Genomic DNA, 55,573 nt, shown 5'->3' on the forward strand with positions numbered 1-55,573 from the left:
CATGGCCACCCTGACCTATTTCGGCCTGCCCGAGGCCTGGATCGCCCTGGTCCTCGGCGTCGACCACCTGCTCGACATGGGCCGCTCGGCCACCAACGTCGTCGGCAACTCCGTCGCCGCCGCCGTCGTCGCCAAGTGGGAGGGCGAGCTGGACGAGGTGGATCCGGAACTGGCCAAGGCTTCGGCCTGATCCTCTTCGCCATCGGAACAGGAAGGGCGGGACCTCGCGGTCCCGCCCTTTCTTCTTGAGCGCTCCCCTCGAATGGGGCGACCTAAAAACGCCCCTTTCACGCACAAAAAAGGGGCGGCTTGACCATTGACGGCGAGGCTTCCAGGCCCAATCTTTCGCGCGAGGGACTGTGAGGATAAACGCAATGGTCAAGTTGAAAACCATCGCCCTGGCCGGCCTGGCCGGCGCGCTTCTCGCGGGCCCGGCCCTGGCGACCGAAAAGGCCGCCTCCACGGAAAAGGCCGAGCGCCAGTGCTTCCAGCTGTCGGACTGGCAGGGCTGGACCGCTCCCGACAAGAACACGCTCTACATGAAGATCCGCAACCGCGACGTCTATCGCGTGGATCTGTCGTGGGGCACCAACTCGCTGACCGCCCCGGGCAGCTTCCTGGTCTCCAACGTGCGCGGCATCGACACCGTCTGCCGTCCGCTGGACCTGGACCTGCGCGTCGCCGACGGCACCGGCTTCGCCATGCCGATCCGCGCCAAGGCCATCACCAAGCTGACGCCGGAAGAAGTGGCCGCCCTGCCCAAGAAGGACCGTCCGTAAGGACGATCCCGCCAGGCTGCGCACCCGAAGGGCGCGGATCGCAAGATCCGCGCCTTTTCCTTTGCCTACTCGCCAACCGCGCTGGATCGGGTCTTAATCCCTCCACGTCGGGCGGGCCCGCGGCGGGCCAAGCGACGATCGAGCGGAGCGAGACATGAGCCTGCTGGACAATCTGATGGGCGCGCTGGGCGGCCAGGGCGACCTTGCCGAAACCGTCAAGAGCCTGGGCGTCACCGGCGGGGTCGGCGGCCTCGTCGACGCCTTCCAGAAGGGCGGCCTTTCCGAAGTCGCCCAGTCTTGGGTGTCGAGCGGCCAGAACCTGCCCGTCTCGCCCGAACAGATCCAGGCCGTGCTCGGCTCGGGCGTCGTCGGCCAGTTCGCCGAGAAGCTGGGCGTCGACCCGCAGACCGCGGCGGCCAAGCTGTCGGAGATCCTGCCAGGCCTGGTCGACAAGCTCACCCCCGGCGGCAAGCTGCCCGACGAGGGCCTGGGCGGCGCGGTCGGCGACCTCCTGGGCGGCTTCCTGAAGAACTGACGGTCAGGGCGCGGGGCGCGCCAGCCGGCGCGCTTCGGCCAGGAACGGCGCGGGGTCATCGGCTAGGAAGACGTGGGTGATACGCCCCGGATGCTCGCCGTGGTCGGTCGTCAAAACCACATAGGTCGACTGCAGGCTCATCCGGCGAGCGAACCACCCCTGCATGCATGACGAGACCGGAAGAGGGCCGACCCCTGCGGCATAGATGGGCTCGCTCGCACCCTGCACGATCGGTTCGGACGGCGGACCATCCACCACCTGGATGAAGGCGACCTCCTCGACCCAGTCCTCGCGTGCTGCGCCCTTGAGGGCCTCGACGACATGGATCCGAGCCTTGCCCGGCGAGCAGGCCTTGCGCGCCGCATCGTAACGACGCGCTAGCTCCATCGCCTCGGCCCTCTCGGCTTTTCCCCGTACGGCTTCGACCGGCGGCGGCGGCGGAAGGTCGTAATCGCACGCCATGGGCAAGGGACCATCGTCCAGAGCCCCGGCGGCCGCGACCCTCACGAGATAGACGCCATCCGCCCGCGCGAACCACTCGCCGAACTGCGCCGGCCACGCCTGATCGATCGGCAGCGCCGATGATCTAAGAGTCGGCGTGCAGGCGGACGCCTGGGCCAGGGGCTGCAAGGCCAGGATGGCGACGACGGCGGCGGCGAGGATCCTCATGCCGCCATCCCACCGCGAACCCGGGCGAACGGCAAGGCTTGTCCGCCTATTCTCCCGCCGCCTCCAGCAGCGCCACGACCATGGCGTTGACCGGCGTGGCGATCCCGTGGGCGGCGCCCTTGCGGACGATGACGCCGTTGCGGGCGTCGATTTCCATGGGGCGGCCGGCCAGGCGATCGGCGTGCAGCGAGTTGATCCCGTCGGCGGGCCCGGCGCGATAGCCGGCCACGACCTGCTGGGGCAGGTCGTCGGGCAGGTCCGCCCCCTGCGCCCGGCCGACGGCGACGCATTCAGCCACGAGGTCGCGCATGATCGCGGCGATGTCGTCGCGATGGGCGATCCCCGAAGGCTTCAGGGTCAGGGCGTTGACCGCGCCGGCGCAGTTGAGGGCCAGCTTGCTCCAGGCGACGGTCGTGAAATCGTCGGTGGTCGTCACCTCGATCGGCGTGTGGGCGAAGAGGGCGACAAAGGCCTGCCCCGCCTCCCCGGCCGGGACCTTGATCCAGCCCATCCGCCGCTGGCGGATCACGCCCGGCGCCGCGCGCTCGGCCGGGATGTCGACCACCGCAGGCATGATGCGGTCGGCCGGCAGGTAGGGAGCAAAGCGCTCGACGTGCTCTACGCCGTTCTGCAGCACCGCCACGCAGGTCTGCGGGCCCACCAGCACCGCCAGCCAGGCGGCCGCGCCGGCGGCGTCATAGGTCTTGGTGGTCACCAGCACCCAGTCGACGGGCCCGGCGGCGGCCGGATCGGTCAGCACCGTGGGCGCCGCGACCAGCGCCCCCTCCGGCGTCTCGACCTCCAGCCGATCGAAGGCGGTGCGGGCGCACAGGGTCACCTCATAGGCCTGGGCCAGCCACGCCGCCAGGGTCCCGCCGACCGCGCCGGGACCGATCACCGCGATGCGCATGGAATGCTCCCCAAATGAAAAACGCCGCCCGGCATAGCGGGCGGCGTTCTCGGCGTCATGACGCTTTCGGCTGGCTTAGTGCTCGGCCGGAACGTCCGTGCGCTTTTGCAGCATGGCCTCGAAGCTCGACCACACGCCGTCCGAGCCGTGCCATTGGCCCTTGGTGGCGGCCTTGGAGTATTCGGTGGCGCGCGCCTCGAAGAAGTTGGCGTGCTCGACGCCCGACAGCAGGGCCTGCAGCCACGGCAGCGGGTTGTCCTTGACGCCATAGACTTCCGGCAGGTCCAGCTGGCGCAGGCGCCAGTCGGCCACGAAGCGGATGTATTGCTTGATGTCGTCGGGGACCATGCCCTGCACGTCGCCGGCCTCGAAGGCCAGGTCGATGAACTTGTCTTCCAGGCCCACCACGTGCTTGCAGCAGTCGACGATGTCGTCGGCCACCGACTTGGTCACCGCGCCGGTTTCCTTGTTGAAGGCGTGGTACAGCTTGATGATGCCGTCGCAGTGCAGGCTCTCGTCGCGGATCGACCACGAGACGATCTGGCCCATGCCCTTCATCTTGTTGAAGCGCGGGAAGTTCATCAGCATCGCGAAGCTGGCGAACAGCTGAAGGCCTTCGGTGAAGCCGCCGAACATGGCCAGGGTGCGGCAGATGTCGGCGTTGGTCTCGACGCCGAAGGTCTGCATGTAGTCATGCTTGTCCTTCATGGCTTCGTATTCCATGAACGCCGAGAACTCGGTCTCGGGCATGCCGATGGTCTCGAGCAGCAGGGCGTAGGCCGCGATATGGATCGTCTCCATGTTCGCGAACGAGGCCAGCATCATCTTCACCTCGGTCGGTTTGAACACCCGACCGTAGCGCTCCATGTAGTTGTCCTGCACCTCGACGTCGGACTGGGTGAAGAAGCGGAAGATCTGCGTCAGCAGATTGCGCTCCTTGTCGTTCAGCTTGACGGCCCAATCCTTGAGGTCCTCGCCCAGCGGCACCTCTTCGGGCATCCAGTGGACCTGCTGCTGCTTCTTCCAGAAGTCGTAGGCCCACGGATAGCGGAAGGGCTTGTAACCGCCGGAGGGGATCATGAGGCCGGGCTTGGTGATCAACGAGGCGGACATGGGCGGTCTCCAGAGCGGTCGGACACGAATCGGTCGGGCGGGTAGTCTCTTCGTACCCCAGGGCGACACGCCCCATCTAGTGGTCAAATTGCCCCATGGCACAACATGTTGTGGGCAGAATGGGTAACCAAAGATGAACAGCGATTACACCATCTATGGCGCGCTCGGCTCCGGATCGGTCCCCGTCGAAGCGACTTTGACCCTATTGGGGCAGCCCTACAAGGTGGTCGAGGCGCCCACCTGGGAGGGCCAGGCGCAGCAGGCCAAGGTCGCCCCCGTCAATCCGATGAAGCAGATCCCGGCGCTTGTCACCCCACAAGGCGAGACGATCACCGAGAGCGCGGCGATCCTGATCTGGCTGGCCGATAACCATCCGCAAGCCGGGCTGGCGCCGACGATCGGCGATCCGCGCCGGGGCCAGTTCCTGCGCTGGATGACCTTCATCCCGGCCTCGATCTACTCGCTGTTCTGGGTGCGCGACGAGCCCTCGCGCCTGGCCGGGCCCGACCCCGAGGCGCAAGGCAGGGTCAAGGCCGCCACCGCCGACCGCATCGCCGACTGTTGGGCGATGATGGACGCCCAGGTCGAGCCGCGGACCTACATCCTGGGCGACGAGCTTTCCGTCCTCGATCTCTATGTCGCCGTGGTCAGCCGCTGGGGCTCGCGCCGCGTGCGCTTCTACGAGCGCGCGCCGAAGATGGCGCAGGTGGTGCGACGGGTGGACGCCGACCCGCGGCTGGCCGAGTTCTGGGAAAGGCGCTTCCCATTCGTCGACGGCTGGGAGAGCAAGGGAGCCAGCGGATGAGCCTGTCGCAGATCGCCGGCTTTGCGCTCGGGGCCATCTTCGTGGCCTGGGTCCCGTGAACATAGGGCTGCGGCTGTTCGTCATGTCCCAGATCAGGCCCGACAAGCGCCTGCCCCCCTTCGCCCTGCGCCTCCCGGACGATGTCTTCACGCCGGCGGGTCGCAAGGCGCGAACGACCACGCTCTACATCAACGTGACGGTCTTCGCCCTCTTCGTGCTGGTCGCGCTGCTTGGTCCTCCCCGCTGAGCCGACTTTACGGCGACCAGCTTCGCCGCTATTAGCCCCGCTCGATGCAATTGGCCGCGACCAAAATTATTACCCGCAAAACGACCCGCTACGGCGGGGCGGCGGGTATGCGCGCGATCTAAAGCGAGCATCCTCAGACCAGCCCCGCACTGCGCGGGGCGGCTCTCTTGACCACGAGACCTCAAGGCTCCCCGCGCTCCGCCAACCAGGAGACGCTACCCATGAGCCGCAAGTTTTCCCGTTCCAACCCGCCCGCCGTCGGCGTCGTCGGCGCCACCGGCTTGGTCGGCGGCATGATGCTGAAGCTGCTGGCCGAGCGGGACTTTCCGCTAAGCGCCTTGCGGGTCTTCGCCTCGGCCCGCTCGGCCGGCCAGGCCCTGCCGTGGAAGGACGGCCAGGTGACGGTGGAAGACGCCGCTGTCGCCGACTTCGCCGGCCTCGACATCGTGTTCTTCTCGGCCGGCGGCGGCACGTCGCGCGAGCTGGCCCCCAAGGCCGCGGCGGCCGGCGCGATCGTCATCGACAACTCGTCGGCCTGGCGCAGCGACCCCGAGGTTCCGCTGGTGGTGGCCGAAGTGAACCCCGAGGCCTTGGACAACAACCCCAAGGGCATCGTCGCCAACCCCAACTGCACCACCATGGCCGCCATGCCGGTGCTCAAGCCCCTGCACGACCACGCCGGCCTCAAGCGCCTGACGGTCAGCACCTACCAGGCCGCCTCGGGCGGCGGGGTCGAAGGCATCCAGGTGCTGGCCGAGCAGCTGCGCGCCGGCGCTGGCGGCGATCTCGACGGCCTGGCCATGAGCCCCGACGCCGCCCCGCTGCCGCAGCCCAAGAAGTGGGCCGTGCCGCTGGCCTACAACGTCGTGCCGCTGAACTACGTGCTGGGGGAGGACGGCTACACCGAGGAGGAGCTGAAGCTGCGCGACGAGAGCCGCAAGATCCTGGGCCTGCCGCAGCTGCCGGTCAGCGGCACCTGCGTGCGGGTGCCCGTGTTCTCGGGCCACGCCCTGTCAATCAACGCCGAGTTCGACCGCCCGATCTCGGTGGAAGAGGCGCTGGCCCTGCTGGCCAAGGCGCCGGGCGTGGTGATCGACGACGTGCCCAACCCGCTCGCCGCCACCGGCCAGGACCCGGTGTTCGTCGGCCGCGTGCGTCCCGACCCGACGGTCGAGCACGGCCTGGCCCTCTTCGTGGTCGGCGACAACCTGCGCAAGGGCGCGGCGCTGAACGCCGTGCAGGTGGCCGAGGTGCTGGTCGGGGCCTGAAACGAAAGCCTCGTCCTTCGACAAGCTCAGGATGAGGCTTTCTACTGACCCGGCCTTCGAACTGGTCCTCACCCTGAGCTCGTCGAAGGGCGAGGAGCAGACGCTGCGACAGCATGCCACGCAGCCCAAGCGTCAGCGTTCACACCCTCTTCATCGCGCCCGCGCGAAGGCTGGCGGCGAGATGAAGATCGCCCAGCCCTACTCGACCGAAGCCGCGAGCGGCGCGTCCGCCGTCGCCTATCCCGGCGGCGCGGCCGGCGCGGCGGCGGCGCTGAACGACACCGCCGGCGCGGCCGGGCTGGACCAGAAGCTCTCCGCCTACCACGCCCTGTCCAATCGCTGGGCCGGGGCCGGCCACGCCGAGCGCGCCAGCCTCGCGCCGGCGCTGAACGACTCCCCGTTCGCCAAGACCGTGCAGTCGGCGTTGAACACCTTCACCAAGGCCGCCTGGGCTGGATCGGACGCCGCCCCGCCCGCGCCGCAGGCCCAGGCGCTGAAGGCCTTCGACGGCCTTTCGGAAACCGACCAGACCATCGTCGCCTCGTTGCAGGTGGGCGTTCCCGGCGCGCGGGGACCGGCCACCGTCGGCGACTACCGCGCCCGCCTGCAATCGGACCTCGACGCCGCCCAGCCGACCACGTCCGCCCCGCGCGACACCGTCACCCTCTCGCCCGAGGCCCAGGCCCGCCTGGCCGGCGCCGCCGCGCCGGAAGCGCCCGCCGCGCCGATGGCCGAAGCTGCGCCACAGATGGCCGCCGCCCTCAGCGCCTACGGCAAGGCGGCGGGGTAGGGCTTAAAGCCCCTCTCTCATAGAGAGAGGGGACTTAAACTGCGCCAGGGCCGCCGGTTCGGTTCGGCCGATTTTCACCTCGGCCGCCAGCCAGTCGATGAACACCCGCACCCGCGCGGGCAGCTGGCCGCCGTGGCCGACATAGACGGCGTGGATCTGCTCGATGTCGCCGGGGTTGAAGGCCTCCAGCACCGGGACCAGGCGGCCGGCGGCGATGTCGGGACCGACATGGATCACCGACAGCCGGGCGATCCCCTGGCCGGCCAGGGCCAGGACGCGGGCGCTTTCGCCATCGCCGACCTCGGCCCGGCCGTGGACCGGACGAAAGGCGACTTCGCCGTCGATCTGGAAGCCCCACGAGTCGCAGTGGCGGGCGAAGTTGAAGGTCACCAGCTCATGGCTCGGCAGGTCGTCGGGATGGTCCGGCGTTCCAGCCCGCGCCAGGTAGCCGGGCGAGGCGACCAGCACCATGCGGCTCTGCGCAATCTTGCGGGCCATCAGTTGCGAGGCCCGCATCGGCCCAACCCGGATGGCCACGTCCGCGCGCTCGTCCATCAGGTCGATCACCTGGTCGGTGACGGTGATGTCGAGCTGGATCTCGGGATGCTCGGCAAGGAACCGGGGGGCCAGCGGCAGCAGGTAGTGCTGGCCGAAGGGCACACTGGAATTGACCCGCACCCGGCCGCGCGGGGCGGCGCTGGCGGCCACGGCGCGCTCGGCCTCGTCGAGGTCGGCCAGCACCCGCAGCGACCGCTCGTGGAAGGTCTGGCCCTCGGCGGTGAGGATCAGCTTGCGGGTCGAGCGGTTGACCAGCCGCGCGCCCAGCCGCGCCTCCAGCCGGGCCACCAGCTTGCTGACCGCCGACGGGGTCATGCGAAGCGAGCGCGCGGCGGCCGAGAAGCCGCCCTGCTCGACAACCCGGGCGAAGACCTCCATCTCGGCCGTGCGATTAATTTCCTGCCGCGCCATCGTGCCTTCGCGTCACAAGTGATAGTCTTTCCGGCAATCTAATTCATCGAAGACACCAGCGCTATCTGACGGCTCGAACAATCATCGGAGCCGGCAGCCATGCCCCTCGCCCTCTATGCCCTGACCGTCGGCGCCTTCGGGATCGGCGTCACGGAATTCGTCATCATGGGCCTGCTGATGCAGGTCTCCGCCGATCTCGGCGTCTCGATCCCCACGGCCGGCTGGCTGATGACCGGCTATGCGCTGGGCGTCTTCGTCGGCGCGCCGATCCTGACCCTGGCCACGCGCCGCCTGCCGGCCAAGACCACCCTGCTGGCCCTGATGGCCATCTTCACCCTGGGCAACCTGGTCGCGGCCCTCGCCCCCACCTTCGGCGTGCTGATGGGCGCGCGGATCATCACCGCCCTGGCCCACGGCACCTTCTTCGGTGTCGGCTCGCTGGTCGCCGTCTCCCTGGTTCCGCCCGAGCGCAAGGCCTCGGCGATCGCCATCATGTTCACCGGCCTAACCCTGGCCACCCTGCTGGGCGTGCCGTTCGGCGCGTGGCTGGGCCTGGCCTTCGGCTGGCGCTCGACCTTCTGGGCCGTGGCCGCCATCGGCGCCGTCGCCCTGGTCGTGCTGGCCCTGCTGGTGCCCAAGGGCGAGAAGGCCGCCGCCCCCGCCGCCCTCAAGGAAGAGTTCGCGGTCCTCGCCCGTCCGCAGGTGCAGCTGGGCCTGGCCATGACCGTGCTGGGCTTTGGCGGGGTGTTCGCCGTCTTCACCTACATCCAGCCGATCCTGACCGAGCTGGCCGGCTTCTCGAAGGCCGCCGTCTCGCCGATCCTGCTGGTGTTCGGCGCAGGCCTGGTGGCCGGCAACCTCGTGGGCGGCCGCTGGGCCGACAAGGCGCTGAACACCGCCCTGGCCGGCAGCATCGCCATCCTGACGGTGATCATGCTGGCCGCCGGCTGGGCCTTCCACGACAAGGTCGGCGCGGTGCTGGCCGCCTTCCTGCTGGGCGCGGCCGCCTTCGCCACGGTCGCCCCGCTTCAGATGCGGGTGCTGAGCCAGGCCGGCGGCGCGGGCCAGGGCCTGGCCTCCAGCCTGAATATCGCCGCCTTCAACCTCGGCAACGCCATCGGCGCGGCCCTGGGCGGCGCGGTGATCGCCCACGGCCTTGGCCTCTCGGCCATCGCCCCGATCGCGGCCCTGGTGCCCCTGGGCGCCCTGGTCCTGGCGGGAGTGAGCCTCGGCCTTGAGCGCAAGACCCGCCTGGCGACGGCCTGACCGACACCGGAAGGGGGCGCCGCGGCTCCCCCTTCCGGACGATCCAAAGCGGCAAGATGCCCGGGGTCGTCCCGGCCCATCCTGCCAAGCGACCAAGCCCTCTCCCCCTCCCCTTGAGGAGACACGCCATGGAATACCGCAGCCTCGGCCGGTCCGGCCTCAAGGTTCCCGCATTGAGCTTCGGCGCCGGCACGTTCGGCGGCCAAGGCCCGCTGTTCAGCGCCTGGGGCGACACCAGGGTCGAGGAAGCCCGGCGGCTGATCGACATCTGCCTGGAAGCCGGCGTCACCCTGTTCGACACCGCCGACGTCTATTCGAACGGCGCCTCGGAAGAGATCCTCGGCGAGGCGCTCGCCGGCCGCCGCGACGAAGCGCTGATCTCCACCAAGCTTGGCCTGCCGATGGGCGATGGCCCGCTGGACGCCGGCGCCTCGCGCCTGCGGCTGGTGCGCGGGGTCGAGGCGGCGCTGAAGCGGTTGAAGACCGACCGCATCGACTTGCTGCAACTGCACGCCTTCGACGGTACGACGCCGGTGGAGGAGACCCTGGCCGCCCTCGACGACCTAGTGCGCGCCGGCAAGGTGCTCTATGTCGGCGCCTCCAACTTCGCCGGCTGGGAGCTGATGAAGTCGCTGGCCGCCGCCGATCATCACGGCTGGCCGCGCTATGTCGCCCACCAGGCCTATTACTCGCTGGCCGGCCGCGACTACGAGTGGGAGCTGATGCCCCTGGCCGCCGACCAGGGCGTCGGGGCCATGGTCTGGAGCCCGCTGGGCTGGGGCCGGCTTACGGGCAAGATCCGCCGCGGCCAGCCGCTGCCGGAAACCAGCCGCCTGCACCAGACCGCCGACGCCGGCCCGCCGGTCGACGACGAGCGCCTCTACCGCATCGTCGACGCCCTGGACGCGATCGCCGCCGAGACCGGCAAGACCGTGCCGCAGATCGCCATCAACTGGCTGCTGGCCCGCCCCACCGTCTCCAGCGTGATCATCGGCGCCCGCACGGAAGAACAGCTGCGCCAGAACCTCGGCGCCGTGGGCTGGCGCCTGACGCCCGAGCAGGTCGCCGCGCTCGACGCCGCCAGCGCGGTCACCCCGGCCTATCCCTACTACCCCTACTGGCGCGAAGGCGGCTTCAGGCAGGTCAATCCGCCGCTGGTGTGAGGGCGCCCGCCTCGCCCAGATGCTCTTCCTCTGGGGGAGCTGTCGCGTAGCGACTGAGGGGGTGCTAAAGCCCCGCCATGCTCACCGACCCCTTCTTCTACGCCGTCGCCATTCCCGCCGTGATCCTGGTGGGCCTGGCCAAGGGCGGCTTCGCGGGGATCGGGGTGGTGGCCACGCCCTTGATGGCCCTGGCGGTCGGGCCGGTGAAGGCCGCGGCGATCCTGCTGCCGCTGCTGATCGTGCAGGACGTCGTCGGGGTCTGGGCCTATCGCAAGACCTGGGAAAAGGGCCTGCTGATCCTGATGACCCCGCCGGCGGCGTTCGGGATCTTTCTCGGCTGGGCGCTGGCGGCGCTGGTCTCGTCGGCGGCGGTGGAATTGGCCGTAGGCCTCGTTTCCATCCTGTTCGCCGCCCAGCGGCTGTGGGCCGAGCGGGCGGTCAAGGCCGCGGCCGCCATCGAGACCGGCCCGGCGCGGCCGTGGCTGGGCGTGCTGTGCGGCATGGCCTCGGGCTTCACCAGCCAGATCGCCCACGCCGGCGGCCCGCCGTTCCAGATCTACGTGCTGCCGCGCCGCCTGCCGCGCGACGTCTTCGTCGGCACCAGCGCCATCTTCTTCGCCGTGGTCAACTGGATGAAGCTGCCGGCCTATATCGCCCTGGGCCAGTTCACGCCGCAGGTGCTGGCCACCGTGGCCGTGCTGCTTCCGGTGGCGATCGCCTCGACCTGGGCCGGCGTGCTGCTGGTGCGCAAGGTGCCGGCCGAGGGGTTCTACAAGGTGATCTACGTGCTTCTGATCCTGGTCGGAACCAAGCTGGCCTGGGACGGCTTCTTCGGACTGGCATGACGATTGGTCACGCTTGCGCGCCGCCCTTTCGGCGCCATGATGATCGACGTTTATACGTCACCGATTTTGAGTAGGCTGGGCGGGCCATGACGATCTCAGACTTCACCAAGCACTACCCGACGACGGGCGCCAAGATGGCCGACCTGATCGTGCACCTGGCCGGCCTGGCCTGCGCCCTGCTGGGCGGCGGCATCCTGCTGGGCCTGGCCTTCGGCCTGGGCTCGCTGGGCCAGATGGCCGCCATCGGGGTCTACACCATCGGCCTGGTGACCATGCTGTCGCTGTCGACCGCCTACAACTTCTCCAAGGCGCGCTGGCAGCCGCTGCTGCGCCGCTTCGACCACGCCGGCATCTTCATCATGATCGCCGCCTCCTACACGCCCTTCACCACCCAGAACCTCGAGGGCTGGTGGGCGATCGGCATGACCACCGCCGTCTGGAGCGTCGCGGCCCTGGGCGTGGCGGCCAAGCTGTTCCTGCCCGGCCTCGACAAGCGCTTCTGGGTCGGCCTCTACATGGCCATGGGCTGGCTGGTGCTGGTCGCCATCAAGCCGATGATCGAGGGCCTGTCGTGGGTGGCGCTGCTGCTGCTGGCCATCGGCGGCCTGGTCTATTCCACCGGCACGGTCTTCTACCTGATGCGCCGCCTGAAGTTCCGCCGCGCCATCTGGCACGGCCACGTGATCGGCGGCGCCGGCCTGCACTACGCGGCCGTGCTGGTCGGGGTCGTCCTGGCCGGCGCCCGGGCCTAAGCCCATGGAGCGCGGAGGGGACCGCGGGGCCGACAACAAGATCACCATCCAGGGCTTCTTCCGCGACTGGAAGGGCCCAGACCCGCTGCGCGGCAAGCGCCTGCCCGCCCCGCCCGCCGACGCCCACCATGTGGAGGCGGTCGACTTCCCCGGCGTGCGGCTGTCGATCGAACAGGCCGAGGACGCCCTGAAGGCCGCCGCCGACCGCCTGGCGCCGGTGCGCTCGCTGATCGGCGTCGACGAGTTCAACATCCTGGCCCTTTCCGGCGGCGCGGCCGGCGGCGCCTATGGCGCGGGCGTGCTGACGGGCCTGACCAAGGCCGGCCGACGGCCCGACTTCGCCATCGTCACCGGCGTCTCGACCGGCGCCCTGATCGCGCCGCTGGCCTTCCTGGGCTCGGCCTGGGACGACCGCCTGACCGAGGCCTATCTGGGCGGTCACGCCGCCGAACTGCTCAGCCTGCGTCGCCTTGCGCCGGCGCTCGGCCCCAGCATCTTCAAGGGCGAGAGCCTGGACGCCCTGGTCGAGCCCTTCGTCGACGAGGCGATGATCGACGCCGTGGCGGTCGAGCACGCCAAGGGCCGGCGGCTGCTGATCGCCACCACCAATCTCGACAACCAGCGGGCCTCGATCTGGGACATGGGGGCCATCGCCAGCCATGGCGGCCCGCAGGCGGTGAAGCTGTTCCGCGAGGTGCTGGTGGCCTCGGCCACCGTGCCGGGCCTGTTCCCGCCCAAGATGATCGAGGTCGAGGCCGACGGCCGGCGTCACCAGGAAATGCATGTCGACGGCGGGGTGGCCGCGCCGCTCTTCCTGATGCCCGACGCCCTGCTGCACTGGCGCAACCTGGGCCAGCGCCTGCGCCGGGGCCGGGTCTATGTCATCGTCAACACGGTGCTGGATCCCTCGCCGCGCTCGACCCCGCCCGGGGTGGCCTCGATCATGGGCCGCAGCTTCGAGACCATGCTGCGCTTTTCCTACCGCCAGGCCCTGAGCCTGGCCGAGGGCTTCTGCACCCGCCACAACCTGCCGCTCAGCGTGGCCTCGATCCCCGGCGACTTCGACGGCATCAACATGCTGCGCTTCGAGACGCCGACCATGCGGAAGATCTACGACGCGGCCGAGACCCTGGCGATGGAGGACAAGGTCTGGACCAGCCCGGCCCTGGAGCCGACCGGCTGGCGAGGCCTGTTCAAGCGGGCGAACAATCGGCCCAAGTCCGAGCCGGGCGCCAGCAGCCTGGATCCAGCCGCCGACGCCTGAGACCGCCGTCGTTTCAGGCCGGAAACCAAGCGCAGTCATCGCGCAGCACTGGGCCGCTAGGCAGGGCGGGTCCCAGCCACGCTCAATCCGGTCATGCGCAAGTTCATCCTCCCCGCCCTCGCCGTCGCCCTGCTCGCCACGAGCGCCCACGCCCAGCCGCCCGGCGGCGGTCGAGGCCCTGGCGGCGGCGGCCCGCCTCCCGGCGGCGCTGGCGGTCCCGGTGGAGGCCCGGGCGGGAGCAAGCAGGCCGATCTCGACAAGGTGGTGATCGTCGGCGTCGTGCGGGCCGTCGATCCCGCGGCCGAGCGGGTGACCATCGCCTACCAGGCCAACGAGGCCCTGAACTGGCCGGCCGGCGCCATGCCCTTCGCCACGGCCAGGCCGGGCATGCTGGGCGGCGTCGCGGTCGGCCAGACAGTGCGCTTCACCCTGTCGAACCATCGCATCGCCGCCTTCCTGCCGGAGGGAGTCCCGGGCGGTCCCGGCGCGCCTCCGCCGCCCGGCGACGCGGGCCCCGACGGCGGGAGCGACCGGCCCCCGCCGCCCCCGCGCTAGCCCGGCTCAGACCTGGGCCAGGCCGCCGTCGACGAACACCTCGCCGCCGGTCATGAAGCTGGAGTCCGACGAGGCCAGGAACGCGGCCACCGCGCCGGTCTCGGCCGGATCGCCCATGCGTCCCATCACGGTCGAGGCGCCCATGGCGGCGACGCCCTCCTCGCCCAGAACCTCCTGGGCCAGCTCGGTGGTGATCGGGCCGGGCGACATCACGTTGACGCGCACGCCCGTGCCGCGCAGGTCCAGCGCCCAGCTGCGCGCCAGGTTGCGCACCGCGGCCTTGGTGGCGCTGTAGATGCTGAAGGCCGGGGTGCCCATCACCCCGGTGCTCGACCCGGTCAGGATGATCGAGGCGCCCTGCCCCATCAGCGGCAGGGCCTTCTGCACGGTGAACACCAGGCCCTTCACATTGAGGTCGAAGATCTGGTCGTAATGCTCGACCGTGATCTCGCCGAGCGGCGCGAACGATCCCGTGCCGGCGTTGGCCAGCAGGATGTCGAGCCCGCCGCGCTCGGCTTTCACCGTCTCGTACAGGCGGTCCAGATCGGCCAGGTCGGTCACCGAGCCGCGCACGGCGCGGGCGTTGGGGCCCAGTTCCGTCAGGGCCGCGTCCAGCGCTTCCTGCCGGCGTCCGAAGATGTAGACGAACGCGCCTTCCTCGACGAAGCGCTTGGCCGCGCCCAGGCCGATACCGGTTGCGCCGCCGGTGATCACGGCGGTCTTGCCTTGAAGTCTGCTCATGTCTTGCCTCCTTTGCTGTGGCGGCAAGGGAGTTGGCGACCTACATACCTTTCAACAAGTATGCACCTTTTGGTAAGTGCCAAGAAAGTTCAGGTCCCGAGCACATGAGCGACGCCCCCCTCTGCGCGACCGGCTTCAGCTGCGGGCTGGACGCCACGCTTCGCGTGATCTCCGGCAAGTGGAAGCCGCTGATCCTCTATTTCCTGCTGCAAGGACCCACCCGCTATGGCGAACTGCGCCGGGCCGTGCGCGGGGTCAGCGACAAGGTGCTGATCCAGCAACTCAAGGAGCTGGAGGGCGACGACCTGGTCGTGCGCACCGACTACAAGGAGGTGCCGCCCAGGGTCGATTACAGCTTGACCCCGCTGGGGCTGAGCCTGACCCAGGCGCTGGAGCCGCTGTGCCTGTGGGGAACCGAGAACATGGCCGAGGTGGCCCGGGTGCTGGCCCAGCGCCAGAGCTGGCCGGGACGCGAAAGAGAGTCCAGCGCCCCTTCAGCTTCCTGAGATCGTAGTCCCGGCCGTACGCCCGCAAACGGGCGGGAGCGCCGGGACCCAGGCGCAGCGCCCGATCGCCTGGGTCGCGGATAAGCACTGCGCGCTTTCCGGGATGACGACTTTGGGTGTTTCGATCTTTCGCGTCGCGTCCATCGGACACGGACGCGAAACCTGCCTCAGCCGGCCTTCTTCAGGTGACGGGCGCGCAGCTTGGCGACGTTCGGCGGGTCGGCGCGGAAGTCCGAGGCCAGGCCAAGGCGGGCGTTGCACGAGGGGCAGCGCACGTGGTCGCCATCCTCCAGTTCGGCCGGCGGGTCAAAGCGGGTGCCGCAGGGCTTGCACTTCCAGTCGCCGACGGCCGGAGGCGGCGGCGGGGCCGGCTCGGGGGTCACCACCTTGACGGCCTTCTGCAGCCGCTCCAGCGGCGGCGGGCCGCCAGGCGCGGCGACGCCGCTCTTCAGGCTCAGGATCTTGCGGCGCGGGGGCTCGCTCTCGCTCATGACGCTCGACGATTTTGCGGACGGATCGACGCTAGCTGCATGATCGCGGCCGGAAACTCAAGCGCCGCGAGGCCGCAGCGCAAATCAAACGCCGGTCACCAATGCGGTTTCAGGCTGAACGACAGGGCCACGACCGAGTCTTCCTGGGTCGCCATGCCCATGATCTGGTCCTTGGACTTGATCTCGCGGCGGATGTAACCGACCGAGGCCTGCATCGGCCCGCGACGCCAGCCCACGCCCGCCTGGGCGTCGCCGACCAGGCGGCTGCCGGTGTCGGAGGTGACGCCGGCCCGGGTCCAGTCGCCATCCTGGCCGCGCAGCAGGTTCATGCCGACCAGCTGGCCGCTGGCGCCGGCGAACAGGTACCAGCGCCCGCGGTCGCCGAAGGTCTGGCGGCCATCACGCACGCCAAGGCCGCTGATCACCCGGTCCTCGACGCTCTTGCCGATGCGGACCATGCCGCCGGCCTCGGCCGAACCGCCGGCCCCGCCGAAGCCCAGGCCCGCGTGCGGCGTGAAGTCGACCGCCAGCTTGCCGGCGCCGAACTTGACCGCCGCCGGCCAGCCGCGCGAGACGCTGACGTCGACACTGTCGGCGTCGAAATTGGCCGTGCCCGGACGCACGAGGGTCAACGGCGCGCTCTGGGCCAGCCGCGAGGAGCTGGCGACCGACACGCGCACGGAATCGACGCTGTGGCCGTTGTCGCCGACCACATAGCTGCCCGAGCGCCAGCTGACCGGCCCGCGCGCGTCGTAGTAGCGATCGGCGTCCAGCAGGTTGGCGTCGCCATAGAGACCCGCCGGCGAGACCGCGAACGGCTCGCCCTCGGCCTCGGTGGCCCGGGAGTCGACCGGACGGGCGGCGAAGGCCGCGACCGACGGCGCGGCGGCCTGCGAGGGCTCGCGACGCGTCAGATCCAGCTTCTGCAAGGTAGGCGTAAGAGTCGGCGCCGCGGCGGCCGGCCTGGCCGTCGCCTTGCGCTTGCCCTTCCGGACAGCAGCTTCCGACGATGCCGCGGACAGCGCCAAACTGGCGCCGCAGCACGTCGCGATCGTCACGCAAACGATACGCATTGCGGATTCCCCAATCCCAATCCTGCCCACCGTATCCGCCTGATCGGATACGTCCACCGGGAAAACGCCGGCGTTCGGTGAACAGCTTGTGACGGTAATTGTTCCGCACAGAAAAACAGCGGCGCGATGTGTCGCGCCGCTGTGGTTAATCGTCGCTGGAGCGGAGCGGGCGGGCGGCGAAACCGCCAGCGCCTTCGCTGCCGCGCGCTACCGCCTTACTGGCAGGCGAGGCATTCCTCATAGTCGGTCTTGCCCGGGGCGTCGAAGCCGCCGGTGACCGCCTCCTCCTTGCCGTCGGCGCCGGCGTAGGCCGCGCGCTGAACCGACTTGGAGCGCAGGTAATAGAGGCTTTTGACGCCGCGTTCCCAGGCCATCCAGTGCAGCATGTGCAGGTCCCACTTGTCGACGTCGCCCGGCAGGAAGACGTTGACCGACTGGCTCTGGCAGATTTCCGGCGTGCGGTCGGCGGCCAGTTCGACCACCCAGCGCTGGTCCAGTTCGAAGGCGGTCTTGTAGACGTCCTTCTCGTCCTGGCTCAGGAACTCCAGGTGCTGGACCGAGCCTTCGTTCTCCAGGATCGAGCCCCAGACCACGTCGGTGTTCTGGCCCTTCTCCTCGAGCAGCTTCTCCAGATAGGGGTTCTTCACCGCAAACGAGCCCGACAGGGTCTTGTGGGTGTAGATGTTGGCCGGGATCGGCTCGATGCCGGCCGAGGTGCCGCCGCAGATGATCGAGATCGAGGCGGTCGGGGCGATGGCCAGCTTGTGCGAGAAGCGCTCCTTGGAGCCGCGATCGGCGGCGTCCGGGCACGGACCCTTTTCCTCGCCCAGCGCCAGGCTGGCCTTGTCGGCCTCGCGGCGCAGGTGCTTGAACATCCGCATGTTCCAGCTCTTGGCCAGGGCGCTCTCGAACGGAACGTTCTGGCTTTGCAGGAACGAGTGGAAGCCCATCAGGCCCAGGCCCACCGAACGCTCGCGCATGGCGGCGTAGGCGGCGGTCGAGGCCGCGTCCGGGGCGCGATCGATGAAGTCCTGCAGGACGTTGTCGAGGAAGCGCATGACGTCCTCGATGAAGGTCGGGTGGTCGCGCCACTCCAGGAAGGTCTCGGCGTTCACCGACGACAGGCAGCACACCGCGGTGCGTTCCTGGCCCAGGTGGTCGGTGCCGGTGTGCAGCATGATCTCGCTGCACAGGTTCGACTGGCGCACCTTCAGGCCCAGCTCGCGCTGGAACGACGGCATGGCGCGGTTCACGCTGTCGGAGAAGATCAGATAGGGCTCGCCGGTCTGCAGGCGCAGCTCGAGGATCTTCTGCCACAGGCCGCGGGCGTCGACCTCACGCAGGACTTCGTTGGTCTTGGGCGAGCGCAGGCCGAACTTCTGGCCGTCGCGCACGGCGTGCATGAACTCGTCAGAGATCGAGATGCCGTGGTGCAGGTTCAGGGACTTGCGGTTGAAGTCGCCCGAGGCCTTGCGGATCTCGAGGAACTCTTCGATTTCCGGGTGGTGGATGTCGAGATAGACGGCCGCCGAACCACGGCGCAGCGAGCCCTGCGAAATGGCCAGCGTCAGGCTGTCCATCACGCGGATGAAGGGGATGATGCCCGAGGTCTGGCCCTGGCCCTTGACCTTCTCGCCGATCGAGCGGACGCCGCCCCAGTAGGTGCCGATGCCGCCGCCGTTGGCCGCCAGCCAGACGTTCTCGTTCCAGACGCCCAGGATGCCGTCGAGGCTGTCGTTGACGGCGTTGAGGAAGCAGCTGATCGGCAGGCCGCGATCGGCGCCGCCGTTGCTGAGCACCGGGGTGGCCGGCATGAACCACAGGCGGCTCATGTAGTCATAGACACGCTGGGCGTGGTCGGCGTCGTCGGCGAAGGCCGTCGACACCCGCGCGAACATGTCCTGGTAGGACTCGCCCGGCAGCAGATAGCGGTCTTCCAGCGTGGTCTTGCCGAAATCGGTCAGGAGCGCGTCGCGCGAACGGTCCACCTGGACCTTGCGCACCAGCGCCAGCGCCGGACGTTCCTTGAAGGCCGACGCAGGGCGCGCGGCAGGTTGAATCTTGGTCGCTTCACCAGCGGTCATGAGCAGAACCCGTCCATTTACCATGCGCTTGCGAGAAGCCGTCCGCTTCCCACCAAGCCGCTAGATATAGTAGGGCGTTGCGCCCCCAGAGCCCATATATGGGGCCACAGACCCAGCCTCTTCGTCAACGGGTGGATGCGCTCGCGAAGCGAGTTTTTCGTTAACAAGCTGTGAACGCCTGAAGGTTCTCCGTGCGGATCAAGGGGTTGCCCACATGAGAATTTTTCGCCGCGTCACTGCGCCGCACCAGCGTTAACGAAGCTCCGCGACCGGAAGGCTCGGCCACCCGTCGATTCCGGATTCTTCGGAAGGGTTCGGAGCAAAAAAGAGCGGGGATATTTGGGGCGGTTGGGAGAGGGACGAGCTCCATACATATACCGGCAGCATGCCGAGATATGCACGAGACCGGCCCCGCTCCTCCCTCGCTTTAGCGGGGGAGGTAGCGCGCTGCGGATACGCAGCGTGACGGAGGGGGCGAGGGACGGAGCGCCGAGCCCAGTCCCGCCCCCTCCACCACTTCGTGGCCCCCTCCCCCGCAAGCGGGAGAGGATCCAAAGCAAAAGGCCCCGGAGTTTTCTCCGGGGCCTTCGCATTCGTCGGGAAGCCTGAGACTTCCGTCCGACCTCGATCTTAGAAGTTGATCGAGATGGTCGAACGACGGTTCAGCGGTTCCTTCACGCCGTCGCCGGTGGCGACGGCCGGGGCGGTTTCGCCCTTCCAGTCGACCGCCAGGGTCTGCTGGGCGACGCCCAGGCCGACCAGGGCGTCAGCCACGGCCTTCGCACGACGTTCCGACAGGCGGACGTTGTACTTCGGCGAGCCCGAGGTGTCGGTGTGACCGACGACCACGATGCGGGTGGCCTTGCCGTCGTTGGCGTACTTGGCCGCTTCCGAAACCACCGACTGGGCTTCCGGCGTCAGCACGTACTGATCGAACGGGAAGTAGACGATGAATTCCTTGGCCTCGAACGGCGCCGGAGCCGGCGGAGGCGGCGGAGGCGGGGGAGGCGGCGGGGGCGGAGGCGGAGGAGGCGGCGGCGGCGGCGGCGGCGGCGGCGGCGGCGGCGGAGCCGCGAACGAGTACCGCAGGCCGACCGTCAGCGACTGGTCCTTGTACTGGCCTTCGAAGGTGCCGGGTTGCAGCGAGTGCGAACCGGTCGACTTCCAGCTGTGGTCGTCGGTGGCGAAGTAACGGTAGGTGACGTCGAGCTTCAGCTTGTCGGTCGCCTTCCAGGCCAGGCCGGCGATGCCCTGCCAGGCGATGGCGATGTCGTCGTCGTCGACGGTCAGGTTCTGGATGGCCGGGTTGGCCGTCGTGAACGGGGCGCGCACGCCGCTGAACTGACCCAGGGTCTTGACGTCCAGGCGGTTGACGCCGAGGCCGGCGCCGACGAACGGGTTGATCTTGGCGTCCGGCGCGAAGTCGTACAGGACGTTGAACATCAGCGACCACGACTCGATCGAGCCTTCCGGCGAACCGCAGTTCGGGGTCGTGGCCGTGCGGGTCACGCCCGGGGTGCAGAGCGCGATCGGCTGCTGACGGACGGGGTTGCCGCGGACGCCTTCCAGGTCGCCCGGACGGTAGCCGCCTTCGAGTTCAGCGCGCCAGTTCGGGGTGAACTGGTAGCCCAGACGCACGAAACCGGCCCAGTCGCTCTCCGACTTCCAGGTCCAGTGATAGTGAGCGCCATCCGGAGCGTTGGCGTCCGACTCGCTGTTGATGCCCGTCGGCCAGTGGTAGCCGAGGTCGACCGCGCCGTACCAGCCGGTCTCTTGGGCCGAAGCGCCCGACGCGGCGAACACCGCGGCCAGGGCGGCTCCCGCCAGGAGTTTGAGTTTCATATCAAGAGCCCTCTATTGCCCTGCTCGGCCCAACGGCCGAGCATCGTTATACCAAGGCGCGCGTCCCGCGAAAGTGTCGGCTCGGCAACACCGTCTAAAGTTTCACCGAGGCGGAAGTCCCCCGCGACACCTCGCGGTCACGCCTTGCGAATTCCCCGGCGCCGAGTTCGGCGGCGAGGTCTCCTCGAAAGGCGCCCGCGCCCCTCGGTTCGCACGCAAAGCGTTTCCGCGCAAGGCCTTCCGTAGCGTCCGGCAGGCCTGAGACGCTGAAAAACAACGCAAACAGTCAAGTTTTGGGCACGGTGTCGGGATACCCCCGCCGCCGAACGGCGCATCGACGCCCCCGCGCCTCAGCCCGCGTCGCGCAGCCGCCGCCGGCGCCCGCCGAGGGCGTCGGGCCGGTTGAGCACCTTGCGATACTCGTCGCGGCGTTCGTGGATGGAGGCGATCACCAGGCCCATCGGCACCCCGATGTCGACCAGAACGGCCTCCGAAAGCTGCAACGACGCCTCGATGGTCTCGGGCACGGCGTCGGTGGCGCCCAGTTCGTAGAGCCGCGCGGCGTGGCGGGCGTCGCGGGCGCGGGCGACGATGGTAAGGTCGGGCCGGTGGCCGCGGGCGGCCTCGACCACCGCCTCGGCGGCTTCCGGACCATCCATGGTGACGACCACCGCCCGGGCGTGGTCGAGGCCGCAGCGCTCGAGCAGCTCGACCCGCGCGGCGTCGCCGAAATAGACCCGGTGGCCGGCGCGGCGGCCCTGCTCCACCAGGCGCGGATCGCGGTCGATGGCGATCCAGGGCAGGTCGTGGCGGTCGAGCATCTCGCCCACCAGCCGGCCGACGCGGCCAAAGCCCACCACCAGCACCCGCCCCTTGGGCTCCTCCACCGACAGGTCGACGCCGTCCGGCGCCTCGGTGGTCTCGGCCGGGGCCTTGCGCCCCAGCCGCGCGCCGACCCCGGTCAGCACCGGGATCAGGAACATGGTCAGGGTGGCGGCCACCAGCACCGCCTGGCCGATGGCCGGTTCGACGACCTCGGCGTCCATCGCGTTGGCCAACAGCACGAAGGCGAACTCGCCGCCGGCCGCCAGGGCCAGGGCCGCCTCGCCCGAGGCGCGGTTGGACAGGCCGAAAAGCTTGCCCAGGCCGAACACCATCGCCGCCTTCACCGCCACCAGCCCGACCGCCGTGCCCAGCACCAGCACCGGCGAGGCGACCAGCAGCGACAGGTCCAGGCGGATGCCCAGCGACACGAAGAACAGCGACAGCAGAAGGCCCTTGAACGGCTCGATCTTGACCTCGACCTCGTGGCGATACTCGGTCTCGGCCAACAGCACGCCGGCGACGAAGGCCCCCAGGGCCATCGACAGGCCCGACAGCGAACTGACCAGGCCCGCGCTGATGATCACCAGCAGGCAGGCGGCCATGAACATCTCTTCGCTCTTGGCCTTGGCGACCGAGCGCATCATCGGCCGCAGCGCCAGCCGCCCGACCAGCACGATGACCCCCAGGCCCAGCGCGGCCGGCAGCAGGGCCAGCAGGCCGCGGGCGTCGAACTCGCCATGGCCGCGCCCCAGTATGGCCAGGGTGATCAGGATCGGGGCCACCGCCAGGTCCTGGAACAGCAGGACCGAGAAGGTCGCCCGCCCCCCTTCGGCATGCAGCCGCTTGCGCTCGGCCAGCACTGGCACGGCGATGGCGGTTGAGGACAGGGTCAGGGCCGAGCCGATGGCCAGGGCCGCCACAGGCGTCTGGCCCAGCATCATCGCCACCGCGCCCAGCGCCAGCGAGCAGCCGATCACCTGGGCCGCGCCCAGGCCGAACACGTACTTGCGCAAGAGGCGCAGGCGCTCCCACGACAGCTCCAGGCCGATCATGAACAGCAGAAAGACGACGCCGAACTCGGCCAGCTGGCCGATCTCGTCGGGATTGTCGACGGTGACGTAGTCGAGCCACGGCGCGACGCCGATCAGCCGGCCAAGCCCGAACGGCCCCAGTATCACGCCGGCCAGCAGGAAGCCGAGGATGGGATTGATGCGAAGGCGCTTGAACAGCGGCGCGACAATCCCGGCCGTGGCCAGGAACAGGACCAGATCCTTGTAGTCCGCCGGTGAAACCTCGTGGTTCAACGCCCCCGCCCCTCCTCGATAGGTTCCTGCCTCTAGTCGACGACCATCTTCAGCCGCACGCCAGGACCGGGCTCGCCGGTCTCCGCCGCCGGGATCAGCACCGCGCCGCCCGTCTCCAGCGCCTCGATGAGGAGCCTTTCGGTGCTATGGTGCAAGGCGTGGCGCTCGGTCTCGAAGTCCTTGACCGTGCTGCGCGACACCCCCGCCTTGTCCGCGAGCTCGCCCTGCGACCAGTTGAGCAGCCCGCGGGCGCCCCGACACTGGGCAGGAAGGAGAATTTTTGCGTGTGGCATCTGGTATCCCACGGGTTCGTCACCCATAATGGGTGAGTACGCCCGAAAAAGATGACCGTCAAGGAGGCCCTTTGCACCACACCTCGCTGATCGCCACCATCGTCGCGGGCCTGGGCCTGGCTTTCGTCTTTGGCGCGCTCGCCAATCGGTTGAAGCTGCCGGTGCTGGTCGGGTACCTGCTGGCGGGCGTCATCGTCGGCCCCTTCACCCCGGGCTACGTCGCCGACCAGGAACTGGCCCCGCAGCTGGCAGAGATCGGCGTCATCCTGCTGATGTTCGGCGTGGGCCTGCACTTCTCGGTCAAGGACCTGATGGCGGTGCGCAAGATCGCCATCCCCGGCGCGGTGGCGCAGATCACCGCCGCCACCCTGATGGGCGTGGGCCTGGCCGTGGCGCTGGGCTGGGGTTGGGCCCCGGGCGTGGTGTTCGGCCTGGCCCTGTCGGTGGCCTCGACCGTGGTGCTGCTGCGCGCCCTGCAGGAGCGCCGGCTGATCGAGACCGACCGCGGCCGCATCGCCGTCGGGTGGCTGATTGTCGAGGACCTGGCCATGGTCCTGGCCCTGGTGCTGCTGCCGGCGCTGTCGGGCGTACTGGGCGGGACGGCCCCGGCCCACGCCTCGGGCGGCATCCTCGGCGCCTTCGCCCTGACCATCGGCAAGGTCGCCGCCTTCGTCGCCTTCATGCTGATCGTCGGCCGCCGGGTCATTCCGTGGATCCTGCACCGCATCGCCCACACCGGCTCGCGCGAGCTGTTCCGCCTGGCGGTGCTGGCCATCGCGCTGGGGGTGGCGTTCGGCTCGGCCGCGCTGTTCGGCGTGTCGTTCGCGCTGGGGGCGTTCTTCGCCGGCATGATCATGGCCGAGAGCGAGCTGTCGCATCAGGCCGCCAACGAGACCCTGCCGCTGCGCGACGCCTTCGCGGTGCTGTTCTTCGTCTCGATCGGCATGCTGTTCGACCCCATGGTGCTGCTGCGCGAGCCGCTGGCGGTGCTGGCCACCGTGGCGATCATCGTGCTGGGCAAGTCGGTGGCCGCCTATTTCATCGTCGTGGCCTTCAAGCGCCCGCGCAGCGTGGCCCTGACCATCTCGGTCAGCCTGGCCCAGATCGGCGAGTTCTCGTTCATCCTGGCGGGCCTGGGCGTGTCGCTGAAGCTGCTGCCGCCCGAAGGCCGCGACCTGATCCTGGCCGGCGCCATCCTGTCGATCCTGCTCAACCCGCTGCTGTTCGCCTGGCTCGACAAGGCCATGGTCAAGGTCTCGGCCCGCGAGGCGCCCCCGCCGGTGGCCGTCGCGGCCCAGCCGCACGCGGTGCTGGTCGGCTACGGCCGGGTGGGCAAGGCCGTAGCCGAGGGCCTGCGCAACCGCACGCCCCTGGTGGTCATCGAGGACGAGGTCGAACGCGCCGCCGAACTGCGCGAGGCCGGCTACGAGGTGGTGCAGGGCAACGCCGTGCGCCCCGAGGTGCTGATGAAGGCGGGCCTGGAAAAGGCCACCCACGTCTTCGTGGCGGTGCCCAGTCCGTTCGAGGCGGCGCGAATCATCGAGCAGGCCCGCGCGGCCAATCCCGACGCCAAGATCATCGCCCGCGCCTACACCGACGCCGACGTCGAGCTGCTGGGCCAGATGGGCGCCACCGAGGCCCTGATCGGCGAACAGGAGATCGCCCGGGGGATGCTCCAGCGCGCGCCCCGGCGACAGCCGCCGCCAGCTCCGGCGCACTAGGGGCCAAAAGAAACGCCGCGACAGCCAAAGCCGTCGCGGCGTTTTCGTTTATGGCTGCTGGATCCCCCTCAGTCGCTTCGCGACAGCTCCCCCATAAGGGGAGCATCCTGGCGCTCCGGATCCTCCCCCGCTGGGGGAGGTGGCCCGGAGGGGGGGGGGCTGCGCCCCGCCAGGGGCGACTACTCCTTCTTGTGCTTCCGCTCCGAGGCCCGGCGCGAGAGCATGTTCAGGCCCTCGACGCCGGCCGAGAAGGCCATGGCGGTGTAGATGTAGCCCTTGGGCACGTGCACCCCGAAACCCTCGGCGATCAGCACGGTGCCGATCATCAGCAGGAAGCCCAGGGCCAGCATGACCACGGTCGGGTTGGCGTTGATGAAGTTGCCCAGCGGGTCGGCGGCCAGCAGCATCACGGTCACGGCGGCGACCACGGCGATGACCATGATCGGCAGGTGGTCGGTCATGCCCACGGCGGTCAGGATCGAGTCGATCGAGAACACCAGGTCCAGCAGGATGATCTGGAAGATCGCCGCGCCGACGTTCGAGATTACGACGCCGGTCTTGTCGAGCACGTCGCCGCTCTCATGCTTGGGATCTACCGTGTGGTGGATCTCCTTGGTGGCTTTCCAGATCAGGAACAGGCCGCCGGCGATCAGGATCAGGTCGCGCCACGAGAAGGCGGTCTCGAAGGCCGGCTCGCCATGCGCGCCCAGCGGGCCGACGATGCCCAGGTTGAAGACCGGGGCGGTCAGGCCGACGATGAAGGCGATGGTCGACAGCAGGGCCAGGCGCATGATCAGCGCCAGCGAGATGCCGATGCGGCGCACGCGCTGGCGGTGCTCGGGCGGCAGCCGGTTCGACAGGATCGAGATGAAGACCAGGTTGTCGATCCCGAGGACGATTTCCATGGTCACCAGGGTGACGAGGGCGGCCCAGGCGCCCGGGTCGGTGGCGAGTTGAAGGAGTTCGTTCATGGGTCCCGGTTAGGCTGAGTGAGAATTGAGCAGGTCCCAGCCCGCCGCAGAGCCCGCCGCGGCCGCCAAACGGCGGTCGGCGAATTGCGGCGAAACTCGGACACGGAAGAAGCAGATATGCCTGACGCCGCCCATATCAAGCCCCTAACCGCTCTGCGGTTTTTCGCCGCCTTCTGGGTGGTGATGTTTCACTACTGGCCAAACCTCGCCGTGGCCGGTGCGGTTCCCGGCGTCGTGGCCAAGGGCTATCTGGGCGTCGAGGCCTTCTTCATCCTGTCGGGCTTCATCCTCTGCCACGTCTATCTGACGGCTTTCGGCGAGGGCCGGTTCGGCTATGGCGGCTTCCTGTGGAACCGGCTGGCGCGGGTCTATCCGCTGCACCTGTTCACCCTGGCGGGCGTCGGCGCCATGGCCCTCGCGGCCGGGGCCGTCGGCATCGCCGTCGACAAGAACATGCTGGCCTGGGACGCCCTGCCGGCCAACCTGCTGATGGTCCAGGCCTGGGGCTTCGCCCCCGTCTCGGGCTGGAACCACCCCTCGTGGTCGATCTCGGCCGAGTGGTTCGCCTATCTTTCCTTCCCGGCCTTCGCCTTCGTGGCCTGGCGCCTGCGCGCGCGGCCGCTGGTGCTGACCGGCGCGGCCCTGCTGCTGATCGCCGCCCTCTATCCCGCCTTCGAAAAGCTGGCCGGATTCCCGCTGACCGAGGCGACGATCCGCTGGGGCGCCCTGCGCATCGTGCCGTGCTTCTTCTACGGCTGCGCGCTCTACACTCTGTGGAAGAGCCAGGACGTCAGCCTGCGCGGCGCGGGAATCGGCGCCGCTTTCGCAGGCCTTCTTCTGCTCGCCACGGTGCAGCTTCAGGCGCCCGATGCGTTGATCGTGACCATTTTGGGCGGATTTATTCTATCCCTGGCGCGCCTGGCCAAGGCCGGTTCGACCTTCGCCTCGCAAAGCATGTTCGTGTATTTGGGCGAGATCAGCTACTCGACCTACATGATCTGCATTCCGTGGAAGATCCTGGCGATCAACGGTGCGGCAAAGTTGCTGAACATAGAGGGAGACAAACTGCCGCTGGCCGTCTGGGCGTTAATCGTCGCAGCCTTGATTCCACTGTCGGCGGCTTCCTATCACTTGGTGGAAAAGCCGGCCCGGGACTTCATGAAGTCTATAGCCAAACAGCGCCGTAGCGCGGCGGCAACCGCCACTGTGGCCTAATAAACACTCTTTTCATATTTTTCCGTCAGGGTTATCCCCCTACCCAGTGACGCGGGGGAGTACCCAAGCATGACGAAACGGAAGAGAGCCCTTTGGGGTTCCCTGGCCGCTGCGGCCATGATCAGCCTCGCGCCGATCTCGAGCGCCGTGGCCGACGGGTACTGGCAGTGCGTGCCCTTCGCCCGCCTGATGTCGGGCATCCAGATCTTCGGCGACGCCCGCACTTGGTGGGGCCAGGCCACCGGCAAGTACGAGACCGGTTTCACGCCCAAGGCCGGCGCCGTCCTCTGCTTCAAGCCCACCGGCCGCATGAACCTCGGCCACGTGGCCTTCGTTTCGCAAGTTCTCACCGACCGGGTGATCCAGGTCACCCACGCCAACTGGTCCGTCATGAACGGCGCCCGCGGCCAGGTCGAAAAGGACGTCACGGTCGTCGACGTCTCGCCGGAAGGCGACTGGAGCCAGGTCAAGGTCTGGTACGACCCGATCCGGGATCTCGGCACCACGGTCTATCCGACCCACGGCTTCATCTATCAGAACCAGCAGGCGATCACGATCGCCGCAGCCACCAGCAAGCTGGCGCTCGCCCAGAACGCCGCCGTGTCGCTGGCCAAGCAGGCCGCCAACCAGGTCGCCTCGTCGGTCCGCGCCAACCCGCTGGACATGATCAACCAGGCCGCCGATTCCACCGACCGCATCGCCGCCCTGATCGCCGCCGCCCAAGGCGACGACAAGCCGGCCCAGCAGCAGCGCTGATCTCCACACCGATCGACGCCCAGGTGCGTTGACGCGACCGGAAGCCCCTGCCACACCCGTGAGGTGAAGGTCCGGGTCGATCCATGCTGAGAGTTCTCCGACAAGGCGCCCCGGGCTTCGAACCCGGCGGCCAGACGCCCGACTGGCGGCTGCCGGCCGACGCCGTCTGGATCGAACTCGTCGACCCCACCCGCGCCGAGGAAGTGGCCGTCGAGCAGTCGATCGGCCTGTTGCTGCCCACCCGCGAGGAAATGGCCGAGATCGAGGCCTCCTCGCGCCTCTACCAGGAGGACGGCGGCACGTTCATGACCGCCACCATCCTGGTCAACGCCGAGGGCGAGCTGCCCACGGCCGCCCCGGTGACCTTCGTGCTGGCCGGCGACAAGCTGGTGACCATCCGCTACGTCGAGCCCCGCGCCTTCTCGGTGTTCGCCGCCCAGGCCGAGCGCCAGCCCAGCCTGTGCCCGCACGGCCCGCAGACCTTCCTTGGCCTGCTCGACGCCGTGGTCGACCGCACCGCCGACATCCTCGAGCGCACCGCCAGCGAGGTCGAGACCCAGTCGCGCGCCATCTTCGGCCGCCCGCGCGGCGTGGCCTTCGAAAAGATCCTCAGCCGCCTGGGCCGGGCCCAGAACGTCAACGCCAAGGCCCGCGACAGCCTGGTCAGCCTGGCGCGCCTGCTCAGCTTCGCCAGCCTCGCCGAGCAGTTCGAGGGCGACAAAGAGCTGCGCGACCACCTGAAATCGCTGCAACGCGACGTGCAGTCGATCACCGACCATTCCAGCTACCTGTCGGGCAACATCACCTTCCTGCTCGACGCGGCGCTGGGCTTCATCAACATCGAGCAGAACCAGATCTTCAAGATCTTCTCGGTGTTCTCGGTGGTGTTCCTGCCGCCCACCCTGATCGCCGGCATCTACGGGATGAACTTCCTGCACATGCCCGAGCTGGGCTGGAAGGAGGGCTACCCCATGGCCCTGGGCCTGATGCTGATCGCCGCCCTGGCGCCCCTGATCTGGTTCCGTCGAAAAGGCTGGCTGTGACTTGTTTCACAGACGAAAAACAAACCGTTCCTTAAGCGGATTTTCGGCATAAACGACCGGAACGCTTGATAAAAACAAACATGTCGCCCCTTCCCGCCGCATCGCCGCAGAGCCTGATCCGCAAGGCTCCCGCCGCCGCCGTCAAGGCCGCGGTGGAGGCGCACGGCCGTTACCTGAAGGGCCTGCCGGGCGGGCGGCGCGCGACCCTGGCCTATCTGGACCTGTCGCATTTCGAGCTCGACGGCGCGGACCTCTCCGAGGCCGACCTGACCGGCGCGCTGCTTGCCGGCGCCTCGCTGCGCGGGGCGGTGCTGGACCGGGCGGTGCTGTACGGCGCGGACCTGCGCGACGCCGACCTGCGCGGCGCGCGCCTGACCCGCGTCGACATGCGCGGGGCCTATCTGCGCGGCGCCAACCTGTCGGGCGCGGATCTTAGCGGCTGCGACCTGCGCGAGGGCCTGACCGCCGTGCAGGACGGGGCCGAGGGCTTCCGCCTGCTGCACCACGCCGAGGACGGCGCCGGCCTCGACTACGCCCTGCTGAAGGGCGCCAAGATGAGCGGGGCCCAGATGTCGGGCGCCTTCGCCCGCGCCGCCGACCTGACCGACGCCGACCTGTCGGGCGCCACGCTGTCGGGCGCGCGGCTGAACAACGCCACCATGAACCGGGTCGACCTGTCGGGCGCCGAGATCTTCGGAGCCGACCTGTCGGGCGCCCTGCTACGTCGCGCGGTGATGACCGGCGTCGACACCTCCGGCGCCAATCTGGAGGACGCCGACCTCGCCGAGGTGCTGCGCGCCCCGCCGCCGCTGATCTATGTCGACGACCAGCCGCTGCACGAACTGCTCGAGGCGCACGAGGCGTTCTGCGCCAGCGGCGGCGCCAAGGGCCGCGCGGCCAACATCCCGCAGGTCGACTTCCGTCCCCTGCGCCGCCTGAAGGGCCGCAAGCTGAGCGGTCTGGCCGCCCCCGGCGCAATCCTCTTCGGCATGGACCTGGAAGGCGTCGAACTGCAAGGCGCCAACCTGGTCGGCGCCGACCTGCGCGGCGCCAACCTGCGCAAGGCCGACCTGCGCGGCGCGCGCCTGGCCGACGCCGACCTGGCCCGCGCCGACCTGTCGGGCGCCAAGCTTGGCCCCCTGGTCATCGGCGAAGGCCGCGCCCTGCGCGCCGACCTCACCCGCGCCACCCTGCGCGGCGCCAACCTGTCGGGCGCCAGCGCCGCCCGCGCCCGCCTGATCGGCGCGGACCTGTCGCGCGCCAACCTCGCCGGTTGCGACCTGCGCGGGGCCGAGCTTCCCGAGGGGTTCGTTCCGCCCAAGGGCTGAGCGAATACCTTTTCCATCTTTCCTTATTGCCGCCACCCGCTACACGAGGGCCTTCGCACACGATGGGAGGGCGCGATGGGACTTCGAGGGCTTCTGACGGCCGCGGCTCTGGCCGCCCTGGTTCCCGTCCTTGCGCTGGCCCAGCCGCGCCTGGCCCCGGCCCCTGAAACCGCCGCCCTGACGCCCCTGCCCGCCCTGGCCGGCGGCCGCGTCGTGGCCGGCTCCGAAGGCTGGACCTACCAGTGGCCCAGCGCCCGCTTCGAGGCCGCCTTCGCCGGCGAGGCGGTGCTGTTCAAGGTCGGGGCCGGCGACCAGATCCTGCATCTTTCGATCGACGGCGCCCCGGTCGGCCGGCTGGTGAAGCCCACGCCGGGCCTCTACCGCATCGAAGGCCTGGCCAACGGCCGCCATCTGGCGGTCGCCAGCGTGGTAGGCGAGATGCAGGCCGCCCCGGCCCGCTTCGGCGGCTTCTTTCTAGAGGGCGGCCGCGCCCTGCCGCTGGCGCCGCCCCGCCGCCAGATCGAGTTCATCGGCGACTCCCACAGCGTCGGCTACGGCGACGCCTCCGAGGTCCGCGCCTGCCCGGGCGACGGGGTCTGGATGACCACGGACAACTCCATCGCGTTTGGCCCGCTGACCGCCCAGCGCTTCGGCGCCGAGCGCCAGGTCAACGCCATCTCGGGCCGGGGAATCGTGCGCAATTTCGACGGCATGGCCGGCGACACCCTGCCCCTGGCCTGGCCCAAGGCCCTGCTCGGCGCCGCGCCGGCCTACGCCAACGACGACTGGCGTCCGCAGGTGGTGGTGATCAACCTGGGCACCAACGACTTCTCCACCCCGCTGAAGGCCGGCGAGCCGTGGAAGGACCGTCAGGCCCTGCGCGACGACTATGTCGCGACCTACGTCCGCTTCGTGGGCGAAATCCGCGCCCGCCAGCCCCAGGCCTTCGTCATCCTGCTGGCCCCGCCCAGCGCCGAGAACGAGATCGCCGCCCAGGTCGACCGCGTCGCCGAGACCCTGAAGTCCGCCGGCGAGACCCGCCTGGCCGTCATCCCGCTGGGCGAGATGGAACTGACCGCCTGCGACTGGCACCCCTCGGCCCGCGACCAGCAGGGCATTTCCGACAAGCTGTCGGCGTTCATCGCCCAGCGGCCGGAACTCTGGCAGGGGCGGTAAGAGTAGATGCTCCCCCTCTGGGGGAGCTGTCGCGGAGCGACTGAGGGGGGAAGTTTTCAGCTGCCGCGGAAGCTGAAAACGTCCCCCCTCCGGCCCTTCGGGCCACCTCCCCCAGAGGGGGAGGATCTTTGCCCTAGATCCCCGCCTTGATCGGCGCGAGGTCCGGATACACCGGCTCGCGCTTTTGGGCCTTGGCGGCGAAGGCCTCGGCCATGTGCGGGCCGGCCAGCATGCCCGATTGCCAGACGGCCAGGTAGTCGAGGGTGTCGGCCACCGAATGGTCGCGGGCGTAGTTGATGATCACCTTGCTGCCGGTCACCGCCAGCGGGGTCTTCGACGCGATCTCGCGGGCCGTCTCCAGGGCGTGGGCGACCACCGCCTCGTGGCTGTCGAACACGGCGTTGACCAGGCCGAGCTCCAGCGCCTTCTGGGCCGGCAGCTTGCGGCCGGTATAGGCCAGCTCCTTGACCCAGCCCTCGGGGATCAGCTTGCACAGCCGCGGGAAGGTGCCGACGTCGGCGGTCATGCCGATGTTGATCTCCTGGATCACGAAATAGGCGTCGGCGGTGGCGTAGCGGATGTCGCAGGCGGTGGCGAAGTCGACCGCGCCGCCGATGCAGCCGCCCTGGATGGCCATGATCACCGGCATCCGCGCCCGCTCCAGGCACGAGAACGTCTCCTGCAGGCCCTTGACCTTGTGGCGGAAGGCCTCGGCGGCCACGTGGCGGTCGGCCGGCTCGCCGCCGGTGATGCCCTCGTCGGCGAACACCGACAGATCCATGCCGGCGCTGAAGTGCTTGCCGGTCGAGGAGATGACGATGGCCCGCACCCCGCCCTGTCGATCGAGGTCATTCACGATCGCCGGCAGCTCGCGCCAGAACGAACGCGTCATGCTGTTGAAGCTTTCCGCCCTTATCAGCTTCAGGTGAGCGACGCCCGCTTCGACCTCTACCTTAAAGCAGCTATAGTCGGACGGTGTTTCATTACCCATCGTCGCCTCCCTTATCATTGTTCACCTGAACGATAGCACGGGCGGCGGCGGCGACGTCAAATCCGGCGGACGCATCGTCCTTTCTGCACAGGACGACGATCCGCCCCGCGCAAGGAGCCACGTCATGAGCAAGTCCATCCCCGCCGCCCTGTCGATCGCGGCCCTGCTGGCCACGGGCCTGGCCGCGCCCACCCCCGTCCTGGCCCAGGGCAAGCCGCTGGGCGGCCTGTTCTCGTGCGACGCCGGCGGCGGCAAGCAGGAGGGCGGCGCCCTGATCGGAGCCGGCGTCGGCGCCCTGCTGGGCACCCAGGTGGCCAAGAACGAAAAGGGCCTGGGCGCCCTGGTCGGCGCGGCCGCCGGCGCGGCGGCGGGCTCGTACATCGGCTGCCGCATGCAGTCGACCGACACCGCCCGCGCCCAGGCCGCCACCAAGAAGGCGCTGGAGACCGGCCAGTCGCAGGCCTGGAGCAACCCGCGCACCGGGGCCTCGGGCCGCGTCGACGTGGTGGCCTCGACCTACGGCCCGCCGGTTCAGGGCGACTCGTTGCGCTTCGAACGCAACGTGCGACAACTTCCCAGCTACGACGCCGTTGGGGCCGACTACACCGTCCGCTCGACCGCCAACCTGCGCGCCGGCCCGTCGACCAGCGAGAGCGTGGTCGGCAAGCTGTCGGCCGGCGAACGCGTCGAGGTGCTGGGCGGCGTGCCCGGCTCGAACTGGCTGCTGGTCGGCCGCGGCGGCTACGGTGCGGGCTATGTCTCGAGCAGCCTGCTGACCGCCAGCGGCTACGGCCCCGAGCCGTCGTGCCGCACCATCGCCGCCTCGATCTCGACCCGCGGCCAGCGCCCGGCCACCGAGCGCTACAACGCCTGCAAGGACGGCCGCGGCGAGTGGCAGCTGACGCAGGTCTAGGCCTCTAAACTCCTCCCCCGCAGGCGGGGGAGGTGGCGCGGCGCTATCAGCGCCGTGACGGAGGGGGCGACGGCCGGCACAGCGCCCAGTCTCGCCCCTCCACCGCGGAGCCTGTCCTCGGGCGCGCGCTTCGCGCGACCCGGGGGCGGTCCCCCTCCCCCGTTTTACGGGGGAGGAGTTTTCTCCAGACACACCCACGTCCAGGTCACCCCCGCCGCGCGGTTGCCGGCCTGCACCGAGGCCGCCTCGACACGGTGGACGAGCCGCAGACCCGCCGCCTCGGCCAGGGCGATCGTCGCCCCTACGCCCACCGGCCAGACCGGCCGCGACGGCGCGCCGGGGCCGTGGCGCAGCGACATGATCAGCACCCCGCCGCTCGCCAGCAGCCCGGCCAGCACCGGCATGGCCACGGCGCGGGCCGGGTCGTCCAGGTGCTGCCACACCCCGCTCAGCAGCAGGCGGTCGAAGCTTTCGCCCCGCAGGCGGGAAAGCTCAGGCAGGCGGTCGTCGACCCAGGCCAGCCCCGGCCGCAGCGCCCGCCCCGCCTCGCGCAGGGCGGCGACCGGCTCGACGGCGACCACCGCGTGGCCCAGGCCGGCCAGCCAGGCCGCGTCGCGTCCCGTGCCGGCGCCGATATCGGCGATCCTGGCGGGCGTCCTGGGGATGAAATCGGCCACCGGCGCGTAGAGCCCGGCGGCGTCGACGGCCTCGAACCGGTCCACCAGGTCCGCCCCGTCGGCCTCGTAGCCGGCCAGCACCGTCTCGATCACAGGTCCACGACCTCGCACTTCAGCGCCTGGCGGATGCGGTCGGCGACGATGCGACGGTGGCAGCAGGCCGGATCGTCCTCGTAGCACAGCAGGGCGATGCGCTTTTCCCCGGCCAACTGCGTGGCCTGGGCCAGGGCGACCTGAGCCTTGGGCTCCTCCAGGTGGGCGGCGAAGATCGCCCGCATCTCTTCGGTGCGGCCCGCGCGGGCGGCGTCGCGGCCGGCCTTGGGCGTCCCCAGCGGCTGAAGGTGCAGGTAGCCGATACCCTGCTCTTGCAGGCTGTTTCCCAGCAGGGTCTTGGAAAAGCCGGCCTTGCGCGACGAGGCCACGGCCCGCACGTCGACCACCAGCTCCACCCCGGCCGCCTTCAGCCGATCGATCATCCCGCCTTGGGTGTCGGTCTCGTAGCCGATGGTGGCGAGCGGATTCATCGTCGGCTCCATTGGACGGCGGGGCTGTGGGCGCCTACGTTAGCGGGAAGAGCCGAAGAAGGAACCTCTGGCCGATGGACGCCGCCGTCTTCCGCGAGCCTAAGCGGCGTTTCATCGCCATCGACAGCCCCGCCGGCGACGGCGAGATGGCGGCGCTGGACTTTGGCCCGGCCAATCGCGCGGTCGACGTCGTCTTCGTCCACGCCAACGGCTTCAATGCCCAGACCTACCGCGCCCTGTTGGCGCCGCTGTCGGCGGGCCTGCGGGTGCTGGCCGTCGACCAGCGCGGACACGGCGACAGCCGCCTGGCCGCCGATCCGAACGATCGCCGCTCGTGGCTCGACCTGCGCGACGACCTGCTGGCCCTGCTGCGCGCCCTGGACCAGGCCCCGGTGGTGCTGGCCGGCCATTCGATGGGGGCCACGGTCAGCCTGCTGGCCGCCGCCCAGGCCCCGGGTAAGGTCTCCAGCCTGGTCCTGCTGGACCCGGTGATCATGCCGCGCCTGGTGGCGCTCTACGCCAAGGCGCCGTGGACCTCGGGCCGGCTGTGGAAGCGCATGCCGATCGCCCAGGCCGCCAGCCGCCGGCGCGAGGTGTTCGATAGCCGCGAGGCCGCCTTCGCCGCCTATCGCGGCCGGGGCGCCTTCAAGACCTGGCCAGAGACCATGCTGGCCGACTATGTCGGCGGCGGCTTCAGGGACCGTCCCGACGGCAAGGTCGAGCTCGCCTGCTCGCCGGCCTGGGAGGCCTCCAACTACGCCGCCCAGGGCCACGATCCGTGGCGGGCCGTCAGCCAGTTCCGGGGGCCGGTGCGGGTCCTGGCGGCCGAGACCGGCTCGACCTGCCGCATCGGCGACGGAGCCGCCTTCGCCCGACGCGGCAAGGCCGTGCGCATCGAGACCCTGGCCGGAACCAGCCACTTCCTGCCGATGGAGCGCCCCGACCTGGTGCGCGAAGCCATCCTCGACGCGGCGACGTGAGGCCAAAGAAAAACCCCGGGCGATGAGGCCCGGGGTTTCGCTTGCTTAGATCCTCCCCCTCTGGGGGAGGTGGCCCGGAGGGCCGGAGGAGGGGACGTTTTCAGCTGCCGCTGAAGCGGACTTCCCTCTCCGTCGCCTGCGGCGACACCTCTCCCTTCAGGGAGAGGATCTCCCGACAGATCACCAGATCTTCACGCGATCTTCCGGCGCGATGTAGAGCTTGTCGCCCGGCTGGACGTCATAGGCCTTGTACCAGCCCGGCTGGTTCCGGATGGTGCCGTTGACGCGGTAGTAGGCCGGCGAGTGCGGGTCGCTGGCGATCTGCTGCTTGAGCGCATCGTCGCGGCTCTTCTGGCGCCACACCTGGGCCCAGCCCAGATAGACGCGCTGGTCGCCGGTGAAGCCGTCCAGCACCGGGGCCGGCTTGCCGTGCAGCGAGGCGTGGTAGGCGTCGAGGCCGAAGGACAGGCCGCCCATGTCGCCGATGTTCTCGCCCATGGTCAGGTCGCCGTTGACGTGCACGCCCGGGAAGGGCTCGAACGCCGAGTACTGCGCGCCCAGCTTGGCCTTCTGCACGTCGAACTTGGCGGCGTCTTCCGCCGTCCACCAGTCGCGCAGCACGCCGTCGCCGTCGGACTTGCGGCCCTGGTCGTCGAAGCCGTGGCCGATCTCGTGGCCGATCACACCGCCGATGCCGCCGTAGTTGACGGCCGGGTCGGCGTCCGGATGGAAGAACGGCGCCTGCAGGATGGCGGCCGGGAACACGATCTCGTTGTTGACCGAGTTGTAGTAGGCGTTGACCGTCTGCGGGGTCATGCCCCACTCGGTCTTGTCGACCGGCTGGTTCAGGCGCTCGACGTCATGGCGCCATTCGAAGGCGCCGGCCCGCAGGGCGTTGCCATAGGCGTCGTCGGCGCGGATCTCCAGCTTGGAGTAGTCGCGCCACTTGTCGGGATAGCCGATCTTGACGGTGAACTTGGCCAGCTTGTCGAGGGCCTTGTCCTTGGTCTCCGGACCCATCCAGTCGAGACCTTCGATGCGGGCCTTCAGCGCGGTGCGCAGGTTGGCCACCAGGTCGACCATCTTGGCCTTGGAATCCGGCGGGAAGTATTCGGCCACATAGACCTTGCCGACACTCTCGCCGAGCATGCCGTTGACCTGGGCGACGCCGCGCTTCCAGCGCGGGCGCTGCTCGGGCTGGCCCGACAGGGTCTTGCCGCGGAATTCGAACGCCGCGTCGGCGAAGCGCTTGGACAGCATCGGCGCGGCGCCGTCGACGACCTTGAACGCCTGCCAGGCCTTCAGGGTGTCGAGCGAGGTGTCGCCATAGACCTTGGCGAACTTCGGGAAGGCCGTGTCGGTGGTCACCACCACGCGGTCGAGCTTGGGCAGCTCGGTGCCGACCAGGTAGCGGTTCCAGTCATAGCCCGGCGTCAGGGCCTGCAGTTCGGCCCAGGTCTTGGGGTTGTAGGTCTTGTCGCGGTTGCGGCGCTCGACGCGGGTCCAGCTGGCTTCGGCCAATTGGGTCTCGAAGGCCACCACGGCCTTGGCGCTCTCGGCCGGGTTGGCCCAGCCGACGAAGCCCAGCAGCTTGGCGACGTACAGCTCGTAGGCGGCCTTCTTGTCGGCGAACTTGGCGTCGAGATAGTAGTCGCGGTCGGGCAACGAGAGGCCGCCGGCGCCGGCATAGACGGCGTAGCGGGTCGGGTTCTTGGCGTCGGTCGAGACGTAGAGGCTCAGCAGCGAGGCGAAGGCCGTGGTCGGGCTCTTGCCCATCAGGGCGGTGAACTCGTCCTTGGTCTTGACGGCCTTGATCTGCTTCAGCTCGCCGGCGATCGGGGCGGCGTCCAGCTTCTCGATGCGGGCCTCGTCCATGAAGGCCTTGTAGGCCGCGCCGACCTTGACGCTGTCGGCGTCGGTGGTCTTGCCGGCGGCGGCGCCCTCGATGATGGCGCGGGTGCGGGCTTCCGACAGCTCGGCCAGCTTGTCGAAGTTGCCGTAGCGGGTGCGGTCGGACGGGATCTGGGTGGTCTCGTCCCACTTGCCGTTGGCGTACTTGTAGAAGTCGTCGCCCGGCTTGACCGAGGTGTTCATGCCCGTGAGGTCAAAGCCCCAGGCGCCGTAGCGCGGCGACTCCAGCGAAACGGCCGCGCCGCCGCCTTCGGCGCCCTGGACGAACAGCGACTGGACGGTGCAGGCGTCGTCGACGCAGGCGTGCTCTTCATGCGCCTGGGCGCCGTAGGCAGAGATCGAGAGGGCGACCGCCGCGGCGGCGCCGAACCAAGCTTTTTTCATCGAAAGGCAGATCCGTTGGAAAACCCGGCGGCAATCTGCGCCGGACAACGGAATTTCCTGCCTTAAAATTCTGTCATGTTTCCACAGGACGGGGTGATGACCACTGACAGGCCATCAAAGCGCCACCTTGGGTCAGTGCCGGTGCGACGGAGCGGGCGCGACCGCAGCCGCCGGTTGCGGCGGGCCGGTGCGGACCGCCAGCTGCGCCTCGACCTTGCGGCCGCCGTCGAAGGTCAGGGTCAGGGCCAAGCGCTCACCCGGCTTCAAGGGGCGTTTGAGGCCCATGACCATGAAGTGGTTCCCGCCCGGGGCGAAGGCGACCTGGCCGCCCGGCGGGATCACCAGCCCCTGGCTCATGGCCCGCATCGACGAGACGCCGTTCGCTTCCGTGGTGCGGTGGACCATCACCTCGCGCGCCAGCGGGCTGGTCGCGCCCGTCAGGGTGATCGGCGCACGTCCGCGATTGGCCAGCACCATGTAGCCGGCGCTGTTCATGCCGACGGCCGCCACCGGCCGGGCCCAGGCCTGGCGCACGTCGACCTCCACCGCCTTGGGCGCGGCGGCGGCGAGCAGGGGGGCCAGGAGCAGGGTGGCGGTCAACGGAGTGAAACGACGCATGGGAGCTCTCGACGAAGCGTTGGAAAGACGCCTTACGCCGGTTGGGCCCGAGCGGCGAGCGACCTGAGGTTGGATCAAGGATCCTCCCCCTCTGGGGGAGGCGGCCCGGAGGGCCGGAGGGGGCCGTTTTCAGCTTCCGTGGCGCTGACAGGCCTTGCCTCCACTTCCCCCTCCGTCGCCTTCGGCGACACCTCTCCCACAGGGGAGGGTCTTCGAACAACCGCTCTTCGATCTCTCGCGCATCGCTTCTGCCCCGCATCCGGCGAACCGTGCTAGGCGAGGCGTCCACGCTGCACGGACCACCGCATGACCGGCCAATTCACCGACGCCGAACGCCGCACCACCCTGGCCGGCCTGATGATCGTCTTCCTGCTGAGCGCGCTCGACCAGACCATCGTCTCCACCGCCATGCCCAGGATCATCTCCGAGCTGCACGGCCTGACGCTCTATTCCTGGGTGACCACCGCCTACCTGCTGAGCTCGACGGTGATGGTGCCGATCTGGGGCAAGCTGGGCGACATCTACGGGCGCAAGCCCGTCCTGGTCGTCGGCATCTCGATCTTCATGGTCGGCTCGTGGCTGTCGGGGGTGTCGGGCGAGTTCGGCGCGATCGCCGGCATGAGCGGCATGGTGCAACTGATCGTCTTCCGCGCCCTCCAGGGGATCGGCGGGGGCGCCCTGTTCACCACCGCCTTCGCGATCATCGCCGACCTCTATCCGCCGCGCGAACGGGGCAAGTTCGCCGGCATCTTCGGTTCGGTGTTCGGGCTGTCCAGCGTGCTGGGCCCGCTGATCGGCGGCTATTTCACCGACCACGGCACGATCACCCTGGCCGGCCATGTCGTCGCCGGCTGGCGCTGGGTGTTCTACGTCAATCTGCCGCTGTGCCTGCTGTCGCTGTTCATGATCCTGGTGAAGATGCCGGCCCTGCCGCACCAGCGCTCGGGCGCGATCGACTTCCTGGGCGCGGGCCTCCTGATCGCCGCCTTCGTGCCGCTGTTGCTGGCGCTCAGCCTGGGCGGCCACGACATCGCCTGGGCCTCGCCCCAGAGCATCGGCCTGTTCGTCGGGGCGGCCGTGGCCCTGGCCCTGTTCGTCTATGTCGAGAGCAAGGTCTCCAACCCGATCCTGCCGCTGCGGCTGTTCGCCAACCGCACCTTCGTCACCGCCAACCTGGCCGCCTTCCTGATCTCCATGGCCTTCATGGGGGTGGCGGTGTTCCTGCCGCTCTACATGCAGCTGGGCCTGGGCGTCGACGCCACCACCTCGGGCCTGGCCATGCTGCCGCTGATGGGCGGGATGATCGTCGGCTCGTCGGTCTCGGGCGTGCTGGTCACCCGCACCGGCAAGTACAAGCCGTTCATGCTGGGCGGCGCGGTGCTGCTGCTGATCGGCGTTCTGCCCATGACCCATCTGGCGAGCCTCAGCCTTGGCCTGCTGTGCGGCCTGCTGCTGGTGGTCGGGATCGGCCTTGGCCCCAACCACAGCCTGTTCAACCTGGCCTCCCAGAACGCGGTGACCCCGCGCGACATCGGCGTGGCCACCAGCTCCAACCAGTTCTTCCGCCAGATCGGCTCGACGGTGGGCGTGGCCGTGGCCGGCGCCCTGCTAACCACCCAACTGGCCAATTACGGCGGCGGCAAGCTGGACCTGGGCGCCCTGCAAGGCATGGCCCTGGAGACCGGCGTCGCCGGCGGCCACCGCGACCCGGCGCTGGGCCAGGCCCTGTCGTTTGCTGTGAGCGGCGTGATGCAGGCGGCCCTGGCGGTGATCGTGCTGGGCGTGCTGGTGATCTTCTTCGTCCCCGCCCTGCCCCTGCGCTCGCGCATGCCGGCGCAGGAGCCGGTGCTGGAGAAGGAAGAAGTCGCGGGGTGAAGCCCCCTCCGGCCCTCCGGGCCACCTCCCCCAGAGGGGGAGGATCTAGAAGCGCCGAGCCAGATGCTCCCCCCTCTGGGGGAGCTTTCGCGGAGCGACTGAGGGGGTATCCCCGGACCTAAAGAAACGAGTACGGGTCGATGTCGATCGTCACCCGGACGGAGTTGGGAACCTTGGCCCGCGCCCGCCAGGCGGCCATGAAGCCTGGCAGGTCGACATTGCGGCCCGCCCGCACCAGGAACCGCTTCCTCCGCCGCCCGCGCACCAAACCGAGCGGCGCGTCGGCCGGGCCGTAGACCTCGACCCCTTCGGCGTTGGGCGTCGCCGCCGCCAGGGCCTGGACGTAGGCCTCCAGCGCTTCGGCGTCAGGGCCCGAGGCGATCACCGCGGCCAGGCGTCCGAACGGCGGCAGGCCGGCCTCCTCGCGCATGGCCATCTCGGCCTCGACGAAGGCGTCGCGGTCCTGGGCCTTCAGCGCCTGCAGCACCGCATGCTCGGGTGAGTAGGTCTGGAGATAGGCGCGACCGGGCTTTTCGTGGCGACCGGCGCGGCCCGTCGCCTGGGCCAGCAGCTGGAAGGTCCGCTCGCCGGCCCGCAGGTCGCCGCCCCGCAAGCTGAGGTCGGCGTCGATGACGCCCACCAGGGTAAGGTTCGGGAAGTTATGGCCCTTGGCCGCCGCCTGGGTGGCCACCAGGATGTCGATCTCGCCGGCCGCCATCGAGTCCACCAAGGCCCGCGCGCCAGCGGGATCGAACACCGTGTCCGACGAGAAGACGGCGATGCGGGCGTCGGGGAACAGGTAGCGGGCCTCTTCCTCCACCCGCTCCACGCCGGGGCCGATCGAGACCAGGCTGTCTTTGGCCCCGCAGTGCGGGCAGGCCTCGGGCTTCTTCATCGAAAAGCCGGTCAGGTGGCAGACCAAGCGCCCGGTGTAGCGGTGCTCGACCAGCCAGCTGTCGCTGTCGGGCGACTTCAGCTTCTCGCCGCAGGCCCGGCACAGCACCAGCGGCGCATAGCCCCGGCGGTTGAGGAAGAGCAAGCTCTGCTCGCCCTTCTGCAAGGTCAGCGACACGGCCTTGACCAGGGTCGGCGACAGCCAGCGGCCGGGCTCGGGCGGGGTGGCCCGCATGTCGATCAGGTGCACGTCGGGCAGTTGCGCCGTCCCGTGGCGCGCGCCCAGGCGCAGCCAGCGATAGCGGCCCTGATGGGCGTTCCACAAGCTTTCCAGCGACGGCGTGGCGCTGGCCAGCACCACCAGCGCCCCCTCGATCTTGGCGCGGGCCACCGCCAGGTCGCGGGCCTGGTAGATGAAGCCCTCCTCCTGCTTGAACGAGCCGTCGTGCTCTTCGTCGACGACGATCAGCTTGAGGTTCGTAAACGGCAGGAACAGCGCCGAGCGTGCGCCGACCACGATGCGGGCCCGGCCGTCGGCCACGGCCTCCCAGGCCCGGCGGCGGCGCGGCGGCGAGACGCCGGAATGCCACTCGATCGGCGCGGCCCCGAACCGCTGCTCGAAGCGGCCCATAACGGCCTGGGTCAGGGCGATCTCGGGCAACAGCACCAGGACCTGGGCGGCGGGATCGGCCTCCAGCGCCGCGGCGGCGACCTCGAGATAGACCTCCGTCTTGCCCGAGCCGGTGACGCCGTCCAGCAGCGCGGCCTGGAAGCCCCCGGCCGCCAGCATGTCGGCCATTTCGTCGGCCGCGGCCTTTTGACTCGGGTTCAGGGTCTGGGCGGGCAGGGAGAGGTCGGGCTGGGCGACGCTGTCGTCGGCGGCGACCAGGACGGGCTCCAGCGCGCCCTCGTCGACCAGGCCCTTGACCACCCCGGCCGATACACCGGCCTGGCGGGCCAGTTCGGCGGCGCTCAGCGGACCAGCTTGCGCCGCCGCCAGCACCTTCAGCCGGGCCGGCGTCATGCGGGCGGGCTGGACGCCGGTCAGGGCCACGGCCTTCTCGGGCTTGGCCGGCGGATGGCGCAGGCCGCGCAGGGCCATGGCCAGCGGCCAGCCAGGCACGTCGACGCTGTAGCGCGCGGCCCATTCGACGAAGGTGATGACATTGGCCGGCAGGCCCGGATCGTCCACCCGGGCCAGGACCGGCTTCAGACGACGATTGCCGCCGACCCCGTCGCGCAGGGCGGTGACCACGCCGCGCACGGTGCGGGGGCCCAGCGGCACCGACACGTGGTCGCCGACGACCAGCTCCAGGCCCTCCGGCTCGGCGTAGTCGAAGGCCTCGGGCAGCGGCATGGGCAGCAGGACGGAGGCGATGCGCGGCATGAGACCCGCCTTCTGCAACGGAAACGTCGCCGCGTCGAGACGGCCCGCGCTCACATCGCGGCGAACCTCATCAAGCCGGCGTTAACCGAAACAGGGCTTCATCGGCCTCGCCTGACGCGTGCAGGTGATCACGACAGTGAGGGGTCATGAGCGAATCCAGCCAGGCGATGGTCCAGCCGCAGATCGATCCCGATCTGGTCCGCGACTTTCTGCGTGAACAGCCCGACGTGCTGCGCGAGGATGTCGACCTGCTCAGCGATCTTGGGCTCAAACTCGACACCGGCAACGTCGTCGAGTTCGGCCACGTCGCCATCGCCCGCGCCGCCGCCGCCCGCGAACGCGAGGCGCAGGTGCGCAAGACCATCGAGGCCACCGCGGAGGCCAACATGTCGGCCCAGGCCCAGGTGCACGCCGCCGTCATCGACCTGCTCGACGCCCGCAACCACTCCGACCTCGCCCGCCGCGTCGACGAGATGGCCGCCCTGCGCTTCAGCCTCGCCGCCGGCACGGTGGCCCTGGAAGGCCCCGCCCGGGTGCCGGCCGGCTGGCATGTTCTGGTCGACGGCCAGGTCGACATGCTGATGGGCGACCACGGCGTGGCCCGCATGGGCTTCTTCGCCCCGGCGCTGGGCCTGTTCGGCGACAAGCTCGACACCATCCGCAGCATGGCCCTGGTCCGCATGGCCCTTTGGGAGCCCTCGCGCCAGGGCGTCCTGGCCTTCGGCTCCACAGACCCCGAAGCCTTCACCCCCGACATGGGCTCCGACCTCGTGGCCTTCCTGGCCCGCGTCGTCGAGCGCACGGCCGAACGTTGGCCGGTTCCTTAGTCGATAAATCCCCCCCCCCTGGGGGAGGTGGCCCAGAGGGCCGGAGGGGGGGCGTTCTCAGCTTCCGCGAGGCTAACCGGCCTTGCCCCCACTCCCCCCTCCGTCGCCTTCGGCGACACCTCCCCCACAGGGGGAGGATCTTTCTGCCATGACCGCCCGCGAAGCCCTGGCCGCCTGGCTGACCCACCTGGCCGACGAGCGCCGCGCCTCGCCGCGCACGGTGCGGGCCTATGGCGACAACGTGCTGGCCTATCTGAATTTCATCGAGCGCCATAACGGCGGCGCCCTGTCGCTGAAGGACCTCGGCGCCGTCTCGGCCGCCGACCTTCGGGCCTATCTGGCCTTCCGGCGCTCGGGCGATCATCCGCTGTCGCCGCGCTCGGTCAGCCAGTCGCTATCCTCGATCCGCGCCTTCCACCGCTTTCTCGACGCGCGCCTGTCCACCCCGAACGCCGCCATCGGCCTGGTGCGCGGCCCGCGCATCAAGGTCGGCGCGCCGCGTCCGGTCTCGGAAGACCAGGCGCGCGGCCTGCTGGCCGAGATCGCCGTCGATCCCGACCGTGAGGAATGGGAAGCCGCCCGCGACGAGGCGGTGCTGACCCTGCTCTGGGGCTGCGGCCTGCGGATCTCGGAAGGCCTGTCCCTGACCCGCGCCGACGCGCCGCTGGCGCAGACGCTGCGGATCACCGGCAAGGGCGGCAAGACCCGCATCGTGCCGGTGCTCGACGCCGTGCGCACGGCGGTCGACGCCTATCTGGCCGTCCTGCCCTTCGTGCTGGCGCCGGACGAGCCGCTGTTTCGCGCCAAGCGCGGCGGGCCGCTGTCGCCGCGCCACGTGCAGGCGGCCATGCAGGTGCTGCGCGGGCGCCTGGGCCTGTCAGACCGCGCCACGCCCCACGCCCTGCGGCACAGCTTCGCCACCCACCTCCTGGGCGCCGGCGCCGACCTGCGCTCGATCCAGGACCTGCTGGGCCACGCCTCGCTGTCGACGACCCAGCGCTACACCCAGGTCGACGCCGAGGGCCTGCTGGCGGCCTACGGCAAGGCGCATCCTCGGGCTTGAGGGCGGAGGCCTACTGTCCCCCAACTTCCCGTCATTCCCGCCCTCGTGGCGGGAACCTCTGGCTCCGCTCGCACGTGAAGCGCCAGCGGCGTGCTCAGCACGCCGCCCCATCCGCACCTGCGGCTGACAGAGGGGTTCCCGCCACAAGGGCGGGAATGACGGGAGATTTGAAAAGCCTCAGCTCAGATCCCGCTCCTCCAGCGCCGCCAGCAGCGCCGCCAGCCGGTCCACTTCCGGCTGCAACGCCGGGTCCAGCCGAGCCTTGGGCGGGTCGGCCTGAACGTAGACGAGGTTCACCGTCTCGTTGGGATCGGCGACCAGGTCGTACATCTCCCACTCCTGGCCCACGCGGCCCGACGGGTCGAAATAGCGGGTCAGCTTGTGGGTCAGGGTGCGCACCGAGCGCACGTGGTTGGGCTGGCGCACCGGGCCGGGGGCGATGTCGACGGGGGCGCGTACCGGATTGCCCTGGCGCACCTTCTCGACCGCCGCGTCGAACACCGCGTACTCCTTCTCGCACTTGGTGTTGTGCGGATTGTTCAGCGGGGCCAGGGGCGCGGTGATCTCGTCGTCGGTGATGAAGAGCACGCCCTTCCGCTCGCTGCCGTCCGGCTCGATCACCCGGTCGGTCTCGCCCCGGATCAGCGGCGCCAGGTTGGCGCCCGGCAGCGGCGGGACGGGCCGGGACTTGGCCAGCACGCCGGCGATGGCGTCGCGCTCGGCCTCGGCGACGCCGGCCAGGCCCAGGATGGTCGGCACGATGTCGGCGTGGCTGGTCAGGGCCTGCTTGGCCAGCGGAACGCCGTCGGGCAGGCCGGCCGGCGCCAGGCCCGGCGGAAAGCGCACGACCACCGGCACGTGCAGCACCTCCTGGTAGGCGGTGTGCCACTTCTCCAGCATCATGCCGTGGGCGCCGGCCATCTCGCCGTGGTCGCTGAGGAAGACAACGATGGTGTTGTCGGCTTGGCCCGTGGCTTCCAGCGTCTCCAGCACGGCGGCGATGTGCACGTCGACCACGCTGTGCAGCCAGCCGTACAGCTGGACGAAGGCCTTGACCCCGCCGCCCGGGTCGCTGGTCAGCTGGAACGGGATCGGCCCCTGCAGGGCGATGTCGGCCGCCGCCTCCAGGGCCTTGTCGGTCTCGGTGATCCCCATGCCGCGCGCGACGTTGAAACCGGTCTTGGAATTGAGCGCCAGGCCCATCTTCCAGGCGTAGTCGTGCTGGGCCGAGGGCTTGGTCGACAGGTCCTCGTCCCAGGTCGGCGGCGCGTGCCCGCACTCCTGGGAAAAGCCGCCGGGATTGAGCGGGACGGTCGCCGTGCCCGCCGTCGGCGGCGGGGTGCGCTGGCCTTGCAGCGGCACGGTCAGCGGCTGGAAGATGCCCTGCACGCCGCTGTCGTCGGGCTTGGGCAGGGCCTGGCCGATCACCGCCGGATAGGTGGCGATGTCGTGGGGGTTGGTGAACGAGGCCACCGCGAACCACGGCTTGAGGTCCGCCGGATCGGGACCGGAGGCGTAGGGGTCGTGCGACTGGGCGGTGGCGCTGGCGCGGTCGTAGTTCACCGCCAGGGCCTGGCGGCGGATGAAGGCGCAGGCGGTGTCGGAGAAGCCGGCGTCGCGATAGAGGCCCAGATTGTTGATCGCCGCCCCGTGCGGCTCGGGCCAGCTCTCTTCCCAGTCGTCGAAGCCGTAGTCCTCCAGCGTGTGGCGGACCGGGTCGCTGACGTGCCACTTGCCGAAATAGTGGGTGGTGTAGCCGGCCTCGCGCATCCAGTTGCCCAGGGTCGGGATGCCGCCCTGCGCCAGCCACGGGAAATTGGGCGAATCCCCGCTCTTGAACAGGCCGTCGGTCTGGGTGACGCCGGTGCGCGTGCCGTACTGGCCGGTATAGATCACCGTGCGGCTGGGCGTGCAGGCGCTGGCGGCGATGGTGTGGTTGGCCAGCAGCACGGCGTTGTCGCGCAGGGCCGCAAGCCCAGGGAAGTGCTGGATATAGTCGTTGCCCGGCTTCAGCGGCTGGAAGCCCAGCACGTCCTTCAGCCCCTCGGCCAGGCCGTGGGCGGCGCCGTATGAAAAGCGCGGAAAGCGATACTGGTCGCAGGTTATCAAGAGGATGTTGGGTCGCTTGGTCATGTCGGCCTCCCCTCGGGCGCTCGTCGGCCCCGAATGTCGGGAAGCTGACGCCGAAGTTGTGACACGACTGTGCTCGCCTTCACAGAGCGCCGGTTTCGCCCATGCCTCGCCCGCCGCGGAAACCGCCGTTCGCCCTGCGACAAGGAGTCGCGCGAGTTGGTGAAAACGCCGCGCTTAACCACGCTTTTACCGCGCGCCCTGCTTTGTGGATCCAAAGATGAAACACCTCCGCCGCGTTCGGTGCGCGAGAGGACGCTGAAAGCGGGACAGTCCTGATGAAGCTCGACGATCTGAAGATCGCCACCAAGGTGATGCTGCCGGCCATCGTGCTGGCGCTCGTCGCCGTCGCCTGCGTCGGCCTCGGCGTGTGGCAGCAGAAGAAGCTGGAAGCCGCCGCGTCCAACATCGTGCAGCAGCGCGCCCCGGCCGAGCTGGAGATGGCCCGCTTCAACCGACGCGTCGCCACCATCGGCTACGCCGCCTACCGCACCGTCGCCAACGAGGGCGCGTCCGACGCGGCCAAGCAGGCTTCGCAGGAGATCGACGACGCCCTGAAGAGCGGCAACGAGCGCCTCGACGCCGTCGTCAAGGCCGACCCGAGCACCGCCAAGGACGTCGCCGGTTTCCGCAACCGCTTCAAGAAGGTCTACGACAGCGGCCGCCAGGGCGCCGATCTTGGCCTGCAGGACGCCAACGAAGCCGGCATCATGGTCATGGCCGTGATCGATCCGGACATCACCGCCCTGACCAAGGACGTGTCGGACTGGACCGACAAGCACACCACCGAGACCAAGGCGATCATCGGCAAGGCCCAGAAGGACGCCCAGACGGGCATCGTCGTCACCCTGCTGTTCGGCCTGATCTCGGCCGCCGCCGCCCTGGCCTTCGCCGTGTGGATCGGCCGCAGCAAGATCTCGCGCCCGCTGGTCCAGCTGTCCAAGACCATGGAGATCCTGGCCCAGGGTTCGGTCGAGGTCGAGGTCAACGGCGCCCAGCGTCGTGACGAGGTCGGCGCCATGGCCCGCTCGGTCCAGGTGTTCAAGGACAACGCTCTGGCCCTGCGCACCGCCGAGGCCGCCCAGCAGCGCGCCGCCGCCGAGACCGAGGCCGAGCGCCGCCGCAACGAACAGGTTCGCGAAGCCGCCGCCAAGGAGCAGGCCTTCGTGATGGAGGAGATCGCCACGGGCCTGAACCGCCTGGCCGAGGGCGACCTGACCTATCGCGTCGACGCCGCCTTCCCGGCCGACTACAAGCGCCTGCAATCGGACTTCAACGGCGCCATCGCCCAGATGGAAGAGGCGATGCGCACCATCGTCCACGCCGCCAACGGCATCGGCGCCGGCAGCGACGAGATCGCCTCGGCCGCCGACGACCTGTCGCGCCGCAGCGAGCAACAGGCCGCCAGCCTGGAAGAGACCGCCGCCGCCCTCGACGAAATCACCGCCACCGTCCGTCGCAGCTCGACCGGCGCCCAGGAAGCCTCGCGCGTGGTCGGCTCGACCCGCGCCGACGCCGAACGCTCCAGCGTCGTCGTCAAGGGCGCAGTGGACGCCATGCAGCAGATCGAGAAGTCCTCGACCGAGATCAGCCAGATCATCGGCGTGATCGACGAGATCGCCTTCCAGACCAACCTTCTGGCCCTGAACGCGGGCGTCGAAGCCGCTCGCGCCGGCGACGCCGGCAAGGGCTTCGCGGTCGTCGCCCAGGAAGTGCGGGCCCTGGCCCAGCGCTCGGCCGAAGCCGCCAAGGAGATCAAGACCCTGATCTCGACCTCGAGCCAGCAGGTCAATCAGGGCGTGTCGATGGTCGGCCAGACCGGCGAGGCCCTGCAGGCCATCGTCAGCAAGGTCGGCGAAATCGACGCCCTGGTCAGCGAGATCGCGGCCTCGGGCCAGGAGCAGGCCACCGGCCTCAACCAGGTCAACGCCGCCGTCAACCAGATGGACCAGACCGTCCAGCAGAACGCCGCCATGGTCGAGCAGTCGACGGCCGCCAGCCACAGCCTGAAGGGCGAGGCCAACGGCCTGATGCAGATGATCTCGCGCTTCCAGGTCTCGGGCGCCGAAGCCCGCCGCGCCTCGGCCGGCGGCGGTTCGACCCGCCGCGCCGCGGCCCCGCCGCCGGTCTCGCGCCCGGCCCCGGCCGCCGCCAAGCCGGCGGTGTCGCTGGCCGGCGCCGACAGCCGCCCGGGCGTCAACCCGGTCCGCTCGGCCCAGGCCAAGCTCGCCGCCTTCGCCTCGTCGGCCCCGAGCGACGACTGGGAAGAATTCTGATCGCGTAAGACGCCCCGCGTATCGGGGGCGTATCCTCCCTGAACTTCAGAGCCCCGCCGGTGCAAGCCGGCGGGGTTTTTTAGTCCTCCCCCGCCTGCGGGGGAGGGGGACCGCGAAGCGGTGGAGGGAGCGACGGCGCGCACATGCGAAACCCTCTCCCTGAAGGGAGAGGTGTCGGCGAAGCCGACGGAGAGGGAAGCGGTTCGAAACCGCCGTCGCCTCGAAAGCTGAAAACGTCCCCCCTCCGGCCCTCCGGGCCACCTCCCCCACAGGGGGAGGATCTGGTCACCGCGCCCCGCTCACCGACATCGGCGCGTCCACCGGGCAGCCGTCGATGCTGCGCATCACCGCGTAGCTGGCGCGGTGGGGCCTTGCCTTGGCGAGGGGACGGGCGGGCGGGGCGGCCTTGGGCTCGAGCACGAAGGTCGTCTCGCCGCGAGGGCAGCCCTGATGCCTGGCCGGCGGGATAACCCGGGCCTCGACCGCGCGGGACGGTTCGGCCGGCGCGGCCTGCACGGAGGCGGCCACGAGGACAGCGGACAAAAGCATGGCGGGGCTCCGTTGCCGAAACCCCGCCACTCTACGTCCGATTGAACGGACGCGCTTCTTAATTAAAAGACAGATGCGGGCCCTTAGGCCTGCCCGTCCTTAGGCTTGCATCGTCCAGCCTTCGACGCCCATGGCCGCCTGGCGCAGGGCTTCCGAGCGGGTCGGGTGCGGGTGGCAGGTGCGGGCGACGTCTTCCGACGAACCGCCGAACTCCATGGCCACGCAGATCTCGGCGATCATGTCGCCGACGTTGGGACCCACGGCGTGGGCGCCCAGGATGCGGTCGGTCTTGGCGTCGGCCAGCACCTTCACGAAGCCGTCGGTCTCGTGGTTGATCTTGGCGCGGCTGTTGGCCAGGAACGGGAACTTGCCGACCTTGTAGGCGACGCCCGCGGCCTTCAGCTCGTCTTCCGTCTTACCGACGGTGGCGACTTCCGGCTTGGTGTAGATGACGCCCGGGATGATGTCGTAGTTCACGTGGCCGGCCTTGCCCGCGATCAACTCGATGCAGGCCACGGCCTCGTCCTCGGCCTTGTGGGCCAGCATCGGACCCGAGGTCACGTCGCCGATCACCCAGATACCGTCGACGCCGGTCTTGTAGTGGTCGTTGGCGACGATCCCGCGCTTGTCCGGCGTGATGCCCACGGTTTCCAGGCCCAGGCCTTGGGTGAACGGGCGACGGCCGATGGCCACCAGCACGTAGTCGGCCTGGAGGGTCTCGGCGGGACCGCCGGCGACCGGCTCCAGCGTCAGTTCGGCCTGCTTGCCCTTGTCGGCCGCGCCGGTGACCTTGGCGCCCAGCTTGAACTTGAAGCCCTGCTTGGTAAGGATCTTCTGGAAGGCAGTCGCTACTTCGGTGTCGGTGCCCGGGACGATGCGGTCCAGGTACTCCACGACGGTGACTTCAGCGCCGAGGCGACGCCACACCGAACCCAGCTCCAGGCCGATGACGCCGGCGCCGACCACGATCAGGCTCTTGGGCACGGTCGGCAGCGACAGCGCGCCCGTCGAGTCGACGATGCGGCCGGCGTTGTCGATGGTCACGCCCGGCAGCGGGGTCGGTTCCGAACCCGTGGCGATGACGATGTTCTTGGTCTCGAGGACGCGCTCGCTGCCGTCCTCGGCCTTCACCACGACCTTGCCGGGCCCGTCGATGCGGCCCCAGCCCTTCACGTACTCGACCTTGTTCTTCTTCATGATGAACTCGACGCCCTTGGTCAGGGCTTCGACGCTCTCGGCCTTCTGGGCCATCATCTGGTCGAGGTTCAGCTTCGGCTTCACTTCGATGCCGAGCTTGGCGAATTCGCCGCCGGCGGCGGCTTCATAGTATTCCGAAGCGTGCAGCAGGGCCTTCGACGGCATGCAGCCGACGTTCAGGCAGGTGCCGCCCAGCTTGCCGCGACCTTCGACAATGGCCGTCTTCAGGCCCAGCTGGCCGGCGCGGGTCGCCGCGTTGTAGCCGCCGGGGCCGCCCCCGATGATGACGACGTCGTATTGGGCCATGGGATCTTCGCCTTGCAGCAACGCGCCAGGAACGGCGCCGGACAGAAATATGGTGTCGGCAAGACGCTTTGGCAGGCCTTGCCGAGGCGGGGGTACTCCTAGTGCGGCGGGGGACAAAACGGAACCCGTTTTTCGCCCTTATGCGTGATCCAGAAAGGGAAATTCCGCCGCGCCGCCCGCGTCTTGAACAAGCCCGCGCTGCCCCGCCCATGGGCACGTTCTTGCCGCCCGCCCACTTTTCCGCGTCGTCCTTGCCGACAGCTTGGCCATGCTCTAGCCATTTCGCCCATCACCGGAGCCCGCCATGCCGCGCGCGCTCCAAATTCAAGATGGCAAGGCGCCCAGCCGGCAGGCGGGCGTTCGGGAGGCGACATGCTCAGCACTTGGAAGTCGTGGACCGCGGGGGCGGCCCTCGCGATCGGCGTGATGGCCGGCGGAAACGTCATGGCCCAGGACGCCAAGCCCGCGCCAGAAAAGGCCCCGGCCGCCGAACTGCCCGCCTTCCCGGCCGACAAGTCGGTCAAGCAGACCACCGTCCTGGCCGGCAAGACCATTGCCTACACCGCCACCGTCGGCTCGCTGCCGGTGCGCGACGAGAAGGGCAAGAAGATCGCCGAGGTGGTGTTCACCGCCTACACGCTGGACGGCCCGCGCGATCCCAACCGTCCGGTGACCTTCGCCTTCAACGGCGGCCCCGGCGCGGCCTCTGTCTATCTGAACTTCGCGCTCGGTCCCAAGCGCGTGCAGTTCGGCGCCGAGGGCGACAGCCCGTCGGCCCCCACCCGCCTGCAGGACAACCCGGCCAGCTGGATGGACTTCACCGACCTCATCTTCATCGACGCCGTCGGCACCGGCTTCTCGCGCAGCACGACGACGCCGGAAGAGACCAAGAAGCGCTTCTACGGCGTCAAGCAGGACATCGACTACCTGTCGCGCATCGTCTTCGACTGGCTGGTCAAGAACGAGCGCCTGCAGTCGCCCAAATATATCGTCGGCGAAAGCTACGGCGGCTTCCGCGGCCCGCGCCTGACCTACACCCTGCAGACCGACTACGGCGTCGGCATCAACGGCCTGGTCCTGGTCTCGCCGCTGCTGTCGAGCGCCGGCCGCACCGCCCAGGAGATCTCGCCCCTGCCGGCCATGTGGACCCTGCCGTCGATCGCCGCCGCCAAGCTGGAGCGCGACGGCAAGCTGACCCCGGCCGCCATCAAGGACGTCGAGGACTACACCCGCGGCGAATACATGGTCGACCTGATGAAGGGTTCGGACCCGGCGGCCCTCGATCGCCTGACCGCCAAGGTCTCGGCCATGACCGGCCTTGACCCGACCTATGTGCGCCGCGCCGGCGGCCGGCTGGAGACCCAGTCGTTCCTGCGCGAGGTGTTCCGCCAGACGGGCCGCCTGGGCAGCCGCTACGACAGCAACGTCACGTCGCTGGATCCCTTCCCCTTCGCTCCCGAGCAGGAGATCAACGATCCGATCCTCGACTCGATCATCGCGCCGACCACCAGCGCCATCGTCGACTTCACCACCCGCACCGTCGGCTGGAAGGTCGAGGGCCGCTACGACGCCCTGTCGGGCGAGGTGAACCAGGCCTGGGATCGCGGCCGCGGCCCCGACACCGAGTCCGTCACCGACCTGCGCAAGTCGGTCTCGGTGGACCCCAAGCTGAAGGTGCTGATCGTCCACGGCTACAACGACCTGTCGTGCCCGTTCTTCGCCTCGCGCCTGGTGGTCGACGCCATGCCGGCCACGGCCAACGGCCGCGTGACCCTGGCCAACTATGCGGGCGGCCACATGTTCTACAGCCGCCCCGACAGCGGCGCGGCCTTCCGCGCCGACGTCAAGAAACTGTACGGCGCGAACTGAGGCGCCGCGAAAACCTCGCCCTTCGACAAGCTCAGGGTGAGGTTTTCTACTGCACCGCTTTCGCCTTGGTCCTCATCCTGAGCCTGTCGAAGGACGAGGACCACGCAAGGCGCGCGCCATGGACGCCGTTCCAAGGGCCGTCCCGGGAGACCGGGGCGGCCCTTCGCCTATCCGCCCCACGACCAGGCCCGCAGACGGCCCCGTAGAAAAACTGGCCGGTCGCGAAGCCATTCTCCATTTCACCGATAGGAATAGGTAGATATCACCGCAGCCCAATCGCCGAATGGCGTTATCTCGAATTGAGGGGGCACTACGTGACGATCGGACTTTCGGCCAAGCGGCTCGGCCGCGCCGCCCTGCTGGGCGCGCTACTTTCCACCACCGCCAGCCTGGCCCTGGCCGCCGAGGCCGATGTCGCGCCCGTGGCCGTGACCCCGGCGGATCCCGCCGCCAACGACGACGCCAGCCTGGTCGGACAGGTCTTCGTCACCGCCCGCCGCCGCGAGGAAAGCGCCCAGGAAGTGCCGATCGCCCTGACGGTGACCTCGGCCGAGACCCTGACCCAGACCGGCGTCAACAGCATCGTGGCCCTGACCCAGCTGGTCCCGACGCTGCAAGTGCTGTCGCCCAACCCGCGCAACACCGCCCTGACCATCCGCGGCCTCGGCGCAAGCTACGGCCTGGCCAACGACGGCCTGGAGCAGGGCGTCGGCATCTATGTGGACCAGGTCTACAACTCGCGCCCGGGCGCGGCGACGCTCGACTTCATCGACATCCAGCAGATCGAGGTGCTGCGCGGGCCGCAGGGCACGCTGTTTGGCAAGAACACCACCGCCGGCGCGCTGAACATCTCCACCCGCGACGCGACCCAGGAGTTCGAGGCCGACCTGGAGGCCAGCTACGGCAGCCTCAACTTCCGCCAGTTCAAGGCCACGGCCGCCGGCCCGATCATCAAGGACAAGCTGGCGGCCCGCCTGTCGTTCGTCGGCACCTGGCGCGACGGCGACCTCTACAATCCCAAGAGCAACACCTACCAGAACGCCCGGGCCAGCACCGGCTATCGCGGCCAGCTGAAGTTCACGCCGAACGAAAAGCTGACGGTCAGGCTCTATGGCGACTACGCCGTCCAGCAGCCCGAATGCTGCACCCAGGTCTATGTCACCGTCGGCACGACCCTGAAGCCCGTCGCCCAGCAGTACGCGGCCCTGGCCGCCGGCAAGAACTACACGGTCGCCAGCAAGAACCCCTACGACCGCATCTCCGACATCGACGACCCGATCCAGGCCGACCAGTGGGTCAACGGCCTGTCGGCCGTCGCCGACTACGACTTCGGCCCGGTCACCCTGACCTCGGTCACCGCCCACCGCGAGTGGGACTGGGAGCCGCGCAACGACCGCGACTACACCGCGCTGGACGTCACGCGCCGCTCCAACAACCCCTCACACCAGAAGCAGTTCAGCCAGGAATTCCGCCTGTCCAACAACGGCGGCCAGGCTTTCGACTGGACGGTCGGCCTCTACTACTTCGACCAGAACGTCACGACCCACGGCGTCACCGAGTACGGCTCGGACGCCTCCTACTGGCTGCTGCCCGCCACCAACACCCCGGCCTCGCTGCTCGACGGCTACACGGTGTTCAACGACAGCACGATCGACACCACCAGCTACGCCGCCTTCGGCCAGCTGACCTGGAAGGTCAATGATCGCCTGAGCGTCACGCCCGGCCTGCGCTTCACCCAGGAGAAGAAGGACGGGACCTACATCCAGACCACCACCGGCGGCTCGGTGACCACCGACACCACCCTGATCAACCGTCGCCTGGGGATCGCCCGGCCGCAGAACTTCACCGCCAAGACCGACGACGGCGCCTGGTCGGGCCAGATCGCCGTGGTCTATGCGCTGACCAAGGACATCAACGCCTACGCCACGGTGTCCAGCGGCAACAAGTCGGGCGGCATCAACATGACGGCCCTGCCGCTGACCAGCGCCGGCACACCGTCGCTGGCCGCCGCGGTGATCCGTCCCGAGAAGGTCACCACGGTCGACGTCGGCCTCAAGACCCAGTGGTTCGACCGCCTGGTCACCGCCAACGTCGCCGCCTTCGCCACCGACGTGAAGGACTTCCAGGCCAACGTCGTCGACAGCGGCCCCGGCGCCCTGCGCGGCTACCTCGCCAACGTGGAGAAGGTGGAAGTGCGCGGCGTCGAACTGGACGCCTCGACCCGCTCGATCGGCGGCTTCAAGTTCTACGGCAACCTGGCCTACACAGACGGCAAGTACGCCAGCTTTAAGAACGGCCCCTGCCCGCTGGAGAAGATCGGCACGTCCACCGCCGCCTGCGACCTGTCGGGCAAGGAACTGCCGGGCCTGTCGAAATGGGCCGGTTCGGCCGGCGCCGAGTACCGCACCAAGACGAGCCTGGGGCGCCTGACCGGCGAGGCCTACGCCGGCGTCGACGCCAGCTTCCGCTCGGCCTACTACGCCGACAGCTCGGACTCGCAGTACACGCGCATCAAGGCCTACGAGATCGTCAACCTGCGCGCCGGCTTCCAGTCGGAAGCGGGCTGGGAGGCCTTCGTGTCGGTGCGCAACGCCTTCGACGCCGAATACCTGCAGAACATCACCGTGGTCTCGGGCAATTCCGGGCTCGTCGTCGGCACCCCGGGCGACGCCCGCGCGTTCGCCTTCACCCTGCGCGCCAGCTACTAGGCGCCAGGCTCGAAGCGAAGATCGGGGGCGGCCTCTCGCGGGGCCGCCCCTTTTCTTTGGCCCCTACTTCACCGCCGCGTTGCCGCCGTCGGCATAGAGGGCCGAGCCGGCGACGAAGCTGGCCATGGGGCTGGCCAGGAACAGGGCCGCGCCGGCGATCTCGTCAGGATCGGCGATGCGTTTCAGGGCATGCAG

General features: G+C 69.5%; 50 protein-coding genes and 1 pseudogene (1 of these 51 cut by a window edge). 28 read left to right on the plus strand and 23 right to left on the minus strand.

Going from position 1 to position 55,573, the window contains the following annotated elements; translation table 11 throughout:
* The 3 genes from SGCZBJ_RS00005 to SGCZBJ_RS00015 form a co-directional block, all read left to right on the plus strand.
* The coding region (locus tag SGCZBJ_RS00005; protein ID WP_133149153.1) for a cation:dicarboxylate symporter family transporter at positions 1-190 on the plus strand (190 nt) is incomplete at its 5' end.
* Between the two features lie 184 nt (positions 191-374).
* Positions 375-779 (plus strand): DUF6491 family protein, encoded by a 405-nt coding sequence (locus SGCZBJ_RS00010; RefSeq protein ID WP_101715992.1) that lies wholly within the window; start codon positions 375-377, stop codon positions 777-779.
* Positions 780-933: 154 nt separating this feature from the next.
* Positions 934-1,314 carry a YidB family protein gene (locus tag SGCZBJ_RS00015; RefSeq protein WP_101715993.1) on the plus strand — a complete coding sequence of 127 codons (381 nt, stop codon included), beginning with the start codon at positions 934-936 and terminating at the stop codon, positions 1,312-1,314.
* Between the two features lie 3 nt (positions 1,315-1,317).
* On the opposite strand, the gene SGCZBJ_RS00020 is transcribed toward SGCZBJ_RS00015, so the two are convergent.
* The 3 genes from SGCZBJ_RS00020 to SGCZBJ_RS00030 all read right to left on the minus strand — a co-directional run bounded on the left by SGCZBJ_RS00020 (position 1,318) and on the right by SGCZBJ_RS00030 (position 4,006).
* Positions 1,318-1,983: a hypothetical protein gene (locus SGCZBJ_RS00020; RefSeq protein ID WP_101715994.1), complete on the minus strand. Its 666-nt coding sequence runs from the start codon at positions 1,981-1,983 to the stop codon at positions 1,318-1,320.
* Between the two features lie 46 nt (positions 1,984-2,029).
* A complete protein-coding gene (locus tag SGCZBJ_RS00025) occupies positions 2,030-2,893 on the minus strand; it encodes a 2-dehydropantoate 2-reductase (protein ID WP_101715995.1) in 864 nt (287 codons plus the stop codon).
* A gap of 75 nt (positions 2,894-2,968) precedes the next feature.
* Positions 2,969-4,006, minus strand: coding sequence for a ribonucleotide-diphosphate reductase subunit beta (locus tag SGCZBJ_RS00030; protein ID WP_101715996.1), 1,038 nt, complete (start codon positions 4,004-4,006; stop codon positions 2,969-2,971).
* 133 nt (positions 4,007-4,139) lie between these two features.
* Here SGCZBJ_RS00030 and SGCZBJ_RS00035 point away from each other — a divergent pair, with 133 nt between their 5' ends.
* The 4 genes from SGCZBJ_RS00035 to SGCZBJ_RS00055 all read left to right on the plus strand — a co-directional run bounded on the left by SGCZBJ_RS00035 (position 4,140) and on the right by SGCZBJ_RS00055 (position 7,116).
* On the plus strand, positions 4,140-4,811 hold the full coding sequence (locus SGCZBJ_RS00035) for a glutathione S-transferase family protein (RefSeq protein ID WP_101715997.1): 672 nt from the start codon (positions 4,140-4,142) through the stop codon (positions 4,809-4,811).
* Positions 4,812-4,893: 82 nt separating this feature from the next.
* Positions 4,894-5,058, plus strand: coding sequence for a hypothetical protein (locus SGCZBJ_RS25475; RefSeq protein WP_165799204.1), 165 nt, complete (start codon positions 4,894-4,896; stop codon positions 5,056-5,058).
* 221 nt (positions 5,059-5,279) lie between these two features.
* On the plus strand, positions 5,280-6,326 hold the full coding sequence (locus SGCZBJ_RS00050; RefSeq protein ID WP_101715999.1) for an aspartate-semialdehyde dehydrogenase: 1,047 nt from the start codon (positions 5,280-5,282) through the stop codon (positions 6,324-6,326).
* A gap of 31 nt (positions 6,327-6,357) precedes the next feature.
* Positions 6,358-7,116, plus strand: a complete 759-nt coding sequence (locus SGCZBJ_RS00055) for a hypothetical protein (protein WP_133149154.1) — start codon at positions 6,358-6,360, stop codon at positions 7,114-7,116.
* A 3-nt stretch (positions 7,117-7,119) separates the two neighbouring features.
* Here SGCZBJ_RS00055 and SGCZBJ_RS00060 read toward each other — a convergent pair whose 3' ends face one another.
* Positions 7,120-8,085 carry a LysR family transcriptional regulator gene (locus tag SGCZBJ_RS00060; RefSeq protein WP_101716001.1) on the minus strand — a complete coding sequence of 322 codons (966 nt, stop codon included), beginning with the start codon at positions 8,083-8,085 and terminating at the stop codon, positions 7,120-7,122.
* Positions 8,086-8,184: 99 nt separating this feature from the next.
* Here SGCZBJ_RS00060 and SGCZBJ_RS00065 point away from each other — a divergent pair, with 99 nt between their 5' ends.
* From SGCZBJ_RS00065 to SGCZBJ_RS25210, 6 genes are all read left to right on the plus strand, one after another.
* A complete protein-coding gene (locus SGCZBJ_RS00065) occupies positions 8,185-9,351 on the plus strand; it encodes an MFS transporter (RefSeq protein WP_101716002.1) in 1,167 nt (388 codons plus the stop codon).
* Positions 9,352-9,479: 128 nt separating this feature from the next.
* Positions 9,480-10,514 carry an aldo/keto reductase gene (locus SGCZBJ_RS00070; RefSeq protein ID WP_101716003.1) on the plus strand — a complete coding sequence of 345 codons (1,035 nt, stop codon included), beginning with the start codon at positions 9,480-9,482 and terminating at the stop codon, positions 10,512-10,514.
* Positions 10,515-10,591: 77 nt separating this feature from the next.
* Entirely contained in the window at positions 10,592-11,359 is a 768-nt protein-coding gene (locus SGCZBJ_RS00075; RefSeq protein WP_101716004.1) for a sulfite exporter TauE/SafE family protein, read from the plus strand.
* Positions 11,360-11,445: 86 nt separating this feature from the next.
* Complete coding sequence (trhA, locus tag SGCZBJ_RS00080; RefSeq protein WP_101716005.1) at positions 11,446-12,111, plus strand: PAQR family membrane homeostasis protein TrhA; 666 nt, start codon at positions 11,446-11,448, stop codon at positions 12,109-12,111.
* A 4-nt stretch (positions 12,112-12,115) separates the two neighbouring features.
* The gene (locus SGCZBJ_RS00085) at positions 12,116-13,375 is read left to right on the plus strand and encodes a patatin-like phospholipase family protein (protein WP_101716006.1); all 1,260 of its coding nucleotides are present in this window, start codon (positions 12,116-12,118) and stop codon (positions 13,373-13,375) included.
* A 93-nt stretch (positions 13,376-13,468) separates the two neighbouring features.
* On the plus strand, positions 13,469-13,930 hold the full coding sequence (locus SGCZBJ_RS25210) for a copper-binding protein (RefSeq protein ID WP_117590359.1): 462 nt from the start codon (positions 13,469-13,471) through the stop codon (positions 13,928-13,930).
* Positions 13,931-13,936: 6 nt separating this feature from the next.
* Here the strand turns inward: SGCZBJ_RS25210 and SGCZBJ_RS00100 are convergent, their stop codons facing one another.
* Complete coding sequence (locus tag SGCZBJ_RS00100; RefSeq protein ID WP_101716008.1) at positions 13,937-14,671, minus strand: SDR family NAD(P)-dependent oxidoreductase; 735 nt, start codon at positions 14,669-14,671, stop codon at positions 13,937-13,939.
* 104 nt (positions 14,672-14,775) lie between these two features.
* Between SGCZBJ_RS00100 and SGCZBJ_RS00105 the strand changes: the two genes are divergently transcribed.
* Entirely contained in the window at positions 14,776-15,177 is a 402-nt protein-coding gene (locus SGCZBJ_RS00105) for a winged helix-turn-helix transcriptional regulator (RefSeq protein WP_101716009.1), read from the plus strand.
* 167 nt (positions 15,178-15,344) lie between these two features.
* Here the strand turns inward: SGCZBJ_RS00105 and SGCZBJ_RS00110 are convergent, their stop codons facing one another.
* The 6 genes from SGCZBJ_RS00110 to SGCZBJ_RS00135 all read right to left on the minus strand — a co-directional run bounded on the left by SGCZBJ_RS00110 (position 15,345) and on the right by SGCZBJ_RS00135 (position 23,089).
* A complete protein-coding gene (locus SGCZBJ_RS00110; RefSeq protein WP_101716010.1) occupies positions 15,345-15,668 on the minus strand; it encodes a hypothetical protein in 324 nt (107 codons plus the stop codon).
* 95 nt (positions 15,669-15,763) lie between these two features.
* A complete protein-coding gene (locus SGCZBJ_RS00115; protein WP_101716011.1) occupies positions 15,764-16,741 on the minus strand; it encodes a lipid A-modifier LpxR family protein in 978 nt (325 codons plus the stop codon).
* Between the two features lie 215 nt (positions 16,742-16,956).
* Positions 16,957-18,831, minus strand: coding sequence for a ribonucleoside-diphosphate reductase subunit alpha (locus tag SGCZBJ_RS00120; RefSeq protein WP_101716118.1), 1,875 nt, complete (start codon positions 18,829-18,831; stop codon positions 16,957-16,959).
* 624 nt (positions 18,832-19,455) lie between these two features.
* Complete coding sequence (locus SGCZBJ_RS00125; RefSeq protein WP_101716012.1) at positions 19,456-20,667, minus strand: OmpA family protein; 1,212 nt, start codon at positions 20,665-20,667, stop codon at positions 19,456-19,458.
* Between the two features lie 350 nt (positions 20,668-21,017).
* The gene (locus SGCZBJ_RS00130; protein ID WP_101716013.1) at positions 21,018-22,796 is read right to left on the minus strand and encodes a cation:proton antiporter domain-containing protein; all 1,779 of its coding nucleotides are present in this window, start codon (positions 22,794-22,796) and stop codon (positions 21,018-21,020) included.
* 32 nt (positions 22,797-22,828) lie between these two features.
* A complete protein-coding gene (locus tag SGCZBJ_RS00135) occupies positions 22,829-23,089 on the minus strand; it encodes a helix-turn-helix domain-containing protein (protein WP_101716119.1) in 261 nt (86 codons plus the stop codon).
* Positions 23,090-23,160: 71 nt separating this feature from the next.
* Here SGCZBJ_RS00135 and ybaL point away from each other — a divergent pair, with 71 nt between their 5' ends.
* A complete protein-coding gene (gene ybaL, locus SGCZBJ_RS00140) occupies positions 23,161-24,810 on the plus strand; it encodes a YbaL family putative K(+) efflux transporter (RefSeq protein ID WP_101716014.1) in 1,650 nt (549 codons plus the stop codon).
* Between the two features lie 179 nt (positions 24,811-24,989).
* Here ybaL and SGCZBJ_RS00145 read toward each other — a convergent pair whose 3' ends face one another.
* Complete coding sequence (locus SGCZBJ_RS00145; RefSeq protein ID WP_101716015.1) at positions 24,990-25,781, minus strand: TerC family protein; 792 nt, start codon at positions 25,779-25,781, stop codon at positions 24,990-24,992.
* A gap of 117 nt (positions 25,782-25,898) precedes the next feature.
* Between SGCZBJ_RS00145 and SGCZBJ_RS00150 the strand changes: the two genes are divergently transcribed.
* From SGCZBJ_RS00150 to SGCZBJ_RS00170, 5 genes are all read left to right on the plus strand, one after another.
* Positions 25,899-26,996: an acyltransferase family protein gene (locus SGCZBJ_RS00150; RefSeq protein WP_101716016.1), complete on the plus strand. Its 1,098-nt coding sequence runs from the start codon at positions 25,899-25,901 to the stop codon at positions 26,994-26,996.
* A 69-nt stretch (positions 26,997-27,065) separates the two neighbouring features.
* The gene (locus SGCZBJ_RS00155) at positions 27,066-27,752 is read left to right on the plus strand and encodes a CHAP domain-containing protein (RefSeq protein WP_101716017.1); all 687 of its coding nucleotides are present in this window, start codon (positions 27,066-27,068) and stop codon (positions 27,750-27,752) included.
* Positions 27,753-27,835: 83 nt separating this feature from the next.
* Positions 27,836-28,795 (plus strand): magnesium transporter CorA family protein, encoded by a 960-nt coding sequence (locus tag SGCZBJ_RS00160; protein ID WP_101716018.1) that lies wholly within the window; start codon positions 27,836-27,838, stop codon positions 28,793-28,795.
* A gap of 80 nt (positions 28,796-28,875) precedes the next feature.
* Complete coding sequence (locus SGCZBJ_RS00165; protein WP_101716019.1) at positions 28,876-30,123, plus strand: pentapeptide repeat-containing protein; 1,248 nt, start codon at positions 28,876-28,878, stop codon at positions 30,121-30,123.
* Positions 30,124-30,198: 75 nt separating this feature from the next.
* The gene (locus SGCZBJ_RS00170) at positions 30,199-31,299 is read left to right on the plus strand and encodes an SGNH/GDSL hydrolase family protein (RefSeq protein ID WP_101716020.1); all 1,101 of its coding nucleotides are present in this window, start codon (positions 30,199-30,201) and stop codon (positions 31,297-31,299) included.
* Between the two features lie 133 nt (positions 31,300-31,432).
* On the opposite strand, the gene SGCZBJ_RS00175 is transcribed toward SGCZBJ_RS00170, so the two are convergent.
* Positions 31,433-32,290 carry a crotonase/enoyl-CoA hydratase family protein gene (locus tag SGCZBJ_RS00175; RefSeq protein WP_101716021.1) on the minus strand — a complete coding sequence of 286 codons (858 nt, stop codon included), beginning with the start codon at positions 32,288-32,290 and terminating at the stop codon, positions 31,433-31,435.
* Positions 32,291-32,414: 124 nt separating this feature from the next.
* Between SGCZBJ_RS00175 and SGCZBJ_RS00180 the strand changes: the two genes are divergently transcribed.
* A complete protein-coding gene (locus SGCZBJ_RS00180) occupies positions 32,415-33,203 on the plus strand; it encodes an SH3 domain-containing protein (protein WP_101716022.1) in 789 nt (262 codons plus the stop codon).
* Between the two features lie 25 nt (positions 33,204-33,228).
* Here the strand turns inward: SGCZBJ_RS00180 and SGCZBJ_RS00185 are convergent.
* The 3 genes and pseudogenes from SGCZBJ_RS00185 to SGCZBJ_RS00195 form a co-directional block, all read right to left on the minus strand.
* Positions 33,229-33,384: pseudogene (locus tag SGCZBJ_RS00185) on the minus strand (TPM domain-containing protein); the annotation flags it as partial.
* Positions 33,368-33,973, minus strand: a complete 606-nt coding sequence (locus tag SGCZBJ_RS00190; RefSeq protein ID WP_205685291.1) for a class I SAM-dependent methyltransferase — start codon at positions 33,971-33,973, stop codon at positions 33,368-33,370. The gene SGCZBJ_RS00190 and the pseudogene SGCZBJ_RS00185, both read right to left, overlap by 17 nt.
* Complete coding sequence (locus SGCZBJ_RS00195; RefSeq protein ID WP_101716023.1) at positions 33,970-34,404, minus strand: DUF488 domain-containing protein; 435 nt, start codon at positions 34,402-34,404, stop codon at positions 33,970-33,972. The genes SGCZBJ_RS00190 and SGCZBJ_RS00195 overlap by 4 nt, the downstream gene beginning before the upstream one ends.
* 74 nt (positions 34,405-34,478) lie before the next feature.
* Between SGCZBJ_RS00195 and SGCZBJ_RS00200 the strand changes: the two genes are divergently transcribed.
* Entirely contained in the window at positions 34,479-35,384 is a 906-nt protein-coding gene (locus SGCZBJ_RS00200) for an alpha/beta fold hydrolase (RefSeq protein ID WP_101716024.1), read from the plus strand.
* 180 nt (positions 35,385-35,564) lie between these two features.
* Here SGCZBJ_RS00200 and SGCZBJ_RS00205 read toward each other — a convergent pair whose 3' ends face one another.
* Together SGCZBJ_RS00205 and SGCZBJ_RS00210 are read right to left on the minus strand one after the other, a co-directional pair.
* Complete coding sequence (locus SGCZBJ_RS00205; RefSeq protein ID WP_101716025.1) at positions 35,565-37,679, minus strand: M13 family metallopeptidase; 2,115 nt, start codon at positions 37,677-37,679, stop codon at positions 35,565-35,567.
* A gap of 132 nt (positions 37,680-37,811) precedes the next feature.
* Positions 37,812-38,297, minus strand: a complete 486-nt coding sequence (locus SGCZBJ_RS00210; RefSeq protein WP_101716026.1) for a copper chaperone PCu(A)C — start codon at positions 38,295-38,297, stop codon at positions 37,812-37,814.
* A 306-nt stretch (positions 38,298-38,603) separates the two neighbouring features.
* On the opposite strand from SGCZBJ_RS00210, the gene SGCZBJ_RS00215 reads away from it, so the two are divergent.
* Entirely contained in the window at positions 38,604-40,172 is a 1,569-nt protein-coding gene (locus SGCZBJ_RS00215; RefSeq protein WP_101716027.1) for an MDR family MFS transporter, read from the plus strand.
* A 118-nt stretch (positions 40,173-40,290) separates the two neighbouring features.
* On the opposite strand, the gene SGCZBJ_RS00220 is transcribed toward SGCZBJ_RS00215, so the two are convergent.
* Complete coding sequence (locus SGCZBJ_RS00220; protein WP_101716028.1) at positions 40,291-42,453, minus strand: primosomal protein N'; 2,163 nt, start codon at positions 42,451-42,453, stop codon at positions 40,291-40,293.
* A 146-nt stretch (positions 42,454-42,599) separates the two neighbouring features.
* On the opposite strand from SGCZBJ_RS00220, the gene SGCZBJ_RS00225 reads away from it, so the two are divergent.
* On the plus strand, positions 42,600-43,280 hold the full coding sequence (locus SGCZBJ_RS00225) for a DUF484 family protein (protein ID WP_101716029.1): 681 nt from the start codon (positions 42,600-42,602) through the stop codon (positions 43,278-43,280).
* A 148-nt stretch (positions 43,281-43,428) separates the two neighbouring features.
* On the plus strand, positions 43,429-44,343 hold the full coding sequence (locus SGCZBJ_RS00230; RefSeq protein ID WP_101716030.1) for a tyrosine recombinase XerC: 915 nt from the start codon (positions 43,429-43,431) through the stop codon (positions 44,341-44,343).
* Between the two features lie 177 nt (positions 44,344-44,520).
* Here the strand turns inward: SGCZBJ_RS00230 and SGCZBJ_RS00235 are convergent, their stop codons facing one another.
* The gene (locus SGCZBJ_RS00235) at positions 44,521-46,476 is read right to left on the minus strand and encodes a sulfatase-like hydrolase/transferase (protein WP_101716031.1); all 1,956 of its coding nucleotides are present in this window, start codon (positions 46,474-46,476) and stop codon (positions 44,521-44,523) included.
* A 275-nt stretch (positions 46,477-46,751) separates the two neighbouring features.
* Here SGCZBJ_RS00235 and SGCZBJ_RS00240 point away from each other — a divergent pair, with 275 nt between their 5' ends.
* Complete coding sequence (locus tag SGCZBJ_RS00240) at positions 46,752-48,749, plus strand: methyl-accepting chemotaxis protein (RefSeq protein ID WP_101716032.1); 1,998 nt, start codon at positions 46,752-46,754, stop codon at positions 48,747-48,749.
* Between the two features lie 285 nt (positions 48,750-49,034).
* Here the strand turns inward: SGCZBJ_RS00240 and SGCZBJ_RS00245 are convergent, their stop codons facing one another.
* Both SGCZBJ_RS00245 and lpdA read right to left on the minus strand, forming a co-directional pair.
* Positions 49,035-49,298 (minus strand): hypothetical protein, encoded by a 264-nt coding sequence (locus SGCZBJ_RS00245; protein ID WP_101716033.1) that lies wholly within the window; start codon positions 49,296-49,298, stop codon positions 49,035-49,037.
* Between the two features lie 99 nt (positions 49,299-49,397).
* Entirely contained in the window at positions 49,398-50,801 is a 1,404-nt protein-coding gene (gene lpdA, locus SGCZBJ_RS00250; protein WP_101716034.1) for a dihydrolipoyl dehydrogenase, read from the minus strand.
* 372 nt (positions 50,802-51,173) lie between these two features.
* On the opposite strand from lpdA, the gene SGCZBJ_RS00255 reads away from it, so the two are divergent.
* On the plus strand, positions 51,174-52,670 hold the full coding sequence (locus tag SGCZBJ_RS00255; RefSeq protein WP_101716035.1) for a S10 family peptidase: 1,497 nt from the start codon (positions 51,174-51,176) through the stop codon (positions 52,668-52,670).
* A 314-nt stretch (positions 52,671-52,984) separates the two neighbouring features.
* Positions 52,985-55,378, plus strand: a complete 2,394-nt coding sequence (locus SGCZBJ_RS00260) for a TonB-dependent receptor (RefSeq protein WP_101716036.1) — start codon at positions 52,985-52,987, stop codon at positions 55,376-55,378.
* Between the two features lie 63 nt (positions 55,379-55,441).
* Here SGCZBJ_RS00260 and SGCZBJ_RS00265 read toward each other — a convergent pair whose 3' ends face one another.
* A protein-coding gene (locus SGCZBJ_RS00265) for an SDR family oxidoreductase (RefSeq protein ID WP_101716037.1) crosses the window boundary here: on the minus strand, positions 55,442-55,573 show its final stretch. It continues 618 nt past the right edge of the window; only the last 132 of its 750 coding nucleotides appear in the window; its start codon lies off the right edge, out of view; its stop codon occupies positions 55,442-55,444.

The sequence above is a fragment of the Caulobacter zeae genome, assembly GCF_002858925.1.
Classification (GTDB): Bacteria; Pseudomonadota; Alphaproteobacteria; order Caulobacterales; family Caulobacteraceae; genus Caulobacter; species Caulobacter zeae.

Coding starts and splice junctions, on each gene's coding strand:
- SGCZBJ_RS00010 (WP_101715992.1), top strand. CDS start 375: ATGGTCAAGTTGAAAACCATCGCCCTGGCCGGCCTGGCCGGCGCGCTT.
- SGCZBJ_RS00015 (WP_101715993.1), top strand. CDS start 934: ATGAGCCTGCTGGACAATCTGATGGGCGCGCTGGGCGGCCAGGGCGAC.
- SGCZBJ_RS00020 (WP_101715994.1), bottom strand. CDS start 1,983: ATGAGGATCCTCGCCGCCGCCGTCGTCGCCATCCTGGCCTTGCAGCCC.
- SGCZBJ_RS00025 (WP_101715995.1), bottom strand. CDS start 2,893: ATGCGCATCGCGGTGATCGGTCCCGGCGCGGTCGGCGGGACCCTGGCG.
- SGCZBJ_RS00030 (WP_101715996.1), bottom strand. CDS start 4,006: ATGTCCGCCTCGTTGATCACCAAGCCCGGCCTCATGATCCCCTCCGGC.
- SGCZBJ_RS00035 (WP_101715997.1), top strand. CDS start 4,140: ATGAACAGCGATTACACCATCTATGGCGCGCTCGGCTCCGGATCGGTC.
- SGCZBJ_RS25475 (WP_165799204.1), top strand. CDS start 4,894: ATGTCCCAGATCAGGCCCGACAAGCGCCTGCCCCCCTTCGCCCTGCGC.
- SGCZBJ_RS00050 (WP_101715999.1), top strand. CDS start 5,280: ATGAGCCGCAAGTTTTCCCGTTCCAACCCGCCCGCCGTCGGCGTCGTC.
- SGCZBJ_RS00055 (WP_133149154.1), top strand. CDS start 6,358: ATGAGGCTTTCTACTGACCCGGCCTTCGAACTGGTCCTCACCCTGAGC.
- SGCZBJ_RS00060 (WP_101716001.1), bottom strand. CDS start 8,085: ATGGCGCGGCAGGAAATTAATCGCACGGCCGAGATGGAGGTCTTCGCC.
- SGCZBJ_RS00065 (WP_101716002.1), top strand. CDS start 8,185: ATGCCCCTCGCCCTCTATGCCCTGACCGTCGGCGCCTTCGGGATCGGC.
- SGCZBJ_RS00070 (WP_101716003.1), top strand. CDS start 9,480: ATGGAATACCGCAGCCTCGGCCGGTCCGGCCTCAAGGTTCCCGCATTG.
- SGCZBJ_RS00075 (WP_101716004.1), top strand. CDS start 10,592: ATGCTCACCGACCCCTTCTTCTACGCCGTCGCCATTCCCGCCGTGATC.
- trhA (WP_101716005.1), top strand. CDS start 11,446: ATGACGATCTCAGACTTCACCAAGCACTACCCGACGACGGGCGCCAAG.
- SGCZBJ_RS00085 (WP_101716006.1), top strand. CDS start 12,116: ATGGAGCGCGGAGGGGACCGCGGGGCCGACAACAAGATCACCATCCAG.
- SGCZBJ_RS25210 (WP_117590359.1), top strand. CDS start 13,469: ATGCGCAAGTTCATCCTCCCCGCCCTCGCCGTCGCCCTGCTCGCCACG.
- SGCZBJ_RS00100 (WP_101716008.1), bottom strand. CDS start 14,671: ATGAGCAGACTTCAAGGCAAGACCGCCGTGATCACCGGCGGCGCAACC.
- SGCZBJ_RS00105 (WP_101716009.1), top strand. CDS start 14,776: ATGAGCGACGCCCCCCTCTGCGCGACCGGCTTCAGCTGCGGGCTGGAC.
- SGCZBJ_RS00110 (WP_101716010.1), bottom strand. CDS start 15,668: ATGAGCGAGAGCGAGCCCCCGCGCCGCAAGATCCTGAGCCTGAAGAGC.
- SGCZBJ_RS00115 (WP_101716011.1), bottom strand. CDS start 16,741: ATGCGTATCGTTTGCGTGACGATCGCGACGTGCTGCGGCGCCAGTTTG.
- SGCZBJ_RS00125 (WP_101716012.1), bottom strand. CDS start 20,667: ATGAAACTCAAACTCCTGGCGGGAGCCGCCCTGGCCGCGGTGTTCGCC.
- SGCZBJ_RS00135 (WP_101716119.1), bottom strand. CDS start 23,089: ATGCCACACGCAAAAATTCTCCTTCCTGCCCAGTGTCGGGGCGCCCGC.
- SGCZBJ_RS00145 (WP_101716015.1), bottom strand. CDS start 25,781: ATGAACGAACTCCTTCAACTCGCCACCGACCCGGGCGCCTGGGCCGCC.
- SGCZBJ_RS00150 (WP_101716016.1), top strand. CDS start 25,899: ATGCCTGACGCCGCCCATATCAAGCCCCTAACCGCTCTGCGGTTTTTC.
- SGCZBJ_RS00155 (WP_101716017.1), top strand. CDS start 27,066: ATGACGAAACGGAAGAGAGCCCTTTGGGGTTCCCTGGCCGCTGCGGCC.
- SGCZBJ_RS00160 (WP_101716018.1), top strand. CDS start 27,836: ATGCTGAGAGTTCTCCGACAAGGCGCCCCGGGCTTCGAACCCGGCGGC.
- SGCZBJ_RS00165 (WP_101716019.1), top strand. CDS start 28,876: ATGTCGCCCCTTCCCGCCGCATCGCCGCAGAGCCTGATCCGCAAGGCT.
- SGCZBJ_RS00170 (WP_101716020.1), top strand. CDS start 30,199: ATGGGACTTCGAGGGCTTCTGACGGCCGCGGCTCTGGCCGCCCTGGTT.
- SGCZBJ_RS00175 (WP_101716021.1), bottom strand. CDS start 32,290: ATGGGTAATGAAACACCGTCCGACTATAGCTGCTTTAAGGTAGAGGTC.
- SGCZBJ_RS00180 (WP_101716022.1), top strand. CDS start 32,415: ATGAGCAAGTCCATCCCCGCCGCCCTGTCGATCGCGGCCCTGCTGGCC.
- SGCZBJ_RS00195 (WP_101716023.1), bottom strand. CDS start 34,404: ATGAATCCGCTCGCCACCATCGGCTACGAGACCGACACCCAAGGCGGG.
- SGCZBJ_RS00200 (WP_101716024.1), top strand. CDS start 34,479: ATGGACGCCGCCGTCTTCCGCGAGCCTAAGCGGCGTTTCATCGCCATC.
- SGCZBJ_RS00205 (WP_101716025.1), bottom strand. CDS start 37,679: ATGAAAAAAGCTTGGTTCGGCGCCGCCGCGGCGGTCGCCCTCTCGATC.
- SGCZBJ_RS00210 (WP_101716026.1), bottom strand. CDS start 38,297: ATGCGTCGTTTCACTCCGTTGACCGCCACCCTGCTCCTGGCCCCCCTG.
- SGCZBJ_RS00215 (WP_101716027.1), top strand. CDS start 38,604: ATGACCGGCCAATTCACCGACGCCGAACGCCGCACCACCCTGGCCGGC.
- SGCZBJ_RS00220 (WP_101716028.1), bottom strand. CDS start 42,453: ATGCCGCGCATCGCCTCCGTCCTGCTGCCCATGCCGCTGCCCGAGGCC.
- SGCZBJ_RS00225 (WP_101716029.1), top strand. CDS start 42,600: ATGAGCGAATCCAGCCAGGCGATGGTCCAGCCGCAGATCGATCCCGAT.
- SGCZBJ_RS00230 (WP_101716030.1), top strand. CDS start 43,429: ATGACCGCCCGCGAAGCCCTGGCCGCCTGGCTGACCCACCTGGCCGAC.
- SGCZBJ_RS00235 (WP_101716031.1), bottom strand. CDS start 46,476: ATGACCAAGCGACCCAACATCCTCTTGATAACCTGCGACCAGTATCGC.
- SGCZBJ_RS00240 (WP_101716032.1), top strand. CDS start 46,752: ATGAAGCTCGACGATCTGAAGATCGCCACCAAGGTGATGCTGCCGGCC.
- SGCZBJ_RS00245 (WP_101716033.1), bottom strand. CDS start 49,298: ATGCTTTTGTCCGCTGTCCTCGTGGCCGCCTCCGTGCAGGCCGCGCCG.
- lpdA (WP_101716034.1), bottom strand. CDS start 50,801: ATGGCCCAATACGACGTCGTCATCATCGGGGGCGGCCCCGGCGGCTAC.
- SGCZBJ_RS00255 (WP_101716035.1), top strand. CDS start 51,174: ATGCTCAGCACTTGGAAGTCGTGGACCGCGGGGGCGGCCCTCGCGATC.